Origin of the sequence: Aeromonas sp. R2-2, from assembly GCF_040908355.1 — a bacterium.
Taxonomy (GTDB): Bacteria; Pseudomonadota; Gammaproteobacteria; order Enterobacterales; family Aeromonadaceae; genus Aeromonas; species Aeromonas veronii.
Genome location: NZ_JBFODQ010000073.1, coordinates 1 through 42,541 on the forward strand (window position 1 = coordinate 1; position 42,541 = coordinate 42,541).

A 42,541-nucleotide genomic window follows, 5' to 3' on the forward strand; every position below is an offset into this window, starting at 1 on the left:
GTGACAATTCGGACGCGGGGTGGAGCAGCTCGGTAGCTCGTCGGGCTCATAACCCGAAGGTCGTCGGTTCAAATCCGGCCCCCGCAACCAACTTTCTGTACGTTCCCTTCCTGCATTGCCAATCATTGAACAATCCTTCTTGATGCTCGTCACCATCTGGTGATTGCTGCTATTTCTGACGCTTTTTCAAGACCAAAACTGGTCGTATCAACCATTTGTTGGGTATCATCAGGTATCTCTTCATGGATGAGGCACGCGCCTGTGATCACTCCCTTCACCTATCTTCCTCCTGCTATTGAAAGCTGGGATGCCACGCTGGCCGAAGCCCTTGCCCAAGGGCTGCCGTTGCAACTGCTGCTGATCGCCGAAGAGCAGAAGGAGTCCTTGCTTTCGCTGCCCGCTCTTGCGGGTCTCCAGACCCAGCTTGCGCTGGGGAAAAAAGCGCCCTTTACCCTGATGCATGGCAATACCCTGTTGCAGGTGATGTTTGTGGCCGGCAGTGTGACGCGGGATCACCGCCTCTATAAACAGATCAGAGGCTGGATTGCTCCTCTTTCTGGGCTCAATGTGGATCGGCTCGGGCTGCATCTGGAAGGTTTTTCCCCCTCCGAGCGAGTGATGCTGGCCGAAGTGATGTTGTCAGCCCTGCTTGCCGCCAATATTTCGTTGCCCACCAGCAAGCGCCGCAGTGAAAGCAGCTGGAGCTATCAGCAGATCAAGGTTTCACCCGCGGTGGTGCTGGACTTGGCGCGCCTCTACAGCGAAGCGGGGGGCAACGGGCTGGCTCGCCATCTGGCGGTGTTGCCAGCCTCCGAGCTGACGGCCGCCAGCTATCGCGAGTTTGTCAGCAAGCTGGCGCAAGATGAGGGGTGGCAGTGCCATCACTATGATCAGGCGCAGCTGGCCGAGTTGGGGGCAGGGGCGTTTCTGGCCGTTGCTCGTGGTTCGGAAGACAATCAGGGGGCCATGGTCAAGCTCAGCTACTATCCACCCAAGCCGGTGCGCCGCATTGCACTGGTGGGCAAGGGGATCTGCCACGACTCTGGCGGTTACAACCTCAAGGTTTCCGGCAGCATGTATGGCATGCATCTGGACATGGGGGGGAGTGCAGTGGCGCTCGGCACCCTCTACGCTATCAGCCGAGCTCAGCTACCCTACGAGGTACACTGCTGGCTGGCCATTGCCGAGAACCATATCGGCCCTCACGCCTATCGTCCTGGCGAGGTGGTGACTGCCATCAATGGCACCTCCATCGAGGTGGTCGATACCGACGCCGAAGGGCGAATGGTATTGGCCGACACCCTGGCGATGGCGGTGCAGGATACCCCGGATCTGCTGCTCGATTACGCGACCCTGACCGGGGCCTGCAAACGGGCGCTGGGTAGCCGCTACAGCGGCGTCTTTACCAATCGCAGCGAATGGATGGCATCACTGGTCAATCTGGGTCAGCGCAGCGGCGAGCGGATCTGGCCCTTTCCGCTTGATGACGATTACGACGACAACATCGAAAGCGAGTGGGCCGATCTGTTGCAATGTGCGCCTGGCAGTTCGCCGGATCACATCGATGCGGCCCGTTTCCTCGCCCACTTCGTGCCCGAGCAGACCCCCTGGCTGCACTTCGACCTTAGCGGTTTTCGCAACAAGGGGGGCAATGGGGTGGTCTCCAGCGAAGTGACCGGCTTTGGCGTGCGTCTCACGCTGGATCTGCTGGCCAGCCCGCTTGGCAGAGTTGGTCGCCAAGCCTCTGAACAATCTGAATGATAACAAGGAGTTATGTGAAACAACCAAGCTATGACTGGGTGCTGTTCGATTTGGATGAAACCCTGCTCGATTTTCCGGTCGCCTCTGCGCTGACGCACACCCTGCAGATCTATGGTGTACAGGCTGATGACGCCAGCATGGCGCAGTACCACGCCCTCAACCACGGGCTCTGGCAGCAGTACAACGACGGCGAGATCGATGCAACGGCGTTGCAGCAGACCCGCTTCTCCCTCTTTGCCCAGCAGGTTGCCGCCGATCCCATGGCGATGAACAACACCTTTCTGGAGCAAATCATTGCCCTTAGCATGCCTCTCGAAGGGGTGGTCGAGACCCTGCAGCAACTGCGCAGCAAGGTGCGGATGGGGATCATCACCAATGGTTTCAGTGTGCCTCAGCGGGGGCGGCTCGGCAAACTGGGCTGGAGCGAGTGGTTCGAGCCGCTGGTGATCTCCGACGAGATCCGGGTGACCAAGCCGGCGCCAGCCATTTTCCAGCACACTCTTTCCTTGATGGGACAGCCAGATCCGGCCCGGGTGCTGATGGTGGGGGATAATCCGAAAACCGATATTGCCGGGGCGGCGGCGCAGGGGCTGGCAACCTGCTGGTACAACCCGGCGCGGCAAGCGGGCGAGTGCGATGCCACACACGAAATCCACCACTTCGCCCACCTTGCCGACATTGTGCTGGGACGCTGATAGCCAAGTTTAACCATCACGTTATCGGTGACCAAAACGTCCTGGTAAGTTGCAACCAGGGTTGTTTGAGACAGGATTGGGTTTGCTTGAGACAGTAAGGGGAGCTGATGCTCCCCTTACTTATGAGTGTTTTCCTGTGAATGCAGGGATCTGAACTGGTAGCGATCGAGGATCTGCTGATAGTCGGGACTCTGTTTCAATTGATCGATAGCCTGATTGATCCGCTGCAGTTGCGCCTCAGTAGTGCTCTCTTTGCTCAGCATCAGGTGAACCGGCGTGACTTCGATACGCAGCAGGGTATGCAGCTGATCCTGCGCTTCATCTTCACCCTGCCACCCCTGCAGTCCGTGGGGATCCAGAATAAACCCCTGGATCCGCCCCCCTTGCAACATCTTCAGTAACTGGTCCAGCCGCAGACGCATCTGCAAGCGAGGCTGCAGCTCGGGCCTTGCCATCAACTGGCGGAAGGTATTGCCGTAATCAAAGCCCTTGAGCACCCCGATATGGAAGTCGGGGGTGTTGATCAACTGCTCCAGGGTGGTGATCCCGCGCCAGCGTTCGGCATCTTGCCGACGGATGATGATGGCCGTCTCCTCTTCCCGATAGGGGTGGCTGAAGCGGGCATATTGCTGCCGCTCGGCGGTGATATTGGCTGACATGGTCAGCTGAACCGTGCCGAATTTCAGTTCGTGCAGCACGCGAGCCCAGGGCATTTCACTGAATTTGGCCTGATAACCGGCCCGCAGGAAGATGGCGTTGAGCAGCTCCACATCCAGTCCGCGGAGCTGTTGCTGTTCATTGCGATAACTGAAGGGCTGCCAGTCGACCCAGCCCACGACCAATGACTCTTGTGCCGTAGCCTGGCAACACAAACACCATAACAACAAGAGTCTGTACACAACGCATACCCTCGAACAGGCTGATACGGTGAGTATTGGACAGGAACGACGGAGTAACCAGTGCTGAGGGTTGAGCGGATGCACAGATGTGCATCCCTCACAGTTCGTGGGCGTGGAATCCCTTGCGATAGCGGGTTTCACAGCGCGGGCAGCGTTGCAGGGTCGGATCCTGTTCCAGCTGTTCGATGGAAAGCGGCTCTTCACAATCGGAGCAGAGGCCATAGAGGCCAAGATCCATCTGGCAGAGTGCTGCATCGATCCGCTTGAGGCGGGCCACGCTCTGCTCAACCTTCGGTAGATCCAGCCGGCTGGTCAGTTCCACCAGTTGATCCTGCTCGCAGTGACCGACCTGTTCGGCCCACTCGTCACGGCGGCAGGCTTTGAGCTGACCGATCAGCGTTTCTCTTACTTGGGCCCAGTCTGACAGCAGGCGATTACGCCAGACAGTCAACTGTGCTTGCGTCATTTCACACACATTATCCCCCACAGGACAGACGACAGATTCGGGGCAGTATAGGGATCCGATAACTCTATCAAGATGATATGCGTCAAGTTAAACGTGGTTAGCTGTGGCTTTTGGCTGCTTGCAGCAGGGCATCGCGGATCGGATCCGTCTCTTTGAGCACCCGGATCTCCTGAAACAGCAGGTCCGCTTCGGGATATTCCCGCTTGAGATAGCTGAACCACTGTTTGATACGGCTGGGGTAGTAGTCGGCTTTTTCGCTGGCCAGATCCTGCTCGGTATAGCTCACCATCAACTGCAGTACCTCGGCCCAGCTCATGTGCGGGCAGCCGGTTTTCATCACGTTGGCCAGATTGGGCAGGGAGATGGCGCCGCGCCCGACCATCAGGGCATCGCAACCCGAGACCCTGGCGCAGGCGAGGGCATCTTTATGATCCCAAATCTCGCCGTTGGCGGTGACGGGGATGGGCAGGGCGCGGCGAATGGCGTCCACATACTCCCAGTGGGCGGGGGCCTTGTACCCTTCGCGCTTGGTGCGCGCATGAACGGCCAGCTCGTTGGCGCCCCCCTGGAAGACCGCCTGGGCGTTCTCCAGATAGAGATCCTTGTCGTCGTAACCGAGGCGAATTTTGGCGCTCACCGGCAGATGGGCGGGCACTGCGTCACGTACCGCCTTGACGATGCGGTAGATGGTCTCGGGCTCTTTGAGCAGCACCGCACCGCCCTTGCTCTTGTTGACCGTAGGGGCGGGACAGCCGAAGTTGAGATCGACGCCGGGGGAGCCCAGCTCGATGGCGCGCACGGCGTTCTCGGCCAGCCACTCAGGGTGTTGCCCCAGCAGTTGCACCCGCACCGGGGTGCCTGCGCGGGTTTTGCCATCTTGCAGCAGTTCAGGGCAAAGGCGGTAGAACACCTTGGCGGGCAGCAGCTGATCGACGACCCGGATAAACTCGCTCACGCAGAGATCGTAATCATTGACGGAGGTGAGTACCTCCCGCATCAGGTGATCCAGTACCCCCTGCATGGGGGCCAAAATAACGCGCATAACGGCTTTCCGACGAGAGTGGCAAGAAAAAAGAGCGCAGATTGTAGTGGGGTTGCGGCCTGCTGTCAGCACCCGCTCAAACTCTGTTAGGCTAGAGGGAGATAAATCACGCAAGGAGAAGGAATGAAGCGTTGGTGTCTGATGGCGCTCGGGTGGCTGGCATTTGCCACCGGTATTGTGGGCATTGTGCTGCCCCTGTTGCCGACTACCCCCTTCATGTTGCTGGCCGCCGCCCTGTTTGCCCGCTCATCGCCCCGTTTTCATCGCTGGCTGCTGGCCCATCCCTGGTTTGGCCCGCCCATCGTGGATTGGCAACAGTATCGCGGCATTCGTCGTCAGGCCAGACGGCGCGCCATTATCTTCATTTTGCTCACCTTTTCGGTGTCGCTGGCGGTGGTGCCACTGCTGTGGGTCAAGGGGTTGCTGGTTATCATAATGGTGATCCTGCTCACCTGGTTAATGCGCCTGCCGGTGCTGGAGCCAGTTGCAATGGTGAAGTGAAGTCCCTAAGCTATTGCAGCAATAATGCTATGGAGTCGGCCTGTCATTTTTGCGTGACAGGCTTTTTTATTTCCCGCAGAAGGGAATTGAGAAAAAATGGCCACCCCTGGGTCAAAAAAATAAGCGGTCAACACATGAATCCGGAAACCCTGAAATTTATCGAAGCAAGCATCAAGACCATTCCCGACTATCCGAAGCCGGGCATTCTGTTTCGTGACATTACCAGCCTGATCGAGAACGCCGAGGCCTTCAAGGCCACCATCGATCTGCTGGCCAATCATTATCGTGATCAAGGGATCACCAAGATTGTTGGCACCGAAGCTCGCGGCTTCATCTTTGGCGCGCCGGTTGCCTATGCCATGGGACTGGGCTTCGTGCCGGTCCGCAAGCCGGGCAAGCTGCCGCGCGCAGTGATCGAGGAGTCCTATGCCCTCGAGTACGGCACCGATACCCTGCAACTGCACACCGATGCCATCGTACCCGGTGACAAGGTGCTGGTCGTGGACGATTTGCTGGCGACCGGCGGTACCGTTGATGCGACCGTCAAGCTGATCCGCCGTGCCGGTGGTGAAGTTGCCGATGCGGCCTTCATCATCTCCCTGCCGTCTCTGGGTGGCGATGCCCGCCTGACTGCTGCTGGCATCAAGGTAGTCTCACTGGTCGAGCTGGCCGGCGAGTAATGCCTCTTCGGCCCGATCCTCTGCATCGGGCCTGCATTGAACCGGTGCCCGTACGGGCATCGGTTTGAAAATCAAGCGATCCCTCCCGCTCTCACCGATAGCCGATACAGCCAGCCCGCCATTTGTGTTAGCATCCGGCCTCAATGCCCTGTCTTCCCTGCATGATGGATTTATGAGCTATCAGGTTCTGGCGCGTAAATGGCGCCCCCATACGTTTGAACAAGTGGTAGGCCAGCAACATGTGCTGACCGCCTTGACCAACGCCCTGGATCAGGGACGGCTGCATCACGCCTATCTGCTGAGCGGTACCCGCGGGGTCGGCAAGACCACCATCGCCCGTATTCTGGCCAAGAGCCTCAACTGCGAGCAGGGGATCAGTAGCCACCCGTGTGGTGTCTGCGATACCTGCCGCGAGATCGATCAGGGCAACTTTGTCGACCTGCTGGAGATTGACGCGGCGTCGCGAACCAAGGTGGAAGATACCCGCGAGCTGCTCGACAACGTGCAGTACCGCCCGGCCCGTGGCCGCTTCAAGGTCTACCTCATCGATGAAGTGCACATGTTGTCGCGCCACAGCTTCAACGCGCTGCTGAAAACCCTGGAAGAGCCCCCCCCCTATGTGAAGTTTCTGCTGGCCACCACGGATCCGCAGAAGCTGCCCATTACCATTCTCTCGCGCTGCCTGCAGTTTCATCTGAAGAGTCTGGATCAGACCCAGATCGCCAAGCAGCTCGAATGGGTGCTGGATCAGGAGGGGCAGCCCTTCGAGCCGCGCGCCCTGCTGGCCCTGGCCAAAGCCGCTGACGGCAGTATGCGCGATGCCCTGAGCCTCACCGATCAGGCGCTGGCCCACGGCAATGGTAGCGTGCGCCTCGACAGCGTGCTGGCGATGCTGGGCACGCTCGATCACCGCCATCTGCACCAGCTGTTGGAAGCCATTTTGCGGCAAGATGCCCCCGCGACTATGGCCAAGATCACCGAGATCGCCACTCTGGGCCCCGATTTTGATCAGCTCCACGCCGAGCTGGAAGGCTTGCTCCATCGCATCGCCATGGCGCAGCTGCTGCCTGCCAGTGTGCAGGAGCAGGGGGCGGATGCCGATTCCCTGCTGCAACTGGCCAAGGCGATGAGCCCGGAAGAGGTGCAGCTCTGCTACCAGATCGTGCTGGGTGGCCGTAAAGATCTGCCCTGGGCCCCCGATGGCCGCACTGCGCTGGAGATGACCTGCCTGCGGATGCTTGCCTTTTCGCCACGGCGCGATGCCCTGCATCCGGCCAGCCTCACTGCGCTGCCCCCGTCAATGACGAGCAATACCACTCCGGTAGCCTCCTTGCCGGGAAAGCCCCCGGCCGCTGAATCGGCCACACTGGCACCGATCAGCGGCGCCGTGCCCGCGGTTGATGTCTCCCTGCCTGCGATGACGGATGACATCGGCAACCCCGCCGATAGTCAGGAGGAGGCGCAAGCCGCCGAGCTGTTCAGCCAGCAGGATGAGCTGCTGCGCGAAGCTGCGGGCATGGGGTATCAACCCGAGCCCGCGTTACCACATGCGCAGCCCGATGTGTCTGCGCACTCGGCTGCACAGCCCGCAGATGCTGATGAGCGAGCGTCTGCCGCAGCCGATACCGACTATTCCCGTGGCGAGCCGCTGACCGCCCCCTTCGAGCCCGCGCTCGAAGCGACAGCAACGCCTGTTGCCGCTGCTGAACCGGTATCAGCGGTATCGAGCATGCAAAGCCTGCTTGGCAAGCGAAACATGTTGCGCAGCCGCCAGCGTGGTCAGGATGCCCCGGCAGCGCCCGCACCGCGCGCAGTGCCGGTTGCGCCAGCTCGCCCTGTCGCGCCCGCCGCTGCACCGGTCGTCACCCAACAGCCAGCTCCGGTCAGCCAACCGGCCGGGCAGGGGATGGCGACGATGGGTCACTATGATGATCTGCCGCCAGTGGATCTCTATAACGACAGTTACGAGCCGCAGGGTGATAACGACGATTACGAAGAGTACCTCAATCAGGGCTTTGCCGGGCAGACTCAGGTGATGAGCCACGCTCCCGTCACGGCACCGGCCCAGCCAACCGATCTGCCACCCTGGGATCTCGACGGACAGCCGAGCTATCGACCCGGCGAGCGCAGCGCTGCGGCGCCTGCGGTGACGCCCGCCCCAGCGACCCAGCCGCCCGTTGCCAGCACGGCAGTGGCTGCTGCCCTTGTGACGCAGGATGAGCCCGCTCAGCCGGTGATGGAGACCATCGACTGGGATGAGCTCGAGAGCGACAGCGAGCCGCAAGAGGGAGAGGCGACCCGCCTTATCCCCTCCTCGCTGCTCAATGGTTGCGGTGACCCTTGGGCCGAGTTGATTGCCCACACTCAGGTGGGAGGCCGGCTGCGCCAGTTGGCCATCAACTCGGTGATGACGCGGGAAGGGGACAAGGTACTGCTAACCCTCAAGCCCGAGCAGCGCCATCTGGTGAGCGACAAGGCGCGCGCCGATCTGGCCGAGATCATCGGGCCAGCGCTGGGGCAACCGGTGCAGGTCGAGGTGACGCTTGGTGTGGTGCCTGACAAGGAGACTCCCCTCGAGATCGAACATCGCCTTTATCTAGGGGTGCGCGAGCAGGTGACCCGGGATCTGGAGCAGGATCCCAACGTACAGTTTTTAGTTCAGCGGTTTGGTGCCGTGCTTCATCACGAGAGCATCGAGCCCCTCAACCGCTAAATTTCGTGGCCGGGAGCTTGCTTCCGGTTGAAAAGCAGTTTGGCTGTCCCCATCTAGGACAGACAAGCCCACAGCCCGGCGCTGGATGCCGGATTTCAAGACGAGAGACGACATATGTTTGGTAAAGGTGGAATGGGGAACCTGATGAAACAGGCCCAACAGATGCAAGAGCGTATGCAGAAGGCGCAGGAGCAGCTGGCTCAGATGGAAGTGACCGGTGAAGCCGGTGCTGGCATGGTCAAGGTCACCATGACCGGTAGCCACAGCGTCCGTCGCATCGAGATCGACCCCTCCCTGATGGAAGATGACAAGGAGCTGCTGGAAGATCTGGTCGCCGCCGCTTGCAACGATGCCGTGCGTCGTGTGGAAGAGCAGAACAAGGCCAAGATGGGCGAACTGACCGGTGGCATGCAACTGCCGCCAGGCTTCAAGATGCCGTTTTAAGGCATAAAGCTATTTGGAATCAATGTTTTATGCTTTAATCTGTTGCTCGTGGGTCATATATGGGTCAACAACGCCCAGTTTCTCAGCCAGTTCATTCCTGTAATTAGGATTGTCATTGCTAACCCACTGAGCATAAATGGTGCGGATCATCCCCCAATCTTTATGGCCAAGTTGCTTGGCAAGATAGGCTGGATGAGCACCCGCCATCAGAAGCATTGAGGCATAGCTATGGCGCAGCTGATACGGTTCTCTATGTGTCAGCTGCGCTTTTCTTAGTAGACGTGCCAATAACCCGGAGCCGTAAACAGTTCGGGTCTGATGTATGGCATATTTTCCCTCCCCAAAAATACCTTTCACCTCATCGTTTCTCACCTCTTGTTATGACGTAGATGGATGGTTTCCAAGCGTGGCGGAAGCATGAAGTTTAGTTTGCGCTGTCGTCTTAATATGTTCCTGGCTGCCGGAAGTAGCTCGATCGCCTTGTTACCTACAATGGTTTTGGGTCGTTTGAGTTGACCACGCCGGTCGATGTTGTAGCGAACTTGAAGCAGCCCCATTTTCATGTCGATGTCCTCCCAAGCGACCCACCTTCATTTCATCCGGTCTCATGCTTGTCCAGAACAAAAACTTAATCATCAGAAGATGCTTTTCAACGTCGTATTCAAGAGTCGTGATAGTTCTTTATTGGAGAATTGTTTGTGGTGGTTAACTAAATTCCCCCAACGTTGTAGCAAGCACAGTGATCAAGATCGGTCAGGCCGGAATTTTGCTGTGCGGGGATAGGCTATGGTAAAAGCCGGCATGAAGCCGGCTTGGAAGGATGAACTTGATCTGTTAGTGGGAGGTGGCGCCAGAGGCACCCAGCCCGGTCTGGGAGCGAACGAACTGCGGCAGGAACTTGGCGTGTTCGTCGGCGGCGTTCTGGGAGCTGTCGGTGATGGAGAAGAACCAGATCCCGACGAAGGCCAGCCCCATGGAGAATAGGGCAGGGTATTCGTAGGGGAAGATAGCCTGGGCATGGCCCAGCACTTTCACCCACACGGTCGGGCCCAGGATCATCAGGGTCACTGCGCTCACCAGCCCCAGCCAGCCACCGTAGACTGCGCCACGGGTGGTCAGGCGTGACCAGAACATGGAGAGGAACAGCACCGGGAAGTTGCAGCTGGCGGCGATGGAGAAGGCCAGACCCACCATGAAGGCGATGTTCTGCTTCTCGAACAGGATCCCCAGACCAATGGCAACCACGCCCAGCACCAGAGTCGTCATCTTGGAGACGCGCAGTTCATCGGTCTCGTTGGCCTTGCCCTTCTTCAACACGCTGGCATAGAGGTCATGGGAGACCGCAGAGGCACCGGCCAGGGTCAATCCGGCAACTACCGCCAGAATGGTGGCAAATGCCACGGCGGAGATGAAGCCGAGGAACAGGCTGCCACCGACCGCATTGGCCAGATGGACTGCCGCCATGTTGGTGCCGCCCAGCAGGGCGCCGGTGGCGTCCTTGAAGGCCGGGTTGGTGCTCACCAGCAAGATGGCGCCAAAGCCGATGATGAAGGTGAGGATGTAGAAGTAGCCGATAAAGCCGGTGGCGTAGAACACCGATTTACGCGCCTCTTTGGCATCGCTCACGGTGAAGAAACGCATCAGGATATGGGGGAGACCGGCGGTACCGAACATCAATGCCAGACCGAGCGAGATGGCGGAGATTGGGTCAGCAACCAGGCCACCCGGGCTCATGATGGCGATCCCTTTCTCGTGCACCTTGACCGCTTCGCTAAACAGGGCACCGATATCGAAGTTGACCGATTTCATGACCATGATGGCCATGAAGGACGCACCAGAGAGCAGCATCACTGCCTTGATGATCTGCACCCAAGTGGTGGCCAGCATGCCGCCAAACAGCACGTAGAGCACCATCAGGATACCGACCAGCACCACGGCCACATGGTATTGCAGGCCAAACAGCAGCTCGATCAGCTTGCCGGCACCGACCATCTGGGCGATCAGGTAGAGGGCGACCACCACCAGCGAACCACAGGCGGAGAGGGTACGCACCTCAGTTTGCTTGAGACGGTAGGAGGCGACATCGGCAAAGGTATATTTGCCAAGGTTGCGCAGCCGCTCGGCGATCAGGAACAGAATGATGGGCCAGCCCACCAGAAAACCGATGGAGTAGATGAGGCCATCGTAGCCGGAGGTGTAGACCAGCGCGGAGATCCCGAGGAAGGAGGCGGCGGACATATAGTCACCGGCGATGGCCAGACCGTTCTGGAAGCCTGTGATACGGCCACCGGCCGCATAGTAGTCGGAAGCCGAGCGGTTGCGCTTGGAGGCCCAGTAGGTGATGAACAAGGTGGCGGCCACAAAGACCACGAACATCACGATAGCCGACACATTGAGGGGTTGGCGTTGTACCTCGCCGGTCAGCGCATCCGCTGCCAGCAGGGGGGAGGAGGCCAGTGAGGCCAACAGCAGCCACTTGCCTTTCATGCTTTTTGCGCTCATGACTGCACTCCCTTGAGGATTTTCTGATTCAGCTCGTCAAACTCGCCGTTGGCCCGAAACACATAGATGCCGGTCAACACGAAGGAGGAGAGGATCAGTCCCACCCCGACCGGAATGCCACGGGTGACGGTGGTGCTGTCGCTGAGCGGGGTGCCCAGCCAACCGGGGGCAAAGGCGATGAGCAGAATAAACGCCAGGTAGAGTCCCAGCATCAGAGCCGAGAGGACCCAGGCAAAACGCTGGCGCTTGGCGACCAGCTCCTGGAAGTTGGGATCTTGCTGGATCCTCAGATAGCTTTGCTGTTCCATTGCAGTTCTCCATGACATGAGTGTCAGCGGTGGATGGGGTAACCCCGACGAGCAGGCAATCTGCTCATGTAAGCAAAATGTGAATTAAATGTTATTTCTCGACAATTAGACTTTGGGATAAGTGAGCGGTGAGCCGCAGGTCAGGCGCAGATAGATGAGCGCAGCCGTGGTGGCATCGGCAAGGGCGTCGTGGGCGGGCAGGGATGGGAGTTCAAGGTGGCTGCAGATGGCACTCAAATGGAGGTCAATAGCCGCATCGGGATAGCGGCGATAGAGGTGGTCGTGATAGAGCTGGCTCACCTCGATCCCTCGCTGGGGCAGGGTCAATCCCCACAATTTCTGGCAGGCAAGATTGAGAATGCGCAGGTCGTAGGCGATGTGATAGCCCACCAGTTCGCGCGGGCCGATATAGTCGAGCAGCAGGCGCAGCGCGGCTTCCAGCTCCATTCCCTGTTGCAGATCCTGATGGCGCAGACCGTGGATCACCACAGATTGGCTGGTCAGGCTGGCCGGTGGCTGTACTTTGATGGCGAGGGCCTCGCCGGTCAGCAGCCGGTTGCCCTGAATGCGCACCGCCCCGATGGAGACGATCTCGGCCTGCTCGGGATCGAGACTGGTGGTCTCGAAATCGAGGGCGACCCGTTCATCTTCGGGTGGGGTGGCAAAGAGCGGCGCGAACTCGCCCGTTCGGAACGCGCGGCCATACCAGTAGCGTCGAGCGCGGCTCAACATGGCTATTGTCTCAGACGAAAGTGCAAGGTGAGCCACTGCTGGAACTTCTTCACTTGATGCAGCGCCTGGCGCAGCAGATCACGTTCGCTGTGGCTGAGCTCGCTTGTCTGCACCCGACTATTGCCCCCCTTGAGCTGGCTGCGCAGCCTAAGCCGGATAAAGAGCCGGAACGCCTCCGCCAGATTGCTGCCATAGTCGGCGCTGAGCCGCTCGGCGGCCACCAGCGCATCGATACGCCCAAGGGTTGAAGTCTCCAGAATGCCTGCCTCAAGGGCCAGCATCCGGAGGCCGTGTACCAGCGGGAACAGGCCGCCCCGCTTCAGATCCAGCCCTTCCGGTGGCTGCTCCAGCCGGCCAAACAGGGTGAGGGGGGCATGAAAGGCCACTGCCGGTAGCACCATCTCCGCCAGCAGATCCCGTCTGTCCGCCAACTGCTCGCGCAGCGCTCTGGCAACCGGCAGATGCAGTTGGCGATCCCCCGCAATGGGGTGAGCATCGGCCAGGGTGGCGAGCCAGAGCAGCTCATCCTCTTTTGCCGTGGTGCAGGCGCAGGCAATGGCGCTTTGCCACTCGCTGCCTGTTTTCACCCAGGCCGGATTGTTCACCATCACCTGCCCGGGGCACAGCGGGTAGCCGAGTCGCTCCAGCAGACCGCTGAATTCGGCCAGATCGGCTGTCTGGGTGGGCCATGTCAGCCCCTCTGGCAGGATCAGGGCGTTGTCCTGATCGGTTTTTAGGATCTGCTCGCCGCGCCCCTCCGAGCCCAGCATCAGCAGGCAGACCTTATCCTGAACCTCGGGGGGGATCACCAGCGCAAAGGCTTTGGCGATCAGCTGTTCGTTGATGGTGGCGATCAGCTTCATCAAAAAGGCGGTGTGGATCCCCTGGGCAAACAGCGAGCGGGTCAATTGCTGCTGCTCGCGGGCCACCGCCTCCAGCGCCGGCAGGCTGTCGGCGCGGGCGATACGCAACGTCAGCACGTGGGAGTGAGTAGAGAAGAGCCCCAGCACCTGAGTCAGTTGCAAGATGCCCGCCACCTCGTTGCCACGCCACACCACCAGTCGCTTGATGCGATGGCGGGTCATCAGCAGCAAGGCATCAAACAGATAGCTCTCCAGCGGCAGACCAATCAAGGGCGTGGGAGTCAGCACAGAGAGGGGGGCCGTCAGCGGCAATCCCTTGAGGGTCAGGGCATGGAGCAAGGTCTTGCGGGTTGCCAGCGTGAGGGAGCCGTCGTGGGCCGGGTAGAGCAGGCAATCGGTCCCCTTGCTCACCATGGCTTCAGTGGCTGCCAGCAGTGACAGCTTGCTGTCGACGATAAGCGGTGCCTGCAGGTGGCCCGGTTCGATGCGGGTCAGGATAAATTCAGCCAGATTCTTCTGACCCAGTTGTTCGCGCTGCTCCTGCTGGCGCTGGCGCTCGGCCAGATTGGCGGTGAAGTAGCTGGCAAACTGCGGATCCTGCTCACAGAGCGCCAGAAAGGTGTGGCGAGGGATGAGTTGGCAGAGGCTATCTTCCAGCGCGGTGAAGCGGTGGCGGCAGCGGCCGTCAAACTGGGCGCGCACATCGAACAGATCATCGACCCCGTAATCACCAAACTGGTGGTGAGGTGCCGACTCTTCCACCGCCCCCTTGATGACGAGATAGAGGCCGGGAGGCTCGTCCCCCTTCTTGAGCAGAATATCGCCAGCGCGAAAATAGCAGAGCGAGAGGTGACGGGAGAGCCGCTCGCGCGCCTCCTCATCCAGTCTGTCGAACGGTGGTCTGGCAAAATTGAACAGGGTTGACATGACAGCGTCCTCTGCTGGCTTGCGGCACTCATGCAGCTCCCAGTGTGACAAAGGGAGGGGGAGGCGACCAGCCGACTTTAGTCTCAGCTGTACCGCCTGTTCACACTCTGATAACGTGGTGGTATGACCAGTGAGTCAGTTTCAGGGATCAAGGAGAGGACAAGGGAGATGGAAAAACCAAGGACCAAGTGCGAGATCCACGACGGGATTGCCGAAGTGATGTTGACGCGGGGGGACAAACTCAATGCGCTGGACCGCGCCATGTTCAGTGCTATCGACGAGACGCTGACACAGCTCGCCCGGCACAAGGGGCTGCGGGCGGTGATCCTGCACGGCGAGGGGCGGGCCTTCTGCGCCGGACTGGATGTGAAATCCATGCTCAAGCAGCCAGTGGCGGCGCTCGATATTCTCAAGCGCGAGGCGGATGAGGCCACCAATCTGGCCCAGCGGGTCGCCTATGGCTGGCACCAGCTGCCGGTGCCGGTGATTGCGGTGACTCAGGGGGTCTGTTTCGGCGGTGGTTTGCAGATCGCCCTCGGGGCCGATTTTCGGTTCACTACCCCCGATTGCCGCTTCTCGGTGATGGAGATCAAGTGGGGGATCATTCCCGATATGAGTGGCTGCGTCACCATGCGCAACCTGATGGGACTGGATACTGCCATGGAGCTGGCCATGAGCGGGCGCGAGCTCGATGCCATCGAGGCCAAAGCTCTTGGGATGGTGAGCCGAGTCTGCGCCGATCCGCTGGTGGAGGCGCGGGAGTTTGCCCGCACCCTGATCACCAAGTCGCCCGATGCCCTGGCGGGGATCAAGCAGCTCTACAGCCAGGCCTGGGCCCGCAGTGACGAGGCGATGCTCAAAGAGGAGACCCGCCTGCAAAAGCAGATCCTGGGGCGACCCAATCAGTGGCGGGCCACCCTTAACAGCCTGTTTCGCTGGCGGCTGCCCTTCGGGCCGCGCCGCAATCCGCTCTGACTGCGAGCTGCACGAGCGATCTACGGCATGCCCGACTACCTGGGTGGCTTGCAGTCGGCCCTGCTCAACCAAGATGCCACCCTGTTTCGGCGCAAGTACTTCCTCAACGGCGCCCATATGGGGTTCATCTTCTACGCCACCGACCCGAACATGGATGACGACACCGAGGAGGAGATGAAGGCGATGATTGCGAGCAGCAAGGGTGTAGGGAACTTCCGCTCCATGTTCGTCAACATCCCGGACGGCAAGCCCGATGGCATCAAGCTCATTCCGGTGGGGGATATCGCCACCAAAGACGAGTTCGCAGCCATCAAAGGGATCACCGCCCAGGATGTATTGACCTCTCACCGTTTCCCGGCGGCGCTGGCCGGTATCATTCCGACCAATGGCGGGGGAGGGCTAGGGGATCCCGAGAAGTACGATGCCACCTATGCCCGCAACGAAGTGCGCGAGCTTATGCAGGATGCCATCAACAGCGCGGGACTCCCGTCTCCCTGCGGGCCGATTTTCGGGAGAATATCGGTTCAACTGTGTAAACAAACAGTATTTGCTATGGCAAGATAGGCTGTTGATTTGGATAGAAAAGGGGGCGTAATGCGGGTTTATTGCAAAGTGTGTGGCCAGCGGGGCCGCATTACCAAGACCAATCGACTGAGTGATGATGTCTCGGATCTCTACTGCCAGTCCACCGATGCTGAGTGTGGCCACAGCTGGGTGGCCACCTTGTCGTTCGCCCACACCCTAAGCCCTTCGGCCAAGACCACCAACCAGCTGGTGCTGAGCTTGATGGGGTCACTGACGCCAGAAGGACGACAATTGGTGTTGCAAGGGCTGAGTGGATCGTAACAAGCTGGAGTTCAGAGCCGCAGATGTATGGAGTCCATCATTGAATATCTATCAACTGTCAGGTCTGACAGGGCAGGTGGCATAGGCGAGGCTACAGTTACACCAGAGCATCTGGAGTCTGTATGTGTTCATGGTTTCATATTTAAAGCCCCCTCTCCGAGGTAATGCAAGTCAGTTAAGATCATTTGAGTCCCAACCCGCGGGTATAAGGGCTAACGAGTGAGGGAGACATGATGCCTCCCTCTTTTTATTGCATGCCAGTCAGGGCAAGGGTTGGAGCCAAATTGACTCTTTAATCATGGAGTTACTTTTGATATTCAATATCTCGAATATTTAGTCATGAAAGCGCTTAACTGACTGGCATTACCCTCTCCGAGGTGGCTTTGTTTTGTCTGGCGTTCAGAGCCCCCCTTTGCATCTGAGATGTGTAATTGTGACCCAGCATCGTCTGCACTCTTTATGTGTCGATTTCTATTCGGGTGAAAGACTGCTGGCTGCCAGCCGACCACCCGCCAGCACTGGCCGTGCCCAAGATAGAGGAACCATTTTTCGATCCTTCACTTGTCGTAAGTTCCTTGGGGGTCGCAGGATAACTCCATTCTATACGGCCATAGTGGATTATCGTTCTCCATTCACCCCATGATGCTGAGTAGCATCAAGAATTTGCTCGACAGATAAACTTTGTACTCACCAAATGTGTCTGCGTTTGGTACCATGCTCACGTGAATCCAGCTTGTCAAAGAGAATCATAACCTATTCATGATTATCTTTTACTCAAATTCGGATAAAAGCAGTATGTCGGGTGTTGAAACTATGTACGGTAGCTATGTTATTTGGACATAAGTTAGGAATTGAAAAAACCTATAATAGGTGCGTATTTACAATCGGTGGCTGGAATTGTTTTTTCCATATCTCCTCCACATGCAGTTGGTCGGTTCATGCTTTTAATATTTAAATGTTGTTGAGTTAATAAAGTAGGGGTTTTGATATATGGATCCGTTAATTATAAAGTTCACAAAAGAACAACACGAGATAAGTGACACTAAATTCTACGAGTGCTGCGAATTAATATTGATAAATCTTGAGTGTAACCCGGTTAAGTTGTTGGGGTTTGAAAAATATTTCGACTTATGTGATGAAATTAATTCGACCCTGCGTGAAATAAAAAAAGAACCAGGTTTTTCTTCATTTTTTACATTTCAAGAATCTATTAATATATATGATTCTTACACTGGGATACTACCAAGAATATCAATGTATGAATACTTTTTGCAATTTGAGAGTGATAAGCTTAAATATCATGAAATGTGTTGCGATCATCATTTTATGTATGTGATTGTAGAGTTTAACAAGAATGCTGAAAGGCAAAGGATACTAGATCGCATTGTCAAGGAGTTAATTTGTGTTTATCAAGCATTCAAAATTCATAGTGCATTTTTCTGTTCAATAGATAATAGAGATTTTGCATCTTATCATTTACGTTGTAATTCAATTTCAGAGAGCTTTGCTGGAAACAAGATAGAAGTTAAAAAACTGGATGTAATTAATGTTAATGATGAGCATAAGGTTCAACCACCATCTTCTGAATTATCGATCGAAGACTTTGTTGATTATGTAAATGATTCAGTGGAAAAGATATTCTATGATAATCCACTTCATGCGGCCAAATTTATATTGCAAGATGAAAGAGAATACAAGTACTTAAGAGAGGAATATGTTCCACTGAAAGCTTACATTTTAATGAATGGTTATAGTGATGGTGTTGTCAAACTTGGCAAAGAAGTTGAGCCTTGGGATGCGATAATATCTCATGATGGTTTATGTGAAGTGATTGAAATAACCCAAGCATTACCCGATTTTGAACACCTTACTAGGAAAGAATTAGCATCTAAAATGTTCGGTGTCAAAGGGATGAGTTTACTGTCGCGAAGTAGGCAACAAGCCGCATTAGATTATTTCCCTAGATATATTATTAATGCCATTAATTATAAGCACCAAAAGAGATATGATGAGCCAAGAGTGTTGTTGGTTTGCATATTGTTTGAGTTTTTACAGGATGATAATGAGTTGCTTGATTCAGCGCTTAAGTATGTTAAGGAAAATACTAACATAGGAAATTTTAAATCAATTTACTTAGTTATAGATGGAAAAATATGTATTAAATTGCATTAATTAAATTATCAATATAGTGTGCAAATTTAGTTATTACAAGACACCGGTCTCAAACCGGTGTCTTGTTTACGCTATTTTAGGTCGCACTTCCTTCGGTATCAATTTTAGACCCTTCTTGAACCTGCTGTAGGGTGCCTGTCCCTTCATCATCCTGCTTTGATGTGGCCACTCTAGGTAGCTATCTAGGTCTGTCTGCATCATTACTCCAAGTTTCTGTTCCAGTTGTCATGATCAATCTCGCTTGTACGGAATGAATGGCCTATCTACACGCCGAGCGTTACGAATCTAACTTAAATGCACTTGTTAAGTGCGTGCCAGACTTGCTTTATTTCTAACCACTTCCAAGCTTCAGACACCAACTTTTGAATAAACTTTATTAATTCATCTTCATCATGAGTAGCAATCATTTGTGGAGAAGAATGCATATTTAGTAATGAATAATCAGTGATGTTATAAATTTTATATCCAGTAACACCTAATTTAAAATTCTGCATGTTATAATATGCCTGTTGTAGATAGTAATGTAATACTATAGCTTTATGTCCTTCATTGGCGTTAAACCCATACTTAAGGAAGCCATAAGGATGATCTTCTGATGGATCAGTAAGAAGTTTATAAAATCGGTACATTTTAATTAGCTTTACCTCAAGCGCCTCAACTTGTATGTGGCGAAAGTCATCACGTGCGCTTTCAGCAAAGCACTCTAATGAGGTAAGTGTTATATTGCTTTTTGAAGCTTGTTTAATAGCGCCGGATTGGAAGGCTGTTTTAGATACGAGAATTCCTCTATCAGCACCTACATCGTCAACTATAGCTTGAAGTGCTAGTACTTTTTCTTTGGGGATCGCAGTGTCCCAATATTTACACTCAACAATCCAAGTGGATTTAATACCGAACTTTTCAAAAGTTACCAGAACATCAATATCATGCTCTCCTCTTGCGCCTTCCAATTTTTCTTCGACAAGAGCTTTACAACCCAACGCTCGAAATACATTCGCTGTTTCTTCTTGATAAGTTCGCCAATTCAAATTAATAACTCCATATTTAATGGCCATGAGAGCTTAATAGTGATTAAATTGACGCCAGTATAAATTCTCTTATGTAGAAATCAATATGATTCAGTGTCACTTTTGTATTATCCATAGATGATTTAATGTGAAGTGATATTATTACTGACGTATTTCAATTGTCTCGACGTCTTTGTTTGACTTCCCTTGGCGCAGTATGCGGTTATCTTGTTATTCATATCAACACCTCACTGTAGTCGTCCTGTTCTTGTACCCACTTGGTCGCATCCAGCCATTCCAGCACCCTCCACATCTCTGACTGATAGGGCTCCGGCAACATCTCGATCCAGCGGTGCGCCCCGGTGTGGCCTTGTGCCTGGTAGACCTCGCCGCACAACTCAACCAGCATCGGCCAGTCCGGATCGCCTTCCGGCACTGCGTATTCATCCGGCAGGTCCTGTTCTATTGGCCCCAGGCCCTCTGGCATCCAATCTGGTTCGCTTGGTAGCGATCGACGTGACTGCAACTGTCCGTTCTCCAGCCAAAGGGTGAAACCATCCTCCCTTACGCTGGCACCAGCCCGCAATCGGTCAATGGAGAAGGGCGATAACCCCCATTGTTTCCTCATGATCTGGTCTGTGAAGGCATCAGGATCCGGTAGCGTACAGTTATTGTCAGAGCTTCAAGGTGCCGGGCTGTCGCCCGTCTTAACCCCAACCCCCCTCGCTGCTGCCTCGGCGGCTTTCCTGGCTTCATGGGTGCCGGCGGGCACAATTTCCCACCCTTGCAGGCGGGTCTTGATGCCCAGGCGAGCGGAGGTAATGCCCATCAGGCGCTTGATGTCTTCGCCATAGCTGTTGGCCTGCTCCTCGATAAGGTGGGCCAGCTTGATAGGGTGTTCGGCTCGGGTGGCCAGTGCACCGCCCATGGCGTGCAGATAGCAACGAAAGATGCCGTTATCTGCGGCAAAGCGGGCCGCCTCAAAGCGCGGGTCTTGCAGCACGGGCTTGGGTGGGCCAACCAGTTCGGCATTCTTCTTGGCGTTGCTGATGCGGCGCAGCTCGCGCCATACCCCGACCGGGGCGCCCCCGATCTGCTGGAAGGTGCGAATGCCCCACCAACTGGCCCAAGCCACGGCATGCAAGGCGCCCTCATCGGCGGCGGTGCCAGCCTCTTCGTCATCGTCCAGGTAGGCGCCGTCGATGTTCTTGGCAATGTATTTGGCGATATAGCCCGCAGCATCCCCCTTGGCCGGGTCTATCTCTTTCCAGTCAAAGCGGGGAGTAAAGTCGGTAAAGGGTGGGGCGCCCTTGATATCCCGTACCAGCTCTTCGTGGTCATCGGTCAGGGCATAGCGTTGCAGGATGCCGATCACCTGGTTGCGTTCTTCCGGGCGCATAAATAGCAGCAGGTGCCAGTGCGGGGGGCCGTCGTGGTGAGCCTCGCACACGCGAAATCCATAAACGGGCGCGTTCCGCCGTTTGAGGGCGGCCACTTGATATTTCATCAGACGATGACATACGCCCACTTTGTACCGGATTATCTGAATGATGCGGTCCGCTTTAACCCGCGGGAAAACCATCTTAAACCAGCTTGATCTTCCTCGAGAATGGGCCGAAAAAAGTGTCCACATTTTGCCAATTTTGGTGTCTTTTCACGTCCCAAAGTGTCCCTTTGTGTGGCACTTAACTCTTTAATTTAAATGCAACTAATTGAAATTAAAGAAATAAAATGGCAGCCGAGGCTGCCATTTTTATTGATGTCTTATGTCGTTCTGGTTCAGGAGGTCTTGCGATCCTGATCCGGCTCGAACTGATGGCCCGATTTCTCCCGCTCCAGGTTCTCTTCGGAGCGTTTGCCCACCCAGTAATCGGCGTTCTTGATGCCGAGCTTCTCCGGGTGGAATACGGGGTCAATCCCTTGTGCCTGCTGCGCTTCATAATCCTTCAGACAGGTGAAGGCGGTCTTTTGCAGCAGCAGAATGGCGATGATGTTGAGCCATGCCATCAGGCCGACCCCGATATCACCCATGCCCCACGCCAGATCTGCAGTCTTGACGGTGCCGTAGACAGTGGCAGCCATCAGCGCAATCTTCAGCAAGAAGGTGAGCCAGGGGCGATTAATCTTGCGGTTGATGTAGGCGATGTTGGTTTCGGCGATGTAGTAGTAGGCAACGATAGTGGTGAACGCGAAGAAGAACAGCGCGATGGCCACGAAAATGCTGCCAAAGCCCGGCATCATGCTCTCCATGGCGGTCTGTACATAGCCCGGACCTGCTGCGATACCGGCAATACCCGTGTAGATGGCGGCGCCGTCCGGCCCTTGTACGTTATAGAGACCGGTGATCAGCAGCATAAAGCCGGTGGCGGAGCAGACGAACAGGGTGTCGATATAGACGGAGAACGCCTGCACCAGACCTTGCTTGGCCGGGTGACTCACTGCCGCAGCAGAGGAGGCGTGCGGCCCGGTACCCTGGCCCGCTTCGTTGGAGTAGACCCCGCGTTTTACCCCCCACATGATGGCCAGACCCAGAATGGCACCGAAACCGGCATCCAGACCGAAGGCGCTCTTCCAGATCAGCAGGATCACGCCCGGCAGCTGGCCGATATTGAGGGCGATGATGACGCAAGCCACGATGATGTAGCCCAGCGCCATAAAGGGCACCACGGTACTGGCGAAGCTGGCGATACGCTTGACGCCGCCGAAGATAATAAAGCCGAGCAGCAACGCCAGACCGGCGGCGGTGACGTTCGGATCGATATTAAAGGCGGTCTGCAGACTGGAGCCGATGGAGTTGGCCTGCACGCCCGGCAGCAGCACGCCGCAGGCGAAGACGGTAGCGATGGCGAAGATCCAGGCGTACCACTTCATGCCAAGTCCTTTCTCGATGTAGAAGGCTGGGCCGCCGCGGTATTCACCGTTGATCTTCTCTTTGTAAACCTGACCCAGGGTGGACTCCACGAAAGCAGAGCTGGCGCCGAGGAAGGCGACCATCCACATCCAGAACAGGGCGCCCGGGCCACCGAAGGTGATGGCGGTGGCCACACCTGCGATGTTACCGGTACCCACGCGACCGGCCAGGGTCATGGCCAGCGCCTGGAAGGAGGAGACACCGGCATCGGTGCTCTTGCCATCAAACATCAGGCGCACCATCTCTTTGATATGACGCAGTTGCAAAAAACGGGTACGCAGGGAGAAGTAAAGACCGACCCCCAGACACAGGTAGATGAGCGCAGGGCTCCAGATTACACCATTGATGGCATTGACGATTTCATTCATGTACAACAACTCCTTTGTTGTGTTTGTGGCGCTGTCTTGGCGAGATCTTGGCCTCGCTCTCTGTCACTGTTTTCGGCCCTATTTGTTAACAATCCAGTTAACAAATGAGCACGAGGTTGAGGGGTTAAGCAGAGCGCAAACACGCGCCATGCATGGCTTGTAACATATCGAGTTGTATCGGTGCTTCCCAGCGAAAAATGTTGCCTTGTTGCAAATTTGTGAATTGACAAGGGTGGGGGGATAATGGCAGGCAGCGTTTTCTATGAGTAAAGATGAGATCCTCCTTGTTGATCTGCGCCAGACAATGTGACGGGCGTAACACAATGGAAAGCAAACATGAGGCCAACAATGAAAAATGATCCTGAGACGTTGACGATCCGCCCCCCTGAAGCCGACGACGGGAGCGCCATCGCCCACCTGTTCAGCCAATTGGGGTATCCTGCCGAAGGCGCTGACGTGACGGCGCGCCTGTTGACGCCGGATCCCGCGAGCGTTGTGTTGCTCGCCTCCCAGGGCGACAAGGTGGTCGGCGTGCTGGTGTGGCACAAGCTGGCACCGCTGCATGTTGCACCAGCTTGGGGCCTGATCTCGGCGCTGGTTGTCGATGAAGGGGCAAGAGGGGCGGGAGTGGGCGCAGCCTTGCTCAAGGGCGCCGAAGCGATGGCGCGGGCCGCAGGTTGCGCCCAGCTGGAGCTATCCAGCAGCCTCAAGCGCGAGGCGGCTCACCGTTTCTATCTGGCGCAGGATTATCAGGAGCGGCCGAAACGGTTCGTCAAACTGTTATGACCTGTTTTTGGCATCAAAAGAAGGAGTAGGCGTGCTGGGATGGTTCAAATGGCTGGGTGGTCGCCCGCAAACGTCCATGAGTGAGGATGAGTTGGCGCTGTGGCGTCAGGCGCTGGCGGCTGTGCCCATCTTGCAAGGGCTCAGTGACACCGAGCAGACGACGCTTATCGGCTTGGGGCAACAGCTACTCAAGCGCAAGACCCTGACCCTGATCGGGGTAGAGCTCAGCCCACGCCAACAGGCGGTACTGGCGCTGCAGGCGGCGTTGCCTATTCTGCACCTCGGCCTTGACTGGTATCGCGGCTTTCACGAAATCATCATCATTCCCGAGCCCGTGACCCGGCGCCAGGAAGTACAGGATGAGTTCGGGCTGGTGAGCGAGTTTGAAGAGGAGAACGCCGGTGAATCCTGGCCGCAAGGGCCGCTGGTGCTGGCCTGGAGCGAACTGCAGCAAGATGGCGACTGGGATGGCTTTAATCTGGTGATCCACGAGCTGGCCCACAAGCTCGACATGCTAGGCGGTGAGGCGGATGGAGCACCGCCGTTGCCTGGGCCGATGAGCAGCCAGCTGTGGCAGCAGGCCTTTCAGGCCGCCTTCGATGAGTTGTGCCAGCTGCTAGATCGGGATGAGGTAACTGCCATCGATCCCTATGCCGCCGAACATCCCGCCGAGTTTTTTGCCGTCAGCTGCGAGTGTTTCTTTACCGATCCGCTGCGGCTGCAGCAGGTCTATCCCGCGGTATACCGGCAACTGAGCCAGTTCTTTAGCCAGGATCCCGCACAGCGTTTCCCCGCAACCCGCTTGCTGGCGGGGGAGGTGGACGTCGACGTCGAGTCACTTGACTGATAATCGATCTGTTGAACGGTTATTCGAGATAGCAAAAAGGCACCCGAGGGTGCCTTTTTCACAATCTGAGTGGCTTGCCTATCAGGCAGCGGCTTTCAGCTGTACTGCGGCGGCTTTCTTGTGATCGCCGATCGGCATTACGGTGCGGCCGAACTGCTCGTTGATCACGGTGGCCATGGCCAGGTAGATGGCGCTGGCGCCACAGATGATGCCTTCGAAACCGGCGATGGTGCCGATCAGGGTGCTGCCAGTGAAGTCACGGGCGGCCAGCAGGAAGAACAGCACGGTCAGGGAGGCGAACACGAACTGCTTGGCGCGCGGGTAGTTGATGGTGCCAACCAGCATGAACAGGGTGAACATGCCCCACATCAGCAGATACCAACCCATGTAGGCGTGCGGAGTGGCTTCGGCCAGACCCATGGTCGGCATGATCAGCAGGAACACCAGGCTCAGCCAGAACAGGCCGTAGGAGGTGAACGCAGTCACACCGAAGGTGTTGCCACGCTTGTATTCCATGATGCCAGCGATGATCTGGGCGATGCCGCCGTAGCACAGGCCCATGGCCAGGATCATGGCGCTGATGGGGAAGAAACCTGCATTATGGATGTTCAGCAGGATGGTGGTCATACCGAAACCCATCAGACCCAGAGGGGCAGGGTTGGCCAATTTTTCGCTCACGTGGCGTTCTCCAAAAATAGAGGTGGGGGTTAACAAAAGACGCGCGATTTTAGGCAGGCTGTGGCGCGCCCGCAAGGGGGCAAGGGGGATAAATCGTAAAAAAACTACGTGATTATTTGCATCAGAGGCCAAATGCTCACCAAGACAGGCTATTTGGTGAGCAAAAGGTGTCAAAATAGTTGAGGGGTTGTATTTTTATTACGCATTTGCGCAGTGCGGCGGCCTTACTGATCCAGTGTCAGGATCACTTTGGCTTCCTTGTCCTCTTCCTTGACCTGGCTGTCGAGCACGAACAGCCGCTCCGGGGCGATCCCCTGGCTGTCGACCAGAAACTCCTTGGTGTTTTGCGCCCGGCGCATGGCGAGATTGCGCAGGGATTTGGCGGTGATGAGCTGCTGATCCCGTAGCAGGATCACCGCCTGGGCCCGCAGTGCCGCGCTCTCTTCATCCAGATGGAGCCGATCGGCCAGGTCATCCAGATCTTCGCCAAAGCGCTCTTCATAGGCTTGGGCCAGCGCCTCTTGCAGGGCTGAGTCCTGTTCCAGCAGGTCGAGATCCGCCTGATTGCCGGTGAGCTTGGCCAGTACCCGCTCCAGCTTTTGCCGTTGCAGGATGGGGCACTCCTCGCTGAAGTTGACCTTGCCGCGAATGTTCATGCTGAGCTTGGGTCTATCCTTGAGGGCCTGCGCCAGCTTGACCAGTTTCTCCTGCTGGGTGGGGGTGAGATCGGGATCCCCCGGCAGGAAGGGAAGTTCGTCGAGATCTTCGGTGCCATCGGCCAGCGAGGCGAGCAGGGAGAAGGGGGAGGTGATCGCCTTGCTCAGGGTGTTGCCCAGCACATCCCAGAAGATATTGCCGATGCTGAAGTCCGGTTGATCGAGATCCCCCTTCACCTTGAGGTTCATCTGTATCACCCCGTTGGCATCGCTTAGCAGGGCGATGGCCAGCCCCAGCGGCAGATCCTTGGCCTGATCGCTCTTGATCTTCTCGCCCAGTTGCAGCTTCTTGATGGTGATGTCGTTATCCCCCTCCAGCCGGTTGCCCTCCAGCTTGTAGTGCAGCTTCATGGAGAGCTGCCCCTTGTCGATGGCATAACCGGCATAGGTGCCCGAATAGGGGGTAAAGGTGGTGAGCTCCAGATTGTGGAAGGCCACCGCGATGTCGAGGATCGGGTTGGCGACCAGCAGGTTGGTACCGCCGCGAATGGTCACCGGCGCATAGCGATCCACCTTGCCGTTGAAGGCGAGATCGGAGCGTTGCCCCGGAATATTGCTGATATGGCGACTTTGGCCGCCCAGCGAGGCGATATCGGCCACAAAATCCTGACTCAGACTGCGATCAGCAAAGCGCAGGTTGCCCTGCTCGGTGCGCAGCTGGTCGATGGTGAAACGAAAGTCGGGAGCCTTGCTGCCTGCCTTTGCTTCAGTACTTTTTGCTGCCGCCGGTTGCGGCAACAGCAGCTGTTGCAGGTTGGTGGTGCCATCCTCGTTGATCTCGATGCGGGCGAAGGGCTTGTTCAAGGCAATGTCCTTGATCCGCATCTGCTGGCTGATGCCGTCGTACGTCAGACCGGTGAGAGCCAAGGTGTTGAACTCCAGCAGCCGCTGATTGTCTGCCCGATCGACCACCTTGAGCCCGTTGACATCAAGCCCCCCCTGCAGGGTCAGCTTGCTGAGATCTCCCTGGGTGGTGGTGGCGAGATCAAGTCTGGTCTTGCTGCTCAGCAGCCCGTTTTGCACCTTGATGCGTACCAGATCGGCCAGATAGGGCTGTGCCAGCGTCAGGGGCAGCCCCTGCTGGTTGATGTCGCCGCTTAAGGTGAAAGGAGTCAGGGTCAGTTGGCCATCAAAGGCGAGGGGGCTGCTCTGGTTGAAGTGGGTGGCCAGAGTCAGTTTACTCGGTTGCTCCCCCTTGCTGCCCAGTGGCCCCAGCGCCAGCTTGAGGCCGGAGAGCTGGCGTGCCTGCGGTTTGCCGCTGCTCGATTCGGTGAGGGTGAGATCGCCCTTGTCGATAAGGATCTGCTTGATCTGCCACTGCCAGGGTTTGTCTGGCGTATGTTGCTTGCCGTTACCGGCGGTCTTTGCTTGTTGTGCCGACTTGGGCGCCGCATTGTTGGCCACCTCGTTTGCGGCGTGGGCCCCTTTGGCGGGTTTGGCGGGGGCCTGTTCAATCAGCAAGTCCGCCAGATCCAGCTCCTGCTGTGGGTTGAGGGTGGCCTTGAGCAGGGGCTGTTGCAGGTTCACCTTGCCGATCTGGAGCGACTGTTTCTGGCCATCGACAGCCAAATCGCTAAGGGCCAGCTGGCCGAAGCGTGCAAATTCGTCGCCCTTGTGTTTTTTAAGCTGCCAGTTGTCCAGGGTCAGCTTGCCTTTGGACAATTGCCACAGCACCCCTTGCTTGCCCTCTTTAAGCTGGTATTCCACCTCTGCATTGGCGTGGCCCTTGGCCAGATCCAGCTTGAGATAGGGTGCCCAGAGCGGGGCGAAGGGTTTCAGGTCGACCTGTTTGAGGCTCGCTTTGCCCTGACCCATGCCGCTCATCACAGCGAGTTTGCCATGAGCGGCGAGGCTGCTTTTGCCGTTGATGGTGGCGCTCAGCTGATAGGCGGTCGGGTGATTTGCCTCGGTGCGCAGGTTATCGAGCTTGAGGGTCACTTTTTCCAGATTGAGGGGCGGCAACCAGCCGGGTTCGCTCTCCTTGCGCTGATCCTGATAGCGCACATGCCCGTCAGTGACATTGACACTTGCAATATCGACCAGCAGTGGGGCGCTGGCTGTTTCGGGCTCGTGGGAGGGCGCAGGGGCGAGCAGGGTCGCTAGCGCATCGGTCAGATTGAGCCGAACATCCCCCTTTTTGTCTGCCAGCCGTTGCAGCTGCACCACGGGTTTGGTCAGGGTGACGGCGGAGAGCACGACCCCTTTCTGCTGCCAGCTGGCTTGCAGGTTTGGGGTGATAAAGAGCTGCTCAAAACGGATGATAGGCTGCTGTTTGGCATCGAGCAGGGCAGTCGCGCCGAGGGTGAGAGAAGGGTTGCGCAGACCTACGTCAATTTCCCCCAGCGTCAGCTGCAGGCCGTAGTGCTCGGCCAGCCAGCCGGGCAGATAGCGCTGGATCAGACGGGGGGTTTGCCACAGCAGCAGAGTGATCAGGATAAGAAACAGCAGGAAAGCGTAGGCAAGGTAGCGCAGCAAGCGGAGCTTGGGGGACGCGGGCTCGGTGGTGTTCATTTGGTGCACTCCCATTTGGTTCCCGCCATGGTACAGAAAAGCTGGATAGTAATCATGGGGTTGCGTGCTGTTGTACGCCGTACTTTGTCCAAAGGCGATTCAGTTCCCCCTTTTGTTGCAGCGCTGCCAGCCACTGTTCCAGCTGGGCAGGGGTAATGGGGGCCTCAGGGTGAAGGATGGCGCGGTGTTGATATCGTTGATCCCATTTCTGCGAGATCAGCAACTGGTCGGCGGTGTCGGGGTGGGCCAGCAGATACTGGTTAAGGTAGGAAACGTTGAGAATGGCTACTTCACCACGCCCTTTGAGTAGCGCTTGCAGGGCGCTGACGTTGTCCTTGACCAGGGTGATATTGAGCTTGCGCTGCAGGTAGACGGGATCGGCATTGAACTGGCCAACGCCGTAGTGGTAGCCGGTCACCCCGATAAGATGATGCCGAGAGGGGTCATCGAAAAAGCGCTGATCCCGACCCACTTTGTTCAGGGCCACATAGACCTCGCCACCACCGAGGAAGGGGGCTGTCATCTTGAATTTATCTGTGTCCCAGCCCCACTTGGTGTCTTCAAACAGCATCAGCGAGAAACGGCCCAGATCGAGCGCCTTGTAACGGTTGGCGGCCGAGGTGGGAACAAACACGAATCTTACCTCTTGCTGGATCTCGTTTAGCTTGGCGATGAGGTCCAGCGTCAGCCCTTCATAGCGGGAATCGGAGAGTTTGACCACAAAGGGGGCATAGGGGTATCCGCCAACCTTGATGAGGGGATGGCTCCAGCCTGAGAGGCTGAACAAGAGCAAAAACCAGCACCAATATCTCATGGGATCCCCAGGGCAATAGCTTGCTCCCAGATTCGGTTAATCTGCGCCAGTTTTCAAGCTGTTAAGGGAATTAACACAGCGCTGTTCGGCGGCCTCCAGCTCGGCCATCACCATCTGGATATCCTCCAGTTGCTGGCGCAGGGCGCCGCGTTTTGCCTCGATCAGCTGGATCATGGAGTGGAGCTGGGTTTTGCTCGATTTGTCGGTGTCGTACATATCGAACAGCTCGCGGATCTCGGCCAAGCTAAACCCCAGCCGTTTGCCGCGCAGGGTCAACTTGAGCCGGATCTTGTCCCGATGGCTGTAGATGCGGGTTTGCCCCTCCCGCAGCGGGGTGAGCAGCCCCTCATCCTCGTAGTAGCGGATGGTGCGCGGCGTGACATCGAATTCGTGGGCCAGCTCCGAAATGCTGTAGGTGATCTCCTTGCCGGGCAGGGAACGGGACATGGTCATGACTCCTGTTGCTGGGCGTGTGGCTGGCAGAGGCGGGCGCGCAGCCGCTCGGCATTGGCGTGCAGGGCCTGACCGACCCTTGAGCCGTTGGGGCGGCCGAGCTGCTCGCTCACCCACTGGCCGGTGGCCGCCAGTTTGTCGAGATCCACCCCGGTCGTCATGCCAAGGCCGTGCAGCAGGTAGACCACCTCTTCTGACGCCACATTGCCGGAGGCGCCCGGCGCATAGGGACAGCCGCCAAGGCCTGCCACCGAGCAGTCGATGGTGCGAATGCCGCGCTCCAGCGCGGGCAGCAGGTTGGCCAGACCCTGGCCGTAGGTGTCGTGAAAATGGACCGCGAGTCGCCCCGCCGGGATCTCGTGCAGTACCGCATCCAGCATGGGCGCCACCGTACCCGGGGTGCCGACGCCGATGGTGTCCCCCAGCGAAATTTCGTGGCAGCCGAGATCCAGCAATTGTTCGGCCATGGCGGCGACCCGTTTCGGGCGGGTCGGGCCATCGAACGGGCAGGCGATGACGGTGGAGAGGTAGCCGCGCACCTTGATGCCGAGGCGGCGAGCTTCCTGCACCAGCGGGGCGAAGCGCACCAGCGACTCCTCCACGCTGATGCCGATATTGGCCCGGGTAAAACCGTCGGAGCAGGCGGTGAAGAGGCCAATCTCGTCGGCGCGGGCGGCAATGGCTGCCTGCAAGCCTTGCAGATTGGGCACCAGAGCGCCGTAACGGGTTGAGCCCTTGCGCGGCAGTGCCTCGAACAGCGCTGCGGAGTCCACCATCTGCGGCACTTTTTTGGCAGAGACAAAGGCACCCACCTCGATGCGTTGCAGGCCGCTGTCGGTAAGGCGCTGGATCAGCTCCAGCCGCTGTACCAGGGAGAGGGGCGCAGCTTCATTTTGCAGGCCATCTCGCGGCCCCATCTCCACCAGACTGACCCTGTCGTCACGGACGTCCTGTGATCGGTTCATGGATGTTCCTCCTGTGAAGCAGTCTCTTCGGCAAAGCGCACCAGCACGGCCCCCTGGCTCACCTGCTCACCCTGCTTGCACTGCAGGGCTTCAATTACCCCGTCCCGCTCTGCGCGCAACTGGTGTTCCATCTTCATCGCCTCCAGCACCAGCAGGGGTTGCCCCTTGCTGACCGTTTGGCCAGGTTCGATCATCACGGCTACCACTATGCCGTGCATGGGCGCGATGGCGCCCTGCGCCTTCTCGTTTGCCTGCTCATGGTGGTGGCTGTGCTGCCGATCATCGGCCGCGAAGCGGATGCGCTGGCCCCCCAGGGTCATGATGAAGGCTGCCTCCGGGCCTGCGACCGTCTGAATGGGGATCTGTTGCCAGCAGCCACCCTGCTGCAGCCGGATATTATCGTCACCTCTCTGGTAGCAATGAGTCTCCCCTTGCCACTCACACTGGCCGCCATGATCGTTAAGGGTCAATACTCGGCGCTCATCACCGATCCGTACCGCCGCTGTCCAGCAGCGATCCGGCCCCAGCCGAAATCCGCAGGCTTGCTGCCAGGGGGAGGTGCCCGCAGGGCGGCTCGCCAGCCAGAGGGCCGCCAGCGGCCAGGCAAGGTCGGGAATGGGCTGCGTTGTGGTGGGGATGGACCACTGGGTATGGTGGCCCATGGCCAGGACGTCAGGCTCTTCACACAGGCGCAGCAGCAGCGGGCCGTTGTGCACCAGCGGGCCGAGATCCAGCGCCGCCAGCGCATCGGCCAGTTGGGCGAACGCCTCGGCGCGGCTCTGGCCGTGGGCGATCAGCTTGGCGATCATGGGATCGTAATAGGGGCTCACCTCATCGCCAGCGGTAACGCCGGTGTCGATGCGTACGCTATCCGGCCACTGGAGCCAGTGGATAGGCCCGCTGGCAGGCAGAAAACCGGCCGCCACATCCTCGGCGTAGAGGCGCGCCTCCACCGCATGGCCGCGTAGCACCACCTCATCCTGAGTCAGTGGCAGTGGCTTTCCTTCGGCCACGGCCAGCTGCCAGGCCACCAGATCCTGCCCGGTTACCGCTTCGGTGACCGGATGCTCCACCTGCAGCCGGGTGTTCATCTCCATAAAAAAGAACTCATCCTTGCAGAGCAGGAACTCGATGGTGCCAGCCCCCTGATAGTGGATGGCTTTGGCTGCTGCCACGGCCGCATCCCCCATGGCGCGGCGCAGAGCCGGAGGAATGTCGGGGGCTGGCGCCTCTTCGATCACCTTCTGATGGCGTCGCTGCAAGGAGCAGTCTCTGTCCCCCAGATAGATGGCGTTGCCGAGGCTATCGGCAAAGACCTGTACTTCCACATGGCGAGCCCGGGGCAGATAGCGCTCGAGCAGTACCAGATCGTCGCCAAAGGCAGTCTTTGCCTCCCGCTTGACTGCCGCCAGCGACTCGTCAAAGTCAGCCAGCTGATCGACCCGCCGCATCCCCTTGCCACCGCCGCCGCTGGCTGCCTTGATAAGCAGCGGGAAGCCCACCTGGCTCGCCTGATCGCGCAAGAAGTCCGGCCGCTGATCCGTGCCGTGATAGCCGGGCAGCACAGGTACACCGGCAGCCTGCATCAGCGCCTTGGCGCCCGATTTGTCGCCCATGGCGAGAATGGCGGCGCCGCTTGGGCCGACAAAGCGCAGGCCGCGCTGTTCGCAGGCGGTGGCAAAATCGCTGTTTTCCGACAGAAAACCGTAACCGGGATGGATGGCATCGGCGTGCGCCTCTTTGGCAATCTTCAGCACCTTGCCAGTGTCGAGATAACTCTCTCTGGCCGGTGCGGGCCCCAGATGCCAGGCCTCATCGGCCAGACGAGTGTGCATGGCGTGGGCGTCGGCATCGGAGTAGAGGGCGATGGTGTGAATGCCGAGGCGTTTCGCCGTTTTGATGATGCGCACGGCGATTTCGCCGCGATTGGCGATCAGCAGGCGCTTAATCTGAGTGTGATGGGTCATGTCTCATCCTTGAAACGGGGGCGCCAGGCGGGAGGGCGTTTGTCGAAGAAGGCTTGCATCCCCTCCTGTGCTTCGAGCCCCACCCGAACCCGGGCGATGGTCTCGACGGTTTTCTCTTCGTGCAGGCGGGAAGGATGGGCCTCTATGGCCGCCAGCAGTCGTTTGGTCTCTTTCATCGCTTCCGGCCCGTTGCGGCACAGACGAAGGGCCTGTGCCCGCCCCTCCGCCAGCAGTTGATCCGGTTGGCAGAGTTGGTGTGCCACATTGAGCCGACAGGCGGTGATGGCATCGAACGGCTCGGCAGTGAGCATGTAGCGGCGCGCCTGACGCATTCCCATGGCACGTACCACGTAGGGGCTGATCACCGCAGGCACCAGACCCAGGCTCACCTCTGAGAGGCAGAAGCGCGCATCATCGCTGGCCAACACCAGATCGCAGGCACAGATCAGCCCCAGCGCCCCGCCATAGGCGGCCCCTTGCACCAGCGCCACCGTGGGGAAGGGGAGCTCATCGAGGGTCTGCATCAGCCGCGCCAATACCCGGGCGTCTTCGCGATTGTGCTCAAAATCGGCGTGAGCCAGATTGCGCATCCAGTTGAGATCGGCGCCCGCGCAAAAGTGTTTGCCCTCTGCCCGTAGCAGCAGGGCGTGAGGGCGTTCGGCGAGATCATGACCATGGAGATGGGCCAGATCATCGAGGCAGTCGAGCAGCCCCAGCATCAGGTCGGCATCAAAGGCGTTGTGGCGGGCCGGGCGCGACAGCACCAGCTCGGCCAGCGGGCCGTGCCGCTCCAGCCGAAACGGGTTCTGTGTTGAAGAGCCAAGTGCTGAGGAAGTAAGTGGATCTGACATAGGTTTGCTCCTTACATCCGGAAGATGCCGTACTGCTCGGGTTCAATGCGGGCCCCCTGACAGGCAGACAGTGCCAGCGCCAGCACGGTGCGGCTCTGGGCCGGGTCGATGACGCCATCATCCCAGAGGCGGGCGCTGGCGTAGTAGGGGTGACCCTGCCGCTCATACTGCTCGATCACCGGGGCGCGGATGGCGGCCGCTTCCTGTTCGCTCAAATCTTTGCCCTCGGCAGCCAGCTTGTCCCGACGCACCTGCACCAGCACTCCGGCAGCTTGTTCGCCCCCCATGACAGAGATACGGCTGTTGGGCCAGCTAAAGAGAAAATCGGGCTCATAAGCGCGGCCGCACATGCCGTAGTTGCCGGCACCAAAGCTGCCGCCAACGATCAGGGTGATCTTGGGCACCCGGCTGCAGGCCACTGCGGTGACCAGCTTGGCTCCGTGCTTGGCGATCCCCTCTTTTTCCGCGCTGCTCCCCACCATAAAGCCGGTGATGTTCTGCAAAAAGAGCAGCGGGATGGCGCGGCGATTACAGAGCTGGATAAAGTGGGCGCCTTTCTGGGCGCTGTCGCTGTGCAGCACTCCGTTGTTGGCGAGGATCCCCACCTCCATGCCGCAAATACGGGCAAAGCCGGTCACCAGTGTAGTGCCGAACAGCGCCTTGAATTCGTCAAAGTCAGAGCCATCCACCAATCGGGCAATCAGTTCGCGGGCGTCGTAAGGGCGTTTGAGACTGGTGCCCGCCAGACCGTAGAGCTCCTCTATGGGGTAGCAGGGGGGCTCGTAGCCGGGGCTGCTCTCTATCGGCTCGTTACCCAGATGAGTAACCAGCGTGCGGGCGATGGCCAGCGCATGGGCATCGTCACGGGCCATATGATCAGCAACTCCCGAGTGGGCGCAGTGTACATCTGCCCCGCCCAGCGCCTCGGCGCTGATCTCCTCGCCGGTGGCGGCCTTGACCAGCGGCGGGCCGGCCAGAAAGATGGTGGCCTGCTCCCTGACCATGATCGACTCGTCCGCCATGGCGGGCACGTAGGCCCCCCCGGCGGTACAGAGCCCCATCACCACGGCCAGCTGCGGGATATTCTGGGCCGACATGCGGGCCTGGTTGTAGAAGATGCGGCCAAAGTGATCCCGGTCGGGGAACACCTCGTCCTGCATCGGCAAGAAGGCGCCGCCGGAATCCACCAGATAGAGGCAGGAGAGGCGCAGCCGCTCGGCGATGGTCTGGGCGCGCAGGTGCTTTTTCACCGTGAGCGGGTAGTAGGTGCCGCCTTTCACGGTGGCGTCGTTCACCACCAGCATGCAGAGCCTGCCCGAGACCCGGCCGATGCCGGTGATGATACCGGCGGCGGGCACTGGCTCGTCATAGACCTGCCAGCCAGCCAGCGCCGAGAGCTCGAGAAACGGGGAGCCCGGGTCCAGCAGCTGATTGATGCGCTCGCGGGGCAGCAGCTTGCCACGGGCCTGATGGCGGGCGTTGTTGGCCGCGCCGCCCCCTAGCGCGATCTCGGCAATGCGGGCATTAAGATCACCGACCAGCCCCTGCATGGCGGCCCGATTGGCCGCATATTCCGGGCTCGCCGTGTCAAGGTGGGAGTGGATACGACTCATGCATTTTCTCCCATCAGCTCGCGGCCGATGAGCCAGCGGCGGATCTCCGAGGTGCCGGCGCCGATCTCGTAGAGCTTGGCGTCCCGCAGTAGGCGGCCTGTGGGGTATTCGTTGATGTAACCGTTGCCGCCGAGCAGCTGGATAGCATCGAGGGCCATCTGGGTGGCGTTTTCGGCGGCAAACAGGATGGCTGCGGCGCAATCTTTACGGCTGGTGCGACCCTGATCGCAGGCGCTCGCCACCGAGTAGACCAGCGCCCGGCTGCTGGCGAGGCGGGTATACATGTCGGCGAGCTTGCCCTGCACCAGCTGGAACTCGCCGATGGCTTGACCAAACTGCTTGCGCTCACGCACATAGGGCAGCACTACATCCATGCAGGCCTGCATGATGCCAAGGGGGCCCGCCGCCAGCACCACCCGCTCGTAATCGAGCCCGCTCATCAGCACCTTGACCCCGCCGTGCAAGGTGCCCAGCAGGTTTTCCTGCGGCACCCGGCAGTTGTCGAACACCAGCTCGCAGGTGCTGGAGCCGCGCATCCCCAGCTTGTCGAGCTTCTGGGCGGTAGAAAAACCGGGAGTGCCGGCTTCAACGATAAAGGCAGAAATTCCTTTGGGGCCCGCACTGGTATCTGTCTTGGCATAGATGACGAAGGTGTCGGCATCGGGTCCGTTGGTGATCCACATCTTGTTGCCGTTCAGCACGAAGTGATCGCCCTCGCGCTCCGCGGTGAGGCGCATGCTGACCACATCGGACCCGGCGCCCGGCTCGCTCATGGCCAGCGCCCCCACATGCTCGCCGCTCACCAGCGGGGGCAGGTAGCGTGCTTTTTGCTCCGCCGTGCCGTGGCGGTGGATCTGATTGATACAGAGATTGGAGTGGGCGCCGTAGGAGAGGCCGACCGAGGCGCTGGCGCGGCTTACCTGTTCCATCACCAGCACGTGGGCCAGATAGCCGAGGTTCACCCCGTCATACTCCTCCGCCACTGTGATGCCGTGCAGCCCCAGCTCACCCATCTGGGGCCAGAGATCACGTGGAAAAGCGTTGCTCTGATCGATCTCGCTGGCGCGCGGGGCGATCACTTTCTGGCAGAAGGCCGCAACCTGTTCGGTCAGGGCATTCAGGGTCTCATCCATCTGCATCCATGCTCTCCTTGCGGATATGACAATCGGGTAGGAAGGTTGGGTCGACCGGCTGACTCGGCGTTACGGCTGGCAGTGGTCGGTCCATTTTGTACTTCACTTCTGCCACAAGTTTACGTTAGCGTAAACGTAAATCAATTGTTAATCTGTTGTGTGTCGATAAAGCGGTGGTAGTGAGAGCGTCAGCAGCTACCACGACAACAGTGCCATAGTGGCAGATCCGACTGACGCAGCGTGTGGGCGCCGCGTCATAAAGCGCTAACTCAGGAAAATAAGCGCGGGGCAACAAGCGCGTGGCAACAAGGGAGAGAACGACGAGATGGATTTTACCCTGACCGATGATCAACAGGCGTATGTGGAGGCGGCCGCCGCCTTTTCCGATGAGGCGCTCAAACCCCATGCCGCGCGCTGGGACAAGGAGCATGAGTTTCCAATCCCGACCATCAAGCAGGCGGCCGGGCTAGGTTTTTGTGGTCTCTATACCCCGGAGCAGTTTGGCGGATTGGGGCTGCCGCGCCTCGATGCGAGCCTCATCTTCGAACGCCTCGCCATGGGCTGTACCTCGACCACGGCGTATCTGACTATCCACAACATGGTGAGCTGGATGCTGGGTAGCTGGTTGCCCACCGAGGTTGCCAAAGAGTGGGTTCCGAAACTGGCTAGCGGCGAATTGCTGGGCTCCTATTGCCTCACCGAGCCGGGGGCGGGTTCCGATGCGGCGGCACTCAAGACCCGAGCCACTCGCGAGGGTGATAGCTACCTCATCGAGGGAACCAAGGTCTTTATCTCGGGAGCGGGCAGCACAGACGTGCTGGTGGTGATGGCCCGTACCGGTGGTGAAGGTGCGAAGGGGATCTCTGCCTTTATGGTGCCGGCTAATGCCCCCGGCGTGAGCTATGGCAAGGCAGAAGAGAAGATGGGCTGGAACAGCCAGCCGACCCGGGAGGTTGTTTTCAACGGGGTTCGCATTCCTGCCTGTTATCGGTTGGGCGAAGAGGGGGAAGGATTCAAGTTCGCCATGCAGGCCCTCGATGGGGGGCGCATAAATATTGCCACCTGTTCGGTGGGCACCGCCCAGCAGGCGCTGGACGATGCGCTGGCTTATGTGCAGCAACGCCAGCAATTTGGTCACCCGATCAGCGAATTCCAGAGCGTGCAGTTTCGCCTGGCCGATATGGCGACCGAGCTGGCTGCCGCCCGCCTGCTGGTACGTCAGGCCGCCGACAAGCTGGATCGCGGGGCAACCGACAAGAGTGCCTGGTGTGCCATGGCCAAACGGTTTGCTACCGATGTGGGTTATCGAATCTGTGATGAGGCTCTGCAACTCTTTGGCGGCTATGGTTATATCCGCGAGTATCCGCTCGAGCGCTATCTGCGCGATACCCGGGTACACCGCATTCTGGAGGGCACCAACGAGGTGATGCGACTCATCATCGCGCGCCGCATGCTGGCCGATCCCGGTTTGTCGCTGGGCTAACCGGTGGTCGCATCAAGGGTGTGTTGCCTGCCACCCGATTTGCACCATGCTGGTTTCGGCTTTGTGAGCCAGCCACAGGTTGGCGTCATTCAAGACTGTCATCATGGCGGCAGCTTCATCGACAAGGACAATGTTATGACAAGGATCAGACTCGAATATCATGGCCACGTGGCCTATATCACCCTCGACCATCCCCCTGCCAACACCTGGACTCTCGCCAGCCTGCAGGCCTTTTTACAGATGATGGTGGAGCTCGACAGTCGTCCCGATGTGGTGGCGCTGGTGATCCGTGGTGCGGGCGACAAATTTTTCTGCGCCGGTGCCGACCTCAATATGTTTGTCGAGGGGAATGTCGAGCTGGCCCGCGAAGTAGCCGAGGCCTTTGGCAAGGCCTTCGAGGCGCTGGCCCGTTTTCACGGCGTCAGTATCGCCGCCATCAATGGTTATGCCATGGGCGGTGGCCTGGAAGTGGCGCTGGCCTGTGATATCCGTATCGCCGAGCAGCAGGCGTTGCTGGGACTGCCGGAAGCTTCGGTGGGCTTGCTTCCCTGTGCCGGTGGCACCCAGCGTTTGACCGAGCTGGTGGGGCCGGGCTGGGCCAAGCGGATGATCCTCTGCGGTGAGAAGGTGAGCGCCTCGCTGGCCTACGAGATGGGGCTGGTGGAGGAGGTGGTGAAAACCGGTCAGGCGTGGGAGGCGGCGCACCAGATGGCCCATCTGGTGGAGCGCCAGAGCCCGAGCGCCCTGCGCGCCTGTAAAACCCTGATCAATCAGGGCCGCAGTGGCCCGCGGGATGCCGCCTTGCCCCTTGAGCGGTCGCTGTTTCTCGATCTCTTTAGCGATGCCAATCAGCGTGAAGGGGTGGCCGCCTTCCTGGAGAAACGCTTACCGCGCTGGCAATATGGCCCAACAGAATAAATCCATACGGAGCCGTTTATGAGTGAGCCGGTCAAGGTTAGCTGTTATCCCACCGAAGATGGCCATCAGATCGGGGTGTTGACCCTCGACAGCCCTGCGTCTCTCAACGCATTGAGCCTGCCGATGATCCAGATCCTGCAACAGACGCTGACCCGTTGGGAGCAGGATCCCGCCATCGTCTGTGTGCTGCTGCAGGGGGTGGGTGAGAAGGCATTTTGTGCCGGTGGCGATATCCGCTCCTTCTATTACCGCAAGCAGGAGGCGAGCGAGGCGGAACAGTTCGAATATGCCCGCGACTTTTTCGAGCAGGAGTACCGGCTCGACCACCACATCCACTCTTACCGCAAGCCCCTTATCTGCGTGGCGGACGGTATCTGCATGGGGGGCGGTATTGGCCTGTTTGCTGGCGCCGATTTTCGGGTGGTGACCGAAAAGAGCCTGTTCGCCATGCCGGAGGTGACCATAGGCCTCTACCCCGACGTGGGGGCAAGCTGGTTTTTAAGCCGGATGCCGGGGCGGCTCGGGCTCTGGCTCGGTCTGACTGGCGCCCGCTTCAACGGGAGTGATGCCATCGGTCTTGGGCTGGCGGATCACGCCATCGCCAGTGGCGAGCGCAGTGCGCTGTTGTCACGCCTCGCCGTACTCGACTGGGCTGGCAGTGGTGAGCCCCGTGAGCAGATCGATCTGCTGCTCAGGGGATTGCACCGTGAGGTAGCGGCCCGGTTGCCAGCGCCAGTATTGCTGCCCCATCAACAGAGGATCGATGCCTTGCTGGCGGGACGCACGCTGCAAGGGGTATTGGCGCGGTTGTTCGAAGCTCAGTTCGATGAACAGGAGGCGGTACTCCAGCAGGCGCAGCAGCTCTGCCGCACCGGCAGCCCCATCAGCCGCGCCATTTTGTGGCGTCAATATTGGCAGGCTCGCCGCAACTCACTGGCAGAGGTATTTGCCGAGGAGCTGACCCTCTCGGTCAACTGCGTGCTGAAGGGGGATTTTGTGGAAGGGGTACGGGCACTGCTGATCGACAAGGATAAAGATCCCCGCTGGCAACTGTTGCCACCGGAGGGGGAGTGGCTGGACGAGTTCTATCGCTGGCCGCAGGGGCGCAATCCGTTGGCCTGCAAGGAATAACATCTTGGCAACCGGCGGACGCCGCCATCAGCAACGCAAGGAGCAAGCGGGATGACAAGGATAGGGTTTATCGGGCTCGGCAACATGGGGGGCCTCATGGCGGCCAATCTGGCCAGGGCCGGGCACAGGGTGCAGGTGTTTGATCTGGTTGCCCAAAACATTGAGCGCGCCATCGCCGCTGGCTGCATCGCCACGGGGGATGCCCGTGAGGCGGTGACCGGCTGCGAGGTGGTGATCAGCATGCTACCTGCGGGGGAGCATGTGCGCGATCTTTGGTTGTCTGAGGGGCAGGATCTGCTGGCAGCACTGCCGGTTGGTGCACTGGTGATCGACTGCTCCACTATCGATGTCGACTCTGCCCGTCAGGTCGGGGAGGCGGCCCGCGCACGCGGTTTGCGCTTTATTGATGCCCCCGTATCGGGCGGTGTCGCCGGTGCGGCCGCCGGGACGCTCACCTTTATCGTTGGCGGCAACGCGGCGGATTTCGAGGCGGCGAAACCTCTGCTCGCCTGCATGGGGCAGAACCTGTTTCACGCCGGTACGCTGGGCGCCGGGCAGATCGCCAAGATGTGTAATAACATGCTGCTTGCGATCCATATGGCGGGCACTGCCGAGGCGCTGGCCCTCGGGGTGAAGGAGGGGCTGGATCCCGCCGTGCTCTCCACCATCATGGGCAAGAGCTCCGGCAACAACTGGAGTCTGGAGCGCTACAACCCCTGGCCCGGGGTGATGGAGAATGTCCCTGCCGCCCGCAACTATCAGGGGGGATTTATGACTCGGCTGATGGTGAAAGATTTGGGACTGGCCATGGCGCTGGCCGAGCATGGCCACAGCGCTGTGCCCATGGGGGCGTTGGCCCGCAACCTGTTCAACCTGCATGCCGCTCAGGGGCAGGGGAGTCGCGATTTCTCGAGCATCGTCGAACTCTATCTGGATAAACAGGATCCCGCCTGACGGGCCACCTCTCTTCAAGGCATCTCTCTTCGACCAGCTACAAGGAGCATTGATGGATATCAAAGATAAGGTCATCGTTATTACCGGCGCTGGACGTGGCTTGGGACGGGCCATTGCGCTGGCCCTGGGCGCACAGGGGGCGACGCTGGCGCTGCTCGACATCAATCGCGCCGATCTGGAGGCTACCGCAGCCCTGGTGCGCAGTCAGAATGATCAGTGCGATCAAGATAGTCAGTGCGAGCTGTTTGTCTGCAATGTGGCGAGCGAAGCCGAGGTTGAGTCGGTTTTTGCTGGCATCAAGGAGCGTTTTGGCGTGCTGCACGGTCTTATCAACTGCGCCGGCATTTTGCGCGATGGCATGCTGATCAAGGTGAAAGAGGGTGAGCTGGTGGAGAAGATGACGCTGGCCCAGTGGCAGAGCGTGATTGACGTCAACCTCACCGGTACCTTCCTCTGCGGTCGCGAGGGGGCGGCGCTGATGGCGCAAGGGGGGCAGGGGGGCGTCATCATCAACATCTCCTCTATCGCCCGAGCCGGCAATATTGGCCAGAGCAACTATGCCGCCAGCAAGGCGGGGGTTGCCTCGCTGGTGGTGACCTGGGCGCGGGAGTTGGCGCGCCATGGCATTCGGGTGATGGGGATTGCCCCCGGGGTGTTTACCACCGACATGACTGCGGCGATGAAGCCGGAGGCGATGGCGCGGATGCAGCAGGCCATTCCGGTCGGCACCCTTGGCGATGCGCAACAGCTGGCCGAGACGGTGAGCTTTATTTTTGCCAACGACTATCTGTCGGGAAGGATGATAGAACTGGATGGCGGTTTGCGTTTATAGGGATTTACATAATAGGCCCCGGTGTTTCCACCGGGGCTTTTTTATGGCTATGTCCCAATTACGTGTTGCATGGGGTGCCCCAGCGCCTCATGCAAACACGCTTTGATATTCACGCCCCTCCCGTAACGCTCCAGCATCCTGCGCCAACCCAGGTAGTTCTTCAGGTAGTGCGTTGCCACTCCATGGAACCGCTCCATCCACTCTTTCAACCGATGGTGATACCCGTTCACGTGCTGGATGTGATACGCACCGACCACCCGTTCGCCCTGGCGATTGCGCACTACTTGATGAGTCACTCCATGCACTTTGCTAAAACTCGCATACACACCCGCACCATCGCTACACAACACCGCATCCGCTGACACCAACGGCTTCAACACCGCGATGACCGTCTCGGCATTTATCTGCTCCAGCTGAAAATCCGCATGGTGGCCAGCACGGTCCTGCACCACCATCACAGGGATGTAATCCGACCCGGTTCCACGGGTTCGACCTTTACCACCACGATGCCTTGGCGGACGCGGCAGTCCCCGTTGCCCCTTGAACGATTCAAGGAAGAAGGTCTCATCAACCTCAACAATGCCCTCTTCCCGTGTGGCTTGATGGCCTGCCATGGCACGCAAGAAGCGGTGACGCCAGAGGAACGCGGTGTTTTTGCTGACCCCACAGCGCCGCGCGGCCTGGCGGACGGTCAGTCCTTCGATGAGGGCTTGCGCGTAGTCTTCCCAGCACTGTGCTTTACGCAATCTGGCCAGGGGCGTCTTGGTGAGGATGGAGCTTGTGCGCAGACACTGTTTGCAACGGTAGCGGCGCAGCCCCCGACTCCACCCCCAAGGCGCCAGCTCGGCGACATCGGCCTGACAATGTGGGCAGCCACTGCATGCAGGAAACTGGGTATTGAGCGAGGTAATGGCATGTGGCGCCATGAGCTCCTGCCGGGCAACGCGGCGCTGGCGCAGGGTAAGCAGTGGAAAGAGAGACAACAGGTGTTGAAAGGCTGGGGTATCCATGATGGCAGACCTCAAGGTGATGGCCTACTTCAAGATTAGCCTTTCAACACGTAATTGGGACATAGCC

Annotated in this window: 36 protein-coding genes, 1 tRNA gene and 3 pseudogenes; 18 read left to right on the forward strand and 22 right to left on the reverse strand. The window is 58.5% G+C overall.

Annotated features, from left to right (window positions below; genetic code table 11):
* The first annotated feature begins 13 nt into the window (after window positions 1-13).
* From AB5Z09_RS15305 to yjjG, 3 genes are all read left to right on the forward strand, one after another.
* A tRNA-Met gene (locus tag AB5Z09_RS15305) sits at window positions 14-90 on the forward strand.
* Window positions 91-261: 171 nt separating this feature from the next.
* Window positions 262-1,761 carry a leucyl aminopeptidase family protein gene (locus tag AB5Z09_RS15310; RefSeq protein ID WP_368195673.1) on the forward strand — a complete coding sequence of 500 codons (1,500 nt, stop codon included), beginning with the start codon at window positions 262-264 and terminating at the stop codon, window positions 1,759-1,761.
* Between the two features lie 14 nt (window positions 1,762-1,775).
* On the forward strand, window positions 1,776-2,456 hold the full coding sequence (yjjG, locus tag AB5Z09_RS15315; RefSeq protein ID WP_005333455.1) for a pyrimidine 5'-nucleotidase: 681 nt from the start codon (window positions 1,776-1,778) through the stop codon (window positions 2,454-2,456).
* Window positions 2,457-2,572: 116 nt separating this feature from the next.
* Here the strand turns inward: yjjG and AB5Z09_RS15320 are convergent, their stop codons facing one another.
* The 3 genes from AB5Z09_RS15320 to dusC form a co-directional block, all read right to left on the reverse strand.
* The gene (locus AB5Z09_RS15320; RefSeq protein WP_279462579.1) at window positions 2,573-3,292 is read right to left on the reverse strand and encodes a transporter substrate-binding domain-containing protein; all 720 of its coding nucleotides are present in this window, start codon (window positions 3,290-3,292) and stop codon (window positions 2,573-2,575) included.
* Between the two features lie 160 nt (window positions 3,293-3,452).
* Window positions 3,453-3,821: a hypothetical protein gene (locus AB5Z09_RS15325; RefSeq protein WP_005333451.1), complete on the reverse strand. Its 369-nt coding sequence runs from the start codon at window positions 3,819-3,821 to the stop codon at window positions 3,453-3,455.
* Window positions 3,822-3,918: 97 nt separating this feature from the next.
* Window positions 3,919-4,863 carry a tRNA dihydrouridine(16) synthase DusC gene (dusC, locus tag AB5Z09_RS15330; RefSeq protein WP_139459317.1) on the reverse strand — a complete coding sequence of 315 codons (945 nt, stop codon included), beginning with the start codon at window positions 4,861-4,863 and terminating at the stop codon, window positions 3,919-3,921.
* 123 nt (window positions 4,864-4,986) lie between these two features.
* Here dusC and AB5Z09_RS15335 point away from each other — a divergent pair, with 123 nt between their 5' ends.
* From AB5Z09_RS15335 to AB5Z09_RS15350, 4 genes are all read left to right on the forward strand, one after another.
* A complete protein-coding gene (locus tag AB5Z09_RS15335) occupies window positions 4,987-5,364 on the forward strand; it encodes a YbaN family protein (RefSeq protein ID WP_120414374.1) in 378 nt (125 codons plus the stop codon).
* Between the two features lie 134 nt (window positions 5,365-5,498).
* Entirely contained in the window at window positions 5,499-6,044 is a 546-nt protein-coding gene (apt, locus tag AB5Z09_RS15340) for an adenine phosphoribosyltransferase (RefSeq protein WP_236294887.1), read from the forward strand.
* Window positions 6,045-6,216: 172 nt separating this feature from the next.
* A complete protein-coding gene (gene dnaX / locus AB5Z09_RS15345; protein ID WP_368195652.1) occupies window positions 6,217-8,757 on the forward strand; it encodes a DNA polymerase III subunit gamma/tau in 2,541 nt (846 codons plus the stop codon).
* Between the two features lie 114 nt (window positions 8,758-8,871).
* Window positions 8,872-9,201 (forward strand): YbaB/EbfC family nucleoid-associated protein, encoded by a 330-nt coding sequence (locus AB5Z09_RS15350; protein WP_005333445.1) that lies wholly within the window; start codon window positions 8,872-8,874, stop codon window positions 9,199-9,201.
* Between the two features lie 27 nt (window positions 9,202-9,228).
* Here the strand turns inward: AB5Z09_RS15350 and AB5Z09_RS15355 are convergent, their stop codons facing one another.
* The 5 genes from AB5Z09_RS15355 to AB5Z09_RS15375 form a co-directional block, all read right to left on the reverse strand.
* The gene (locus tag AB5Z09_RS15355; protein ID WP_368195653.1) at window positions 9,229-9,558 is read right to left on the reverse strand and encodes a tyrosine-type recombinase/integrase; all 330 of its coding nucleotides are present in this window, start codon (window positions 9,556-9,558) and stop codon (window positions 9,229-9,231) included.
* A gap of 477 nt (window positions 9,559-10,035) precedes the next feature.
* Window positions 10,036-11,688, reverse strand: coding sequence for a cation acetate symporter (locus AB5Z09_RS15360; protein WP_026035062.1), 1,653 nt, complete (start codon window positions 11,686-11,688; stop codon window positions 10,036-10,038).
* A gap of 11 nt (window positions 11,689-11,699) precedes the next feature.
* Window positions 11,700-12,011 carry a DUF485 domain-containing protein gene (locus AB5Z09_RS15365; RefSeq protein ID WP_368195654.1) on the reverse strand — a complete coding sequence of 104 codons (312 nt, stop codon included), beginning with the start codon at window positions 12,009-12,011 and terminating at the stop codon, window positions 11,700-11,702.
* A 105-nt stretch (window positions 12,012-12,116) separates the two neighbouring features.
* Entirely contained in the window at window positions 12,117-12,743 is a 627-nt protein-coding gene (locus AB5Z09_RS15370; RefSeq protein ID WP_368195655.1) for a 3'-5' exonuclease, read from the reverse strand.
* 2 nt (window positions 12,744-12,745) lie between these two features.
* Window positions 12,746-14,533 (reverse strand): putative nucleotidyltransferase substrate binding domain-containing protein, encoded by a 1,788-nt coding sequence (locus tag AB5Z09_RS15375; RefSeq protein WP_368195656.1) that lies wholly within the window; start codon window positions 14,531-14,533, stop codon window positions 12,746-12,748.
* A 168-nt stretch (window positions 14,534-14,701) separates the two neighbouring features.
* Between AB5Z09_RS15375 and AB5Z09_RS15380 the strand changes: the two genes are divergently transcribed.
* The 4 genes and pseudogenes from AB5Z09_RS15380 (at window position 14,702) to AB5Z09_RS15395 (ending at window position 18,526) form a co-directional block, all read left to right on the forward strand.
* Window positions 14,702-15,508: a crotonase/enoyl-CoA hydratase family protein gene (locus AB5Z09_RS15380; protein ID WP_368195657.1), complete on the forward strand. Its 807-nt coding sequence runs from the start codon at window positions 14,702-14,704 to the stop codon at window positions 15,506-15,508.
* 18 nt (window positions 15,509-15,526) lie between these two features.
* A pseudogene (locus AB5Z09_RS15385) lies at window positions 15,527-16,044 on the forward strand (phage portal protein); the annotation flags it as partial.
* A 58-nt stretch (window positions 16,045-16,102) separates the two neighbouring features.
* Window positions 16,103-16,354, forward strand: coding sequence for an ogr/Delta-like zinc finger family protein (locus AB5Z09_RS15390; protein WP_368195658.1), 252 nt, complete (start codon window positions 16,103-16,105; stop codon window positions 16,352-16,354).
* 990 nt (window positions 16,355-17,344) lie between these two features.
* Window positions 17,345-18,526 carry a hypothetical protein gene (locus tag AB5Z09_RS15395; protein ID WP_368195659.1) on the forward strand — a complete coding sequence of 394 codons (1,182 nt, stop codon included), beginning with the start codon at window positions 17,345-17,347 and terminating at the stop codon, window positions 18,524-18,526.
* A gap of 66 nt (window positions 18,527-18,592) precedes the next feature.
* Here AB5Z09_RS15395 and AB5Z09_RS15400 read toward each other — a convergent pair.
* From AB5Z09_RS15400 to AB5Z09_RS15415, 4 genes and pseudogenes are all read right to left on the reverse strand, one after another.
* A pseudogene (locus AB5Z09_RS15400) lies at window positions 18,593-18,724 on the reverse strand (IS481 family transposase); the annotation flags it as partial.
* 92 nt (window positions 18,725-18,816) lie between these two features.
* On the reverse strand, window positions 18,817-19,554 hold the full coding sequence (locus AB5Z09_RS15405) for a restriction endonuclease (RefSeq protein WP_368195660.1): 738 nt from the start codon (window positions 19,552-19,554) through the stop codon (window positions 18,817-18,819).
* Window positions 19,555-19,768: 214 nt separating this feature from the next.
* A pseudogene (locus tag AB5Z09_RS15410) lies at window positions 19,769-21,025 on the reverse strand (replication endonuclease); the annotation flags it as partial.
* A gap of 287 nt (window positions 21,026-21,312) precedes the next feature.
* Window positions 21,313-22,812 carry a sodium:alanine symporter family protein gene (locus AB5Z09_RS15415; RefSeq protein ID WP_150997126.1) on the reverse strand — a complete coding sequence of 500 codons (1,500 nt, stop codon included), beginning with the start codon at window positions 22,810-22,812 and terminating at the stop codon, window positions 21,313-21,315.
* Window positions 22,813-23,160: 348 nt separating this feature from the next.
* On the opposite strand from AB5Z09_RS15415, the gene AB5Z09_RS15420 reads away from it, so the two are divergent.
* Window positions 23,161-23,598 carry a GNAT family N-acetyltransferase gene (locus AB5Z09_RS15420; RefSeq protein WP_368195661.1) on the forward strand — a complete coding sequence of 146 codons (438 nt, stop codon included), beginning with the start codon at window positions 23,161-23,163 and terminating at the stop codon, window positions 23,596-23,598.
* A 76-nt stretch (window positions 23,599-23,674) separates the two neighbouring features.
* Window positions 23,675-24,445: a zinc-dependent peptidase gene (locus AB5Z09_RS15425; RefSeq protein ID WP_368195674.1), complete on the forward strand. Its 771-nt coding sequence runs from the start codon at window positions 23,675-23,677 to the stop codon at window positions 24,443-24,445.
* A gap of 81 nt (window positions 24,446-24,526) precedes the next feature.
* Here AB5Z09_RS15425 and AB5Z09_RS15430 read toward each other — a convergent pair whose 3' ends face one another.
* The 9 genes from AB5Z09_RS15430 to AB5Z09_RS15470 form a co-directional block, all read right to left on the reverse strand.
* Window positions 24,527-25,123, reverse strand: a complete 597-nt coding sequence (locus tag AB5Z09_RS15430) for a GPR1/FUN34/YaaH family transporter (protein WP_005336948.1) — start codon at window positions 25,121-25,123, stop codon at window positions 24,527-24,529.
* Window positions 25,124-25,347: 224 nt separating this feature from the next.
* The gene (locus tag AB5Z09_RS15435) at window positions 25,348-28,350 is read right to left on the reverse strand and encodes a DUF748 domain-containing protein (RefSeq protein ID WP_368195662.1); all 3,003 of its coding nucleotides are present in this window, start codon (window positions 28,348-28,350) and stop codon (window positions 25,348-25,350) included.
* A 52-nt stretch (window positions 28,351-28,402) separates the two neighbouring features.
* Entirely contained in the window at window positions 28,403-29,164 is a 762-nt protein-coding gene (locus tag AB5Z09_RS15440; RefSeq protein ID WP_182963750.1) for an ABC transporter substrate-binding protein, read from the reverse strand.
* 36 nt (window positions 29,165-29,200) lie between these two features.
* Complete coding sequence (locus AB5Z09_RS15445) at window positions 29,201-29,611, reverse strand: MerR family DNA-binding transcriptional regulator (RefSeq protein WP_005336945.1); 411 nt, start codon at window positions 29,609-29,611, stop codon at window positions 29,201-29,203.
* Window positions 29,612-29,613: 2 nt separating this feature from the next.
* Window positions 29,614-30,582, reverse strand: coding sequence for a hydroxymethylglutaryl-CoA lyase (locus tag AB5Z09_RS15450; protein ID WP_368195663.1), 969 nt, complete (start codon window positions 30,580-30,582; stop codon window positions 29,614-29,616).
* Window positions 30,579-32,549 carry a biotin carboxylase N-terminal domain-containing protein gene (locus AB5Z09_RS15455; protein WP_368195664.1) on the reverse strand — a complete coding sequence of 657 codons (1,971 nt, stop codon included), beginning with the start codon at window positions 32,547-32,549 and terminating at the stop codon, window positions 30,579-30,581. The genes AB5Z09_RS15450 and AB5Z09_RS15455 overlap by 4 nt, the downstream gene beginning before the upstream one ends.
* The gene (locus AB5Z09_RS15460) at window positions 32,546-33,400 is read right to left on the reverse strand and encodes an enoyl-CoA hydratase-related protein (protein WP_368195665.1); all 855 of its coding nucleotides are present in this window, start codon (window positions 33,398-33,400) and stop codon (window positions 32,546-32,548) included. Before AB5Z09_RS15460 ends, AB5Z09_RS15455 begins: the two co-directional genes overlap by 4 nt.
* Before the next feature lie 11 nt (window positions 33,401-33,411).
* Window positions 33,412-35,013: a carboxyl transferase domain-containing protein gene (locus tag AB5Z09_RS15465; RefSeq protein WP_368195666.1), complete on the reverse strand. Its 1,602-nt coding sequence runs from the start codon at window positions 35,011-35,013 to the stop codon at window positions 33,412-33,414.
* Window positions 35,010-36,152 (reverse strand): isovaleryl-CoA dehydrogenase, encoded by a 1,143-nt coding sequence (locus AB5Z09_RS15470; RefSeq protein WP_368195667.1) that lies wholly within the window; start codon window positions 36,150-36,152, stop codon window positions 35,010-35,012. Before AB5Z09_RS15470 ends, AB5Z09_RS15465 begins: the two co-directional genes overlap by 4 nt.
* 319 nt (window positions 36,153-36,471) lie before the next feature.
* Here AB5Z09_RS15470 and AB5Z09_RS15475 point away from each other — a divergent pair, with 319 nt between their 5' ends.
* The 5 genes from AB5Z09_RS15475 to AB5Z09_RS15495 all read left to right on the forward strand — a co-directional run bounded on the left by AB5Z09_RS15475 (window position 36,472) and on the right by AB5Z09_RS15495 (window position 41,464).
* Complete coding sequence (locus tag AB5Z09_RS15475; RefSeq protein ID WP_368195668.1) at window positions 36,472-37,629, forward strand: acyl-CoA dehydrogenase family protein; 1,158 nt, start codon at window positions 36,472-36,474, stop codon at window positions 37,627-37,629.
* A 135-nt stretch (window positions 37,630-37,764) separates the two neighbouring features.
* The gene (locus AB5Z09_RS15480; protein WP_005336930.1) at window positions 37,765-38,547 is read left to right on the forward strand and encodes an enoyl-CoA hydratase; all 783 of its coding nucleotides are present in this window, start codon (window positions 37,765-37,767) and stop codon (window positions 38,545-38,547) included.
* Window positions 38,548-38,565: 18 nt separating this feature from the next.
* Entirely contained in the window at window positions 38,566-39,678 is a 1,113-nt protein-coding gene (locus AB5Z09_RS15485; RefSeq protein WP_368195669.1) for an enoyl-CoA hydratase/isomerase family protein, read from the forward strand.
* A 51-nt stretch (window positions 39,679-39,729) separates the two neighbouring features.
* On the forward strand, window positions 39,730-40,632 hold the full coding sequence (mmsB, locus tag AB5Z09_RS15490; RefSeq protein WP_368195670.1) for a 3-hydroxyisobutyrate dehydrogenase: 903 nt from the start codon (window positions 39,730-39,732) through the stop codon (window positions 40,630-40,632).
* A 52-nt stretch (window positions 40,633-40,684) separates the two neighbouring features.
* Window positions 40,685-41,464, forward strand: coding sequence for an SDR family oxidoreductase (locus tag AB5Z09_RS15495; protein ID WP_368195671.1), 780 nt, complete (start codon window positions 40,685-40,687; stop codon window positions 41,462-41,464).
* Window positions 41,465-41,511: 47 nt separating this feature from the next.
* On the opposite strand, the gene AB5Z09_RS15500 is transcribed toward AB5Z09_RS15495, so the two are convergent.
* Window positions 41,512-42,474 (reverse strand): IS1595 family transposase, encoded by a 963-nt coding sequence (locus AB5Z09_RS15500; RefSeq protein WP_368194921.1) that lies wholly within the window; start codon window positions 42,472-42,474, stop codon window positions 41,512-41,514.
* Between the last annotated feature and the right edge of the window lie 67 nt (window positions 42,475-42,541).

Coding starts and splice junctions, on each gene's coding strand:
- AB5Z09_RS15325 (WP_005333451.1), bottom strand. CDS start 3,821: ATGACGCAAGCACAGTTGACTGTCTGGCGTAATCGCCTGCTGTCAGAC.
- dusC (WP_139459317.1), bottom strand. CDS start 4,863: ATGCGCGTTATTTTGGCCCCCATGCAGGGGGTACTGGATCACCTGATG.
- AB5Z09_RS15335 (WP_120414374.1), top strand. CDS start 4,987: ATGAAGCGTTGGTGTCTGATGGCGCTCGGGTGGCTGGCATTTGCCACC.
- apt (WP_236294887.1), top strand. CDS start 5,499: ATGAATCCGGAAACCCTGAAATTTATCGAAGCAAGCATCAAGACCATT.
- dnaX (WP_368195652.1), top strand. CDS start 6,217: ATGAGCTATCAGGTTCTGGCGCGTAAATGGCGCCCCCATACGTTTGAA.
- AB5Z09_RS15350 (WP_005333445.1), top strand. CDS start 8,872: ATGTTTGGTAAAGGTGGAATGGGGAACCTGATGAAACAGGCCCAACAG.
- AB5Z09_RS15360 (WP_026035062.1), bottom strand. CDS start 11,688: ATGAAAGGCAAGTGGCTGCTGTTGGCCTCACTGGCCTCCTCCCCCCTG.
- AB5Z09_RS15365 (WP_368195654.1), bottom strand. CDS start 12,011: ATGGAACAGCAAAGCTATCTGAGGATCCAGCAAGATCCCAACTTCCAG.
- AB5Z09_RS15370 (WP_368195655.1), bottom strand. CDS start 12,743: ATGTTGAGCCGCGCTCGACGCTACTGGTATGGCCGCGCGTTCCGAACG.
- AB5Z09_RS15375 (WP_368195656.1), bottom strand. CDS start 14,533: ATGTCAACCCTGTTCAATTTTGCCAGACCACCGTTCGACAGACTGGAT.
- AB5Z09_RS15380 (WP_368195657.1), top strand. CDS start 14,702: ATGGAAAAACCAAGGACCAAGTGCGAGATCCACGACGGGATTGCCGAA.
- AB5Z09_RS15390 (WP_368195658.1), top strand. CDS start 16,103: ATGCGGGTTTATTGCAAAGTGTGTGGCCAGCGGGGCCGCATTACCAAG.
- AB5Z09_RS15395 (WP_368195659.1), top strand. CDS start 17,345: ATGGATCCGTTAATTATAAAGTTCACAAAAGAACAACACGAGATAAGT.
- AB5Z09_RS15415 (WP_150997126.1), bottom strand. CDS start 22,812: ATGAATGAAATCGTCAATGCCATCAATGGTGTAATCTGGAGCCCTGCG.
- AB5Z09_RS15420 (WP_368195661.1), top strand. CDS start 23,161: ATGAAAAATGATCCTGAGACGTTGACGATCCGCCCCCCTGAAGCCGAC.
- AB5Z09_RS15425 (WP_368195674.1), top strand. CDS start 23,675: ATGAGTGAGGATGAGTTGGCGCTGTGGCGTCAGGCGCTGGCGGCTGTG.
- AB5Z09_RS15435 (WP_368195662.1), bottom strand. CDS start 28,350: ATGAACACCACCGAGCCCGCGTCCCCCAAGCTCCGCTTGCTGCGCTAC.
- AB5Z09_RS15440 (WP_182963750.1), bottom strand. CDS start 29,164: ATGAGATATTGGTGCTGGTTTTTGCTCTTGTTCAGCCTCTCAGGCTGG.
- AB5Z09_RS15445 (WP_005336945.1), bottom strand. CDS start 29,611: ATGTCCCGTTCCCTGCCCGGCAAGGAGATCACCTACAGCATTTCGGAG.
- AB5Z09_RS15450 (WP_368195663.1), bottom strand. CDS start 30,582: ATGAACCGATCACAGGACGTCCGTGACGACAGGGTCAGTCTGGTGGAG.
- AB5Z09_RS15455 (WP_368195664.1), bottom strand. CDS start 32,549: ATGACCCATCACACTCAGATTAAGCGCCTGCTGATCGCCAATCGCGGC.
- AB5Z09_RS15460 (WP_368195665.1), bottom strand. CDS start 33,400: ATGTCAGATCCACTTACTTCCTCAGCACTTGGCTCTTCAACACAGAAC.
- AB5Z09_RS15465 (WP_368195666.1), bottom strand. CDS start 35,013: ATGAGTCGTATCCACTCCCACCTTGACACGGCGAGCCCGGAATATGCG.
- AB5Z09_RS15470 (WP_368195667.1), bottom strand. CDS start 36,152: ATGCAGATGGATGAGACCCTGAATGCCCTGACCGAACAGGTTGCGGCC.
- AB5Z09_RS15475 (WP_368195668.1), top strand. CDS start 36,472: ATGGATTTTACCCTGACCGATGATCAACAGGCGTATGTGGAGGCGGCC.
- AB5Z09_RS15480 (WP_005336930.1), top strand. CDS start 37,765: ATGACAAGGATCAGACTCGAATATCATGGCCACGTGGCCTATATCACC.
- AB5Z09_RS15485 (WP_368195669.1), top strand. CDS start 38,566: ATGAGTGAGCCGGTCAAGGTTAGCTGTTATCCCACCGAAGATGGCCAT.
- mmsB (WP_368195670.1), top strand. CDS start 39,730: ATGACAAGGATAGGGTTTATCGGGCTCGGCAACATGGGGGGCCTCATG.
- AB5Z09_RS15495 (WP_368195671.1), top strand. CDS start 40,685: ATGGATATCAAAGATAAGGTCATCGTTATTACCGGCGCTGGACGTGGC.
- AB5Z09_RS15500 (WP_368194921.1), bottom strand. CDS start 42,474: ATGGATACCCCAGCCTTTCAACACCTGTTGTCTCTCTTTCCACTGCTT.